The following is a 54,539-nucleotide window of genomic DNA, read 5'->3' as shown; positions in this document are numbered from 1 at the left end:
TGAGGGCGAATGCGGATACGGTGACGGTGACGGCGAAGGTCAGCTTGGTGAGGGGATTCAGCCGGTGCACGGGGGAGTCGTCGGTCGCGCGCGGGGATATGTCCATGCGGGTCACGTCCTTCTCGGCGTGAGGGGGTGAACCGGCAGCACTCGATGCCGCTGCACAAAGGGGAAACGGTGTACATAGCCGGAGGGCAGGCCCGCCAGCAGGGTCAGGGCCAGTGCGACGGTCAGCGCTTTGTCCAGGGGGTCCGCGACCAGCCCTTGCAGGCTGGCGGCCTTCAACATGCTGTTTCCGTAGGCCTGGAACGTCGCGATGACAGCCGACTGCCCCACCGTGCCGCCGGCGTTGCCGAAGACGAAGGCGGTGATGGGGGCGGAGACGATGCCGGCGGCCACGCCGATAACACCCCCGGCGAGCAGGGCGGTCGGCAGGCGCCGGAACCAGCCGGCCCGTGCCAGGGTTCCCGCGATGAAGCCGATCAGGGCGGCGGTCACCGCGTAGGGCAGAGCTCCGGGAGTGATGGTCATCCCGACGACGATGCTGGCCAGAGCCCCGGTGGCGGCGCCCGCGGCAGGTCCGGCCAGGACGCCGACGAGCACGGTGCCGATCGAGTCGAGTTGGAGCGGTAGGCCGCTGAAGTAGACGATTTTCCCCATCACGATGTTGATGGTGATCGCCACCGGCAGCAGGGCCACGGTCGTCGTCGGCAGCCCTGCCACGGCACCGGAGACGATCAGCATCGCCCCGAGGGTGTAGCCGCACAGGGCGAGCAGGGCGGCCGGACCGCCCACGCCGCCGTGTACGGAATCGGGTTTGGCTGAAATGAGCCCCCCGTAGGTGAGGGCGACGATTACCGCGCCGATCCCGATACGCCAGCGCGGAGAGAGACGCCATGGGTTTAACGAAATCCGGCCCGTCACTTGATCTGCCACCCCCGTATGTTGGCAGGCCCCATTGGTCGCCGGTCATCATGCAGAGACCGAGTCGCCGGTGTCAACACCGGATCAGGTTCGGCCGGCGGGGAGGTATTTCCCTTCGTCAGGGAATTGAAAACGTCATTGACAACCAAAGATCTTTAACGTTCTACTCGATTGAAACCGAGCTCGCCACGGACGTCGCTTTGTCCGGTTTGAAGGTAGGTGGCGAGTTTTTCGTATATCGCCAGAAACGGGGAAGATGTCATGGCCAACTATCAGTCGTTCGCGGATTCCTACACGGCCGGGCTGCGTGACGTACTTGCGGACGGCAATGATGTGGACTCGGTGCGCGATCCGCTCTCCAAAGCCTCGGGTTTCGGCCAGAACGACCGCCCGTACCGCGAACTCCTGGCCTACCAGAGCCGTATCGCCGACCCGACCTCCTGTCTCGCGGTCACCCCGCACCTTCCGGTCAATCTCTCCTACTGCTTCGGTCTGCTCGCCTGGTCCCTGGACGGCCGCAATGACGTCGACACTCCGGCGTACTACCGCCGCGGCGCCCATGAGTACTCGGACGACCAGCACACGCTGAGTGGTGCTTTCGGCCATCGGCTGCTGACCTCCAGGGGGAACCAGCTGGAGGAAGTGGTCGGCCGCATCGAGCGCGACCCCGCCCACCGGCGTGCGTTCGCCCTGGTGTTGCAGCCCGAGGACAATTTCCGCCAGTCGCGGGAGTATCCGTGCGCCGTGGGCGTCCACCTGTTCCTGCGGGACGGCGCGCTCACCTGGATCACCGTCATGCGAGCCCAGCAGGCGCTGACGGTCCTGCCGTACGACGCCTTCCTCTTCATGGGCATGCAGCAGTACGCGGCTTCGCTGCTGAACGTCCCGAGCGGCCCGTACATACACCAGGCGGGCACCTTCCACTTCTACGAGAACGAGGTGGAGTTGGCGCGGAAGATCGCCGAAACGCCGGCGGAGGCCGTGGCGCTGCCCGCGTTCCCGGGCACCCCGGACGGCGGCCGGGAGGTCGCGCGCGAACTCATCGACTTAGAGCGGCGGCTTCGGCTCGCGGCGCAGTCGGGCGACGTCTCCACCGTGGACGAGATCGCCACACACAAGGCGAACACCGAGTTCGCCGATGTGGCCCGGGCCTGCCTGGCCACTCACGCCTACCGCAAGCTGGGCGACACGACGTCGCTCGTGACCAGCCCGGCGTCGAACGGCGGCGTCGTGAACCTCATCGCCGCGATCTGATCGCGCCGGGGAATCACACGTGAGGATAACGATTCGTACCCCGCTGAAGCCGCACCGTCCGGACGCGGCCGAATCAGGCGGGAAGGTGACGGAACTCGTCGTCCGGCGGCGCCGGCTGTTCACGGCGCACCTGGGCGAGGCCCGGTTCACCTATCCGGTCATGGCGGCACTGGTCCCGGTGGCGACCAGCAGGGGCGGGGAGGTCGCCTATCCCGGTGATCCGATGTGCCTGTACTCGGCGCTGACCCTCACCATCCAGCGCTCGGTGTCCCGCCTGCGTGCGGGGCTGCCCGAGGAGCCGTCCCTCGACGACGTCTGCCCGGACTGGGGGGACTGTCCGGACGACGACTACCGTCGTACGGCGAACGGGCCACGGACCACGCTGATCGCCGACAGCCGGACGACCGACGGTCACGTCTTCGACCCCCGCATCTGGGACGAGGTGGCCCAGGAGCGGTTCATCGCCGAACTCCGCGCGCTCCAGCCCAAGGTGCTCCTGCTCAGCGCGGTATCGGCGGCGCACCGGTACGCCCTTGAGATGGCCGAGCTGGCCAAGGCCCACGCGCCCCACTGCGTCGTCGTCCTCGGCGGCCGGCACGCCGACGAAACGACGAAGTACCGCGACGCCGACGGCACGGCGGACCTCTCCTGGAGCAGCACGGTGGAGGTCGTCCGCGACGGCCGCGCGGCTCAGGTCGTCGACTTCGTGGTCGCCGGTGACGGCGCACCCCTGCTCGACCTGCTGCTGCGCGCCCTGTCGCTGACCGTCACGCCCGGCTTCGGTCCGACCGACAACGAGGCGGTGCTCGACGCGCTTCCGCTGGTGGCCGGCGCCGAGGAAACACTCCGCGGTTCGGGCACGATCGTGGGCTTGTGCCCCGGTGAGGCGGTGGTGGTGCCGGTGCGGGGCGAGCGACTCGGCTCGGCCGAACTCCCGTCGCCGTACGAGGCGTTCTCCATCCGCGCGCGCTTCGGCGTCTTCACCGAGGCCGGCAGTCACTCCCTCGGCAGCCGTACGGCGCACATGATGACGCTGGACTCCTGTCCGTTCAAATGCACCTTCTGCTCGGAGAGCATCCAGGTCTCCCAACGGCCCACCCGCTTCGCGGTGAGCGAGACCGAGCACGTGGCACAGCGCGTCCGCCGGCTCATGGACTGGGGCGCGGAAGCCGTGTTCTTCGACGACCCGGTGTTCTGGGGCGGGAACTGGAAGGCGATCACCGAGTTCTGCCAGGACCTGCTGCGGCAGGGTACGGAACTGCCCGGCGGCACCCGCCTGGAGTGGGGCGGACAGCTCACCGTCGACGTGGTGCTCAACCGTGCCAAGGCCGACGAGGTGCACACCGCGCTCGAACTGATGCGCAGCAGCGGCTGCACCTACATCTACATCGGCATCGAGAGCATGGCCGAGAGCGTGATGGCCCACGTGGGCAAGAACCTGCTGCGCCGCAACCCCGAGGCCTGGGTGAGCAAGGTGCGCGAGGCACTCGCGATCATCCGGGGCCACGGCATCCGGGTCGGCAGCTCGGTCCTCTTCGGTCTGGACGGCGAGTGCCGGGAGACCATCGAGGAGACGATCGAGCAGATCGGCCGGCTGATCGACGACGAACTGCTCGTCATGGCCAGCCCCAACATCCTCACCTACCATCCGGGTACGGCGATCACCGCCGCACACGGCCAGGACCGACTGGACTATCACTCGCGCAAGGACAACAGGCCCCCGTACACGTACTTCGAGGAGGCCTATCCGGAGGTCGTCTCCCAACTGCTCACCGAGGACGACATCTGGTACATCCACAAGTCCGCGGCCGAGCGCTGGGGCACCGTCCGCAACAGCGCGGCCGAACCACTGACCGAGGCGGCCAGATGACCACCAGCACCGACAACAGCTTTGGGAGGGCGCGTGTTTGACGTCGATCGCAAGAGTTACTGGGGCGACTACTACTCCTACTTCCCCGCCCTGGCCCGCTACATCCCGCTCGGCGAATACGCCCGGCGCGTCCAGCCGCGCGCCTGCGTCCTGGGCGTGTCCGACGGCAAGTTCGCCCTGCCGCTGCTGCGCGCGGGCTGGCAGGTCGTCGGTGTGGAGAGCGACGACCTCTTCCTCAACGGCGGTGAACTGGACCTCGTCGACGGCCACCACGACATCGTGGGCCTGCGCCAACGGCTTGCCGCCGAGGGCCTGGAGGACCGGTGCACCGTGGTGGAGCAGGACTACATGACCCTGCCTGCCGAGGGCGAATTCCAGCTGGTGCTGGGCAGCGGCCTGTGGTCGATGCCGCCCAACCGGGCCCACACGATGGAAGCCCTCGTCCACCACGCGATGGACATGGTCGCTCCGGGCGGACTCTTCTTCGGCGAGTACCTGATCGGGCTCAACGACGACGAGCGGAGTTGCGGCTACTACCCGACCGCCACGGAGATGGAGCGGATCGTCACCCGGCCCGGCTGGGAACTGTTCGAGAACGCCGACCTGGGCATCCGCGGCGAGAGCCACCTGGGCTACGAGCAGTGGCACTACCACCGGTACGCGGCCGCCATCGCCCACCGCATGCCGCCGCCCCGTGAGCCCGCTCGGGAGAAGTGACCTTCGTGACCGGAACACATCTCAGCGGCTGTCCCCGCGTCCGGGGGGACAGCCGCCCGGCTGTCGTGGTCACCGATCTCGACGGCACACTGCTGCTGTCCGACGGCAGCATGAGCGAGCGCGCGGCGGCGGCGCTGCGCGCGGTCGCCGCGCAGGGGACCCGCGTGGTCTTCGCGACGGCCCGCCCGGCCTGGTCCGCCCGTGGGCTGCTGTCCGCCGCGTCCGGTCTGGGCGCCTTCCTGGTGTCGTCGAACGGCGCCGTCGTCAGCGACCTGGACGGCGGCGCCGTACGACGGATCCGGGCGATGGCACCCGCCACCGTCCGCGCCGAGATCGCGGCGCTCGGGCAGCGCCCCTGGGCCGTGGACCGGGAGCACGACCGACTGATCGGCCCCGGCTGGCCCGACATCCTGGCGAGCGGTGCCGGGACTGCCCTGCGCGTCGATGACGTGCCGGACGGCTCGCCGGTGCTGTGCCTGATGGTGCACACCGATTCCGCCGCTCCGCCTCCGGCGCTCGGGGTGCGGGGGACGGTGCGGTGGACCTCCTCGGGGCCGGGACTGCTGGAGGTGTCGGCCCCGGAGGCGGACAAGGTGTCCGCGGTCGCCTCGGTCCTCGCCGGCCTCGGCATCGGCTGGGAGCGGGCCGTCGCCTTCGGCGACGCACCCAACGACACGGGCCTGCTCGCCGCCGCGGGCCTCGGCGTGGCCGTGGCGAACGCGAGCGCGGACGTACGCGAGGCCGCCGACGCCCTCACCGCGTGCAATGACGACGACGGCGTGGCCGCCTGGTTGGAGGGAATGTGTCTGTGCCACGTGTGAAGACCCTTGCGGAGGCCCAACGGGTGTGGATCGTGGGTGGTCCCGGCTGCGGCAAGTCGACCCTCGCCCGCGCCCTCGCCGAACGGCGTGGCATCCCGCCCGTCACGCTCGACGCCCTCTTCTGGGGACCGGCCTGGACACCGGTGCCCACAGAGGAGTTCCTCGCCGGCGTCGAACGGGAACTGACGGCCGACACATGGGTCGTCGACGGTCAGTTCGCCGCGAGCGTGGAGGCCTTCGCCCACCGCGCCGACTGCGTGGTGTGGACGGATCCGCCGCTGCGTGTCACCTGGCCGCGGCTGCTGCGCCGTACCGTACGGCGCTGGATACGCCGTGAGGAACTCTGGGGCGGCGTCCGCGAAACGTTCTGGACCGTCGTCGGCCCCCGGTCCATCCTCTGGTACGCCGTGCAGGTCCGCAGCTCCCAACGGGTCGCCAACCAGAAGCTGTTCGACCAGCTCAGCGGCACCGGCATCCTGCTCCTGCACACGCGCGACAGCGATGTGCGATCTCTGCTGAAATGAACCCCGGCACCGTTTCCCCCTACACTCATCCGATCACCTTTTCTGGAGTTTCCCCCATGCACGTCTCCTCGTACGACTCCGTTGACCAGCTGCCGGCAGCGGAATGGGATGCTCTGGTGATCGGCGGGACGATCTACTCCAGCAGTGGCTTCGCGGGCGTACGCGCGGAGGAGTTGCCGCCCGGAGCCGCCGCCCGCTATCTGCTGGCGCGCGACGCACAGGGAACGCCGGTCGCGGGAGCCGAGGCGTACGCGTTCACACGTCCGCCGCACCTGCTCTACACCCCCGCCGACCTGCTCGCCGGTCTGATCGAGGACGAGCGGCACGCCCAACTCGCCGCCCGGCCCATGGTGTTAGGCGCGGGCTGGTCGGAGTTCCGCGGCCAACTGCCGGGCCGTGAGGGAGTGACGGCACAGGAGCGCGCGCAGGCGGTGCACGCGCTCACCGCACGGACCCTCGACTTCGCCCGAACCGCCGAAGCGGACGTGCTCGGGTACTACTACCTGCCCCGGGCGGAGGCGCTGGAGGTCGCCGAGGCCCATGCCGACGACGGGGCGGTGATCCTCTATCACGACGTGGAGACCGTTCTGCCCGTCGGTCTGTGGCAGAACCTGGACGACTACTTCGCCTGGCTGCCCTCAGGCCGACGGCCCCGGGCCCGGCGGGAGAGGAGGGACTTCGGCCGCAGCGGGCGGACCATCCGGGAGGTCCCCCTCCCGGAAGTCGTCAAGGAGATCGCCCCGCTCAACAGCGCACTGATGCGCAAGCACGGACACGCGTACGGTGAGGAGCGCGCGGCAGTGGTGTACGACCGCCAGGGCCGCCACCTCGGCGACCGCAGCACGTTGCTCCTGGACGAGGACGCCGGGCAGCCCATCGGTTTCGCGCTGCGGTACCGGCACGGCGACACGCTGTATGCGCGCGTGGCCGGTTTCGACTACTCGGTGCCCAACGTGGCCGACTATTTCAACCTGGTCTTCTACCACCCCATCGAGTCGGGCGCCGGTCGCACCGTGCGGGCGATCCACCTCGGTCTGGGCACCTTCCAGGCAAAGCTGGCGCGCGGCGCCCAGCCTCATCCCCTGTACAGCGTGTTCGTGGGAGTGGACCGGCCGTTGGCGGCGGACGGGGCGAAGGTCCGCGAACGCAACCGGGCCGAGGCGGAGGCGTTCGGTGCCGAGTACGGCCAGTACGTGGTGGGTGGGTTGAACACCGACGACTGGCTGCTGTGAGCAAGGGGAGGAAGGCACATGCCTGATGTGAGGCATTTGGAGACGATCGACGACATCGACCGGGAGGCCTGGGACGCGCTCGCGCCGGGCAGTTGCTTCTACCAGAGCCACGCCTGGCTGCGCGGTCAGGAGCGGCCCGAGTTCGCCACCCCGGGTTACCTCACGGTCGAGGCCGACGGCCAACTCCTCGCCGGGACGCCGTACTACGACTTCCCGTCGGAGAACGCGCCGCCCCTGCCGGACGTGGCCGAGGGCCATACAGCGCTCAGGTTCGGTACCCGTACGGGCTACCACAACGAGTTCCTGCTGCCGAAGGATCCCGGTACGGCAGGGGAGGCACTCGACGCCCTGGTCGCCGGTGCCGCCGAGAGGGCCGCGACGCTCGGCTGCGACGCGCTGCTCTTCGACTTCCTCACCACCGACAGCCTGCGGTTGCTCGCGGGCCGGTTCGGGGTGCGGGCGCAGCTGCGGGCCGCCGAGGCCGTGGTGCACAACGACGGCGGCACCTTCGAGTCCTATCGCCAGCTGCTCGGCCGCAACGTCCGCAAGCGTGAGTACGAGATCCGGCGCTTCACGGACTCCGGGCTGCACGTGGAGACGGCCCCGCTGTCCGCGTGCGTCGACGAGTTCGCGCCACTGATCGGCCAGACCATGGACCGGTACAACGCCTCCCTCGACCTCGCGGAGATCCACACGTTCCTCACCGTGCAGGCAAACTGCCTGGACGACCTGAGCACGGTGTTCCGCTGTGTCGACGAGAAGGGGGAACTGGTCGGCGCCAGCCTGTGCTTCGCCTGGCGGGACACCTTCTACGCCCGGGTGGCCGGCTTCGACTACGGGCGGACGCGGAACGCCTACGAGTACTTCAACGCCGTGTACTACGAACCGCTCCACCACATGGAACGCAACGCGATGACCACGCTCCACCTCGGGCCTTCCGCCCTGAAGGCGAAGGTTCACCGGGGGGCTTCGCTGCACCCCCTGTGGGCGGCCGTCGTTCCCCTGCCGGCCACCGCGCCCGCCGGACTGCGACGGGACACGGTGGCGGACCAGGCTCTCGCCGACGCGGTGCGTGCGGAGGCGGGCGCCGGTATGAGCGAGGAGGAGTGGGACCTGACCCGCGTCACTCCCCTGTGAGGGAGGCCTCCGGGCCGCCGGGCTCGCGGACGGGCCACAGCACCGGGCAGAACTCCGGGTCGGAGTAGTCCGGTTGACCGGCGGGAGTCCTGCGGACCAGGAAGTCGTGTTTGTAGGGCTCCTGCCGGCCGTCGGACAGGGTGTGGTCGCGGTAGGCGTTCGTCCCGTCCTGGAGATGGAACGAGATGGCCCGGCGCGGCCGCGGACTGCGGTTGGCGCCGCTGCCGTGGTAGAGGAGGCAGTGGTGGAAGGTCATGTGTCCCTTGGGAATGTGCACCGGGACCTTCTCGACCACGGCGCCGTTTCGCTCCGCGTCACCGGTCAGGAGATAGTCGCGCCCCACGTCCCGAGGATCACCGACCGGTCGGGCGGCGCCGTGGCGATGCTGCCAGCGGTGGCTTCCGTTCACCATGGTGATCGTGCCCGACTCCTCGGTGCAGTCGTGGAACGGAATGAAAGCGGTGAGCATTTCGTCCGACGAGCAGGTGGGCCAGAAATACTTGTCGAAGTGCCAGGAGACAATGTTCGACTTCTCCTCGGCGATGGGCGGCTTGTAGATCAGCGTGGCCTGGAAAACGCGTATTCCAGGCGTCTGTGCCAAGCGGGCGGCCACCGCCCCGATGATGGGCTTCCGTAAGATTTTCCCCATGGTTTCGTCCTGGTAGTGAATGTAGTCGTTGTTGCGCTGGACTTCTCCGTCGGCGGGGGTCCAGTCGGCCAGCCGGTCCGGCCGCGTCGGAAGTACCCGACCGCGCTGACCAGCGTAATAGTGCTCGCTCGCCTCGGTCAGGGTGTCCACTTCGGCGTCGGTGAGCAGCTTCTCGGACAAATACCAGCCACGCTCCGAATAAAGCCGGACATCTTCCTCGGAGGGGAGCAGTTCGACTTCCTCGGCGGTAAGTCCTGAATGGTCGTACATTCCGCGACTCCTGTTACCGTAAAGGGGGTGCAACAGCGACATCGACTTGCACGGTAGCGGACCGCAGTGCGCCATGCTAGCGTTATCGTGATTTTTTTCATGAAGACTTGACCGGGGGTTGCGGTGGCCATATTCGACAGGGATATCCGAATCCTGATCGCGGACAACAAAGACTTCCGCAACATCTGGCTGGGAGAAACCTCGGCACATTTCGGCGGACAGCTGACCAGTTTTCTCCTACCCTTGATCGCGGTCACCCACCTCCATGCCGACGGCACGGGAGTGGGACTCGTGTCGGCGGTGCAGTTCGTCCCCGTCGTGGTGCTCTCGCTGGTCGCGGGCGTCATGGTCGACCGGTACCCGCCGCGCCGCACCCTCGTCACCGCGAGTGTCGCGCAGGGCGCGGCGCTGGCGGTGCTCGCCGCGTTCCAGGCGGCCGACGGGCTGAACTTCGGCCAACTTGTCACCGCCGCCGCCGTGATCGGTGTCGCCACCGTCTTCTATGAAGTCGCCTACCAGTCCACGCTGCCCAGGCTCCTGCCGCTGAACTCCATCGCCGCGGCCAACGGCCTGCACCAGGCGACGTATTCGGTCAGCACCCTCGCCGGTCCCGCCGCGGCCGGCTTCCTGGTCGGCCAGTTGGGGGTGTCGCCGACCCTGACGGTGGCCGCCGCGTGCTCCGCCGGTGCCGCCGTGAGCGGTCTGCTGTTGCGGGGCGTCAGGGCCCCTGAACAGCCTCGTGAGTCGGCGCTGAAGGCGATCGGCTCCGGGCTCCGCTACACATGGTCCCTGCGACCGATCCGGGACCTGTGCGTTCAGGCCGGCCTGTCGAACCTGCACGAGAAGGCCTTTCTGACCGTCTTCCTGGTGTTCGCCGTCCGTGATCTCGACATGAGCGGCACCACGGTGGGCGTGATCACCGGCATCGGCAGTGTGGGGGCCCTGATCGGTTCGCTCTGCGCCACCCGGCTCACCCAACGGTGGGCCGTCGGCGGTGTGCTGGCCCTGGGTGCGGTGCTGGCCGCGGTGGGTCTGCTGCTCGTACCCGCCGTCAGCCGGGCAGGCGGGTACGTCGCCGTGCTCGCGTCGGTCGCCATGGTGGTGAACGGCTTCGGTGTCGCGCTGTTCAACGTGTTCGCCGTCAGCCTGCGGCAGGCCATTCCGCCGGAGCACCAGATCGGTGCGGTGACCGCGAGCTACCGCCTCGTCGCCCTGGGCACGCTGCCCCTGGGAGCCGTCGTCGGCGGTGCCCTGGCCGACGCCCTGTCACCCGGCACGGCCCTGTGGGCCGTCGGGGTCTCCTACCTCGTCGTCTCCTTCTGGCTCACGTTCTCCCCCCTCCGCGGCGCTCGCACGCTGGAGGAGGCACAGAAGCTCGGTCGTACGACGGACACGCCCGAGTCCCAGGACGCGGACCGGTCCCCCTCGGTCTGAGAGCGGGGCCGGGGCCCGAACTCAACTGGGTTCCGCCACCGCTGACCCGCTGTTCACCCGGGATCGGCCACCTGGCGCGAGAGGAAGATCACGCCAGGTGGCGCGGTCTTGGCCCCGCACCCGACACGCGGTACGGTCGGTGCGATATCGATGACGGCAAGACGGAAGCCGGTGGGAAACCGGCACGGTCGCGCCACTGTGAACGAGAGGCTCCAGCCCGCTGGGACCTCTCGTGAGTCAGACCCGTAGCCGTCGTCCAGTGCACCACCGAGATGGGACGCGAACTCCCGAGGAGGTCCTGCCATGGCGCAGACCGTCGCCCAGCCGACAACCACCACCCCCGTCGTTCCCGCCAAGCTGCCGCTCAAGGCGATAGCTCCGTGGGCGGTCTTCTTCGGCATCCTGATGCTCGTCCTGCTGTACTTCGTCGGTGCCGAACAGGGCGCCACCTCCGTCGTCTCCGGCTCGGACGTCCACGAGTGGGTGCACGACGCCCGCCACCTTCTCGGCTTCCCCTGCCACTGACCGAGGGGAACCCCGGCACTCCCATGAACTCCGCGACGGTAAGAAATCTCCTCGTGCGGGGCATGCTCGCCGGCCTCGGTGCCGGCCTGCTCGCCCTGGTTGCCGCCTACTTCCTCGGTGAGCCGAACGTCGACAGCGCGATCAGCTTCGAGGAAGCCCACTCCCACGAGCACGAGATGGAGATGGTCTCCCGCTCCCTGCAGTCCACCGCCGGTCTCGCCACCGGCGTTCTGGTCTACGGCGTCGCCTTCGGCGGAATCGCCGCGCTCGCCTTCTCCTTCGCGCTCGGCCGCGTCGGCCGCTTCAGCCCGCGGGCGACCGCACTGCTGCTGTCCGGCTGCGCGCTGCTGGCCGTGTACGTCGTGCCGTTCCTGAAGTACCCGGCCAACCCGCCGTCGGTCGGCAACCCCGACACCATCGGCAAGCGGACCACCCTGTACTTCCTGATGATGGTGCTCAGCGTGCTCCTCGCGATCGCCGCCACCATCCTGGGCAGGCGGCTGGCACCGAGGATCGGCACCTGGTACGCCACCGTCGCCGCGGTGGCCGCCTTCGCCGTCGTGATCGGTCTGGCGTACGCGTTCCTGCCGGTCGTCAACGAGGTGCCGAAGGACTTCCCCGCCACTCTGCTGTGGCGGTTCCGTCTCTCCGCGCTGGCCATCCAGACCGTCCTGTGGGGCGGATTCGGCCTGGTCTTCGGCGAGTTGGCCGAGCGGTTGCTGAATCCCAAGCCGGTGACGGCCGCCGCGAGCCGACGGGTCGCCGTCCCCAGCTGACATGACCCGACACCCGAGTGAGGGCCCACGGAACCATCCGGGGGCCCTCTCGCGTTTTCCGGGCATCGACGCCGGCGGATCACGGACCTGACTCACGGAACCGAGCGACGGGGCGGGCACCACCCGGGCGAGGAGCGGAGGAACCGAGTGGCCAGACGACCCCGGCCGCGCCGCATCACCCTCGGCGGTCGTGAGGCGGCCGCCTCACGGTGGCGGAGTGCGAGCAGCTGATCGCCGGCCGGCGGCAGATCGGTGGTCAGAGCGCTCGGGTGCGCTTGCTCGCCCATGAGGCGAAGCGGACCGCACAGCTCCTCCAGGACCTGGAGACTCTGGTCGGGGCCCCGGCGGACTGCCGCGAGCAGGCCGGGAGGACGCCGACGGTGTGCTCGCCGTCATGCCCCGCCGACAAAGCCACGCCGCCGGATGCGGATATGCATACGGATGCGGACGTCGGCTGCCTGCGCTGCGCGATAGCTGAACTGCTTCGTCCGTCACCGGGACCTGGTCTCGTAAGTCCCGTACGGCCGACGCGCGTTCGGTGGAGGAAGTGCGCAGCCGGTGAAGGATTGACGGGAGTTGTTAAGACTTGGAAGAATCCAGCTCGCTTCGCCGCGTCTGAAGTGAGCGAAGCGACACGAGTGGCTTGGGCGGCATGCCTTCCGTCGGTTCTTCCGTCGGTTCTTCCGTCGGTCCGTGCGCCGGTTCTTGCATCGGGTCATCCAGTTCTGCCGTCCGCGTCGGTCACTCGCGCGCAATCACCTCCCACACTTTCGATTTCACAGAGGCTCATCTTGTCGCGTTCGCAACACTCCAGAACTCTGGCTGTGCTCGCCGCAACCGCATTCGCATCCGCCGCCGTGCCCGTGCTCGGCGCAGGGGTGGCCAGTGCCACGACCGCCGGGGCGTGCGAGTCCGCCACGGTCCAGTACCGCATCGTCGGCGCGGACGGAAACGTCGTGGGTGCCGACTGGACCTCGCAGGGCGGGTTCCATCTCTGGGACACCGTTCCCGGCAGCGTCCAGGTCCGGCTGGCCCCGGGCCAGACCGTCGGGGAGGGCTGCAAGTACCCGGTATCCCTCGCCGAATACACCACCGAGGGGCCGAACTGGTACGTCTCCGGGCATCAGAGCCTGGTCGACAAGGCGACGGTCTACCTCAGCGCCGACGACGTCGCCGGTACGGACGACGCGAAGCGGACCTGGCAGAAGCTGACCGTGAAGGCGCCGGACTGTTACGGCCAGATCGACCTGTACGGCGACGACATCACCTACGACGGCAAGACGGGGGAGGGACACGGCCCCGTGCCCTACGAGCCCGACAACGTCGTCACCCCCTACCACCTCATAGCGGCGTGGAACGGAGGCGAACAGCCGTGCACCCCCGGCCCGTCGGACTCGCCCACCCCGACGCCGTCGGAGTCGACCCCGACCACTCCCGCCACCCCGGTCACGCCCACGACTCCCGCGGGCGGAAAGCCTCCCGCCGAGGAGACGACCCCGCCTCCGACCAGCCCCAAGCCCTCCACCACGCCTCCCACGACGCCGGACGTGCCCCCGCTGGAGTCGACGCCGCCCGCCACCCCCAAGCCGTCGCCCAGCGACAGCGGGCCGCCGCTGGCGGAGACGGGTGCGAGCGCGCCGGTCGGCACCATCGCGGGCGGCGCGGCCCTGGTGGTCGCCCTCGGCGCCGGGGCGGTGTACGCCTCCCGTCGCGCACGCCGCTCATGACCACGGCACGAGGGGTCACCTTCCTGGCGTAGCTCAGCCCTGACAGCTCAGCCCGACAGCTCCGCCTCCGCGCCGTCAGGAAGGGAACTTCCTGACGGCGTCCGGGCTGACCGGGGTGAAGAAGTTGACGAGGTTGCCGTCGGGGTCGCGGAACAGCAGCGAACGGTTGCCCCAAGGCATGGTGGTGGGCTTGTTGACGAAGTCCTCCACGAAGCCGGTCAGGTTCTCGTACACGCCGTCCACGTCGTCGACGAGGAACTCGATGATCACGGAACGGTTGTCGGAGGGACGGGCGGCGTCAGGCGCGAACAGCGGCACGGTGCGGATGCCGGCGATCGCCAGAGTGGCTGACGCCGTCCTGAGCTCGGCGAAGTCCTGGTGGGACCAGCTCGCCCGCGTGCCGGTAGCACGTTCGTAGAAGCCGACGAGGCGTGCGACATCGCCCGTGATGACACGGATCGAGACGAAGTTCACGGTGATCTCCCGGTGAGTTCGGTGGGATTCGTACTCACGGAGGCTAGGAGGGATAGCGGACACATTCCGCCCGGTATTGCGGGGATACTTCTGAGCATGCCCAGGCCCACCGCTCGCGTGCTCACCCTGCTGGAGCTCCTGCAGTCGGGCGGCATCAGGACGGCTGCCGAACTCGCCGAGCGGCTCGAAGTCGACGAACGCACCGTGCGGCGCTACGTGGACCACCTGGTCGACCTCGACGTGCCGGTCGAATCGGTGCGCGGCCGCTACGGCGGGTACCGGCTCGCCCCCGGCCACCGCATGCCTCCGCTCATGCTCGGCGACGACGAAGCGCTGGCCGTGCTGCTCGGCCTGATCGCCGGTCGCCGAGTCGGACTGCCGACGACCGCGGGCACCGCCCATGAGACGGCCACGGCCAAGATCCGGCGGGTCCTGCCCAAGCGCCTCGCCCGAAGGCTCGACGCCGTGCTCGACTCCCTCGCCTTCACCGCTCCGCCCGACGAGACAGCCGCACCGGAGAGCGCGGTCCTGCTCTCGGTGGCCGACGCGATCCGCCATCGCCGGCCGGTCTCGATCCGGTACACCGCCGGAGACGGCCGGCACAGCGTCCGCACCGTGCACCCGTACGGGCTCGTCGTCCACTCGGGTCGGTGGTACGTGACCGGTGCGGAGCCCGAGAGCGGCGAGGACCGCACGTTCCGGCTCGACCGCATCGCGGACGCGAGGTCCCTGCCCGGCTCCTTCGAGCCGCCCGCGGGGCTCGATCCGGCGCAGCGCGTTCTGTCGGGATTCGCCGAGGCGCCGTACCGGCACGAAGTGATCCTGTGGATCCGGGGGACGGCCGAGCAGATCCGCGTCCGGCTGCCGGCAAGCGTCGCGATCGTCGAGGAGCCGCCGCCGACGGGCCGCGAGGACGGTGATTCCGAGCGCTGGTCGCGTGTCAGGTTGCGTGTGGAACGGCTCGACTGGCTGCCTCCGGTGCTCGCGTCGCTCGATCGGCCCTTCGTCATCGAGCGACCGGACGAGCTCCGCGATCTCGTCGTCACGCTCGCCGACCGGCTCGTGAACTCCGCCCGGCGGCGTCCGCCCGACGTACGACCGGTGCCGTGAGCCCGCCACGACCGCCACGGTCGGCGCCGGTGCCGGCGCGGGGGCGTCCTGGTGTCAGGCGGGCAGTGGCTGTTCGGCCCAGATGGTCTTGCCGGCGGGGGTCTGGCGACTGCCCCAGCGCTCGGCGACCTGGGCAACCAGCAGCAGCCCGCGACCGCCCTCGTCGAAGACCCGGGCTCGGCGCATGTGCGGGGCGGTGCTGCTGCCGTCGGACACCTCGCAGATGAGCGTGGAGTCACGGATGAGGCGTAGCTGGATCGGCGCCTCGCCGTAGCGGATGGCGTTGGTGACCAGTTCGCTGACGATCAGTTCGGTGGCGAACGCGGTTTCGCCCAGCCCCCACGCGGCCACCTGCTCGCCCGCCACCTTACGGGCCCCGGCGACGGCCGCGGGGTCCCGCGGCAGGTGCCAGGTCCGCATCCGCCGGGCGCCGAGCGCGGAGGTACGGGCCAGGAGCAGGACGATGTCGTCGGCGGGACGGCCGCTCAGCACGGTCCTCAGCACCAGGTCACAGGTCTCCTCCAGCGTGTCGGCCGGACTGCTGAGCGCCCTGCGCAGCAGTCCGAGCCCGACGCCGATGTCCCGGTCGGCGGCCTCGACCAGGCCGTCGGTGTAGAGAGCGAGCAGACTTCCCTCGCCGAGCTCCACCTCGGCGGACTCGTAGGGCAGGCCGCCGAGGCCGAGCGGCGGCCCGGCGGGCAGGTCCAGAAACCGCACGGTGCCGTCCGCGGTGACCAGGGCGGGCGGCGGGTGCCCGGCACGGGCCAGGGTGCAGCGGCGGGACGCCGGGTCGTACACGGCGTACAAACAGGTGGCCCCGACCTCCCCCGACGTTTCCTCCGCACGTCCGCGCGCCTCCGGACCCTCCTCCCGGTCGAGCCTGATGACGAGGTCGTCGAGCTGGGTGAGCAACTCGTCGGGGGCGAGGTCGACGTCCGCGAGAGTCCGTACGGCGGTCCGCAGGCGACCCATCGTGGCCGAGGCCTGAATGCCATGGCCCACCACATCGCCCACGACCAGGGCGACCCGCGCGCCGGACAGCTGGATCACGTCGAGCCAGTCCCCTCCGATGTCCGCTCCGGAACCGGCCGGGAGATAGCGGCAGGCGACGTCCACCGCCGTGAGAGCCGGTGGTCGCTCAGGCAGCAGACTGCGCTGGAGTGCCAGCGCAGTGCGGCGTTCGCGGGTGTAGCGGCGGGCGTTGTCCACGCTCACCGCCGCCCTGGCGACGATCTCCTCCGCGAGCAGAAGGTCGTCCTGGCCGAAGGACTCCGGCGTCCGGTGCCGCAGGAAGTGCACCATGCCCAGCGTCAGGCCCCGGGCCCGCAGCGGGACCATCATCACCGAGTGGATCAGGTACTTGCCCACGGTCTCGGCGCGGGCCGGGGAGGATTCGACCCATGCCCGCAGCGCCGGATCGTCCGACCGGTGCCGGGTGCCCCGGCCGCTGACCAGCGCCAGCACCGGCAGCGAATCCGCCGGGTAGAGCGTCGTGCCGCCCGAGGCGACCACCGACTCCGGGCAGCCCTTCAGCACCGATCGCTGCGCGGTGCGGCGGACCGTGACCGGCTCGCCGGGCGGCACCGACTGGGGCTCCTCGCCCTGCGCCACGGACTCCAGCAGGTCCACGGTGACGAAGTCCGCGAACCCGGTCACGGCCACCTCGGCCAGTTCCTCGGCCGTTCGGGCCACATCCAAGGTGCTGCCGATGCGGAGGCTCGCGTCGTTGAGCACGGCCAGGCGCTGTCGGGCCCAGTACTGCTCGGTGGTGTCGAACACGGCCGCCGACAGCCCCTGCACCCTGCCGTCCTCGTCCTTCAGCGGCGACAAGAACATCGACCACGCATGCTCTCGGGTCTCGCCGGGAGCCTGGCCGTGCTGCTCATGGAAGATCATCTCACCGGTGCGCAGCACCTCCCGCTGGAGGCTGTCGTACTCGTCGAAGGGCCAGCTCGGCTCGATCTCCCACAGCGTCAGGCCCCGCATCTCCTCCTCGGTCCTGCCCATCACCCGCGTCATGACCTCGTTGGCGGCCACGAGCCGCGCCTCGAGGTCGTAGACCGCCACCGGCAGCGGGAGCTGTGCCAGCGTGCGCCCCCACATCGCGGCCGCATTCGGGTCGGACGGTCCGGCAGGGTTCGTCAGCGCCGCGCCGGTCACGAGCCAGAGCCTCCGGCGCGCCGCGTCCATCAGCGGTGCTCCCCGCAGTCGGACCACGACGCGACCCCCCTCCCGGTGCCGAAGGGCCACCTCCGTGGCCCACTGACGCCCCTCGGCGATGTGGCGCCGCGCGGAGGCGGGCAGGTCGGCGGCGAGCAGTTCGGTGGCCCGGCGGCCCACGATCTGTTCGGGTTCGTAGCCGAGCAGCTGGGTGGCTCCCGCACTCCACACCATGACCGACCCCCGGGCATCTACCACGACCGCGGAGTCCTCCGGTACGGGCGCCGGCACCTTGCCTCCGGACGCGACGTGCTCGCTATCCATGGGTTCTTACCCTCGTCCTCGCCTCGGCGGAGCCCGGGGAGCGCCCGGAGGAAACCAGGCGCACATCGCGGGCGTCGTCTCAAGCCTCCCGCGGCGCCGTTCCGCGCTCAAGCCAGGGCACCTGGCCGCACGCCGGATCCGTGCGCGGAGTCGGGTGGGGCGTTGCCGCCTTGCTCGTGCGGCGTGTCCGGCGCACGCTGGTCGTATGGGTGTTCGTGACGGCCCCACGCTGATCACGTCCGTGCAGCGGGCGTTTCGTCTGCTGGAGGCGGTGGGCGCGCACGAGAACGGCGTGCAGGCGAAGCAGCTGGCGCGGGAGACGGGGCTGCCCCTGGCCACGGCCTATCACCTGCTGCGGACGATGGTGCATGACGGGTATGTGCGGAAGCTGGACGACGGGGGGTTCGTGCTGGGGGACAAGGTGCAGTCGCTGCACAGCTCGGGGCGTGGGCAGGCGCTGCTGGGGCGGGTGCGTCCCACGCTGGCGGCGTTGCGGGACGAGCTGGCGGCTGCCGCGTATCTCACCTTCTACGAGGAGGGCGAGATCCGGGTCGCGGAGATCGTGGACGGTCCCCGGACGCCGCGGGTGGATCTGTGGGTGGGGTTCGAGGACTCGGGGCACGCGACCGCGCTGGGCAAGTGTGTGCTGCGGGAGCTGGACGACGAGTCGCGCGAGGAGTACCTCTCGCGGCACTCCCTGGCGGATCTCACGCCGCGGACCATTACGAGTCCTTTGGAGCTGTTGCGGCGGCTGGACTCCTCGCCGATGGCTCCGGCCGTCACGGATCTGGAGGAGTACGCGCTGGGCACGGTGTGTGTCGCGGTGCCGGTGTACAGCGGGGAGACGCTCGGCTCGCTCGGTGTCTCGCTGCCGGCGAACCGGCTCTCCCAGCTGGAGGACGTTCTGGAGCGGCTGGTCCCGACCGCGAACCGTGTGACCAGGAGCCTGTCGCTCACTATCTGAAATCCCTGTTCTTGCCGCGTCCGAGTCGAACCCGTTTCCTGGATGAAACAGACATTTCCGGAGTGCGGGCGGCGCACGGTGAGGACTGCGGACGAAACATGAGTCAGGCCCGAGACCATGGTGGCGCCCCCTGGCCGACAGGGCCGCTCAGGAATCGCGTGGCCGGTCCCGGGGCATCGGCCCGGACACGTGCCGCCGCACACCTTGCCTCCGGTACGCCCGTACTGTCCGTGCTGATCGTTCTCGCCGTCGTGCTCGTCGACCTCTTCGGCGGAGCAGGCATGATCTGGCTCTCCCTGCTCGCGGCCGGCCCCGCGCTGGCCGCCACCACCAGCGGGCCGCGCGGGGTCTTGTGCGTCGGACTCCTTGCCGCGGTGCTGGGTGCCGCGCTCGGGATACGGGACGGTGTGCCGGGCCGCGAACTGGTGGCCGTGCTGTCCGCGCTGGCGGCCGTCACTCTCGCGAGTGGCCTGTCCGGCGCGCTGCGGGGGCGTCGTGAGCGGGTGCTCGCGGCCGTCCGCTCGGTCGCGGAGGCCGCCCAGCACGCACTGCTCAGGCCGGTACCGGCGACCGTCGGGCCGTTTCAGGTGGCCGTCCGCTACAGCGCGGCGGCGGCGGAGGCCCGTATCGGCGGGGATCTCTACGCGCTGCTGCCCACTCCGTACGGCGTCAGGCTGATCGTCGGGGATGTGCGCGGCAAGGGGCTGCCGGCCGTGAGCACCGCCGCACTCGTCCTGGGTGTCTTCCAGGAGGCCGCCTACGACGAGCCCGACCTCCTCGCCGTCGTCGCCAGGATCGAGCGGAGCCTGGCGCGCAACCTCGGTACCGACGACTTCGTCACCGCAGTGGTGGCCGGATACCCGCGGGCAGGGCATCTGGAGGTGGTGAACTGCGGACACGCGCCGCCGCTGCTGGTGCGTGCGTCCGGAGGGGTCGTGCCGGTGGATCCCACCCATCCCGCCCCGCCGCTCGGGCTGAGCGCTCTCACGGGCGAGACTCCCAGCCTCCAGGTGCTGCCCTTCGCAGACGGGGATCAGCTGCTGCTCTACACCGACGGGGTCACCGAGGCCCGCAACGACCACCGTGAGTTCTACCCGCTCGCCGAGGGACTGGCGCGCCACCTGTGCGACGAGCCGTCGCGCACCCTCACCGCACTCCACGACGAACTGCTGGCGCATGTGGGCGGCCGACTGCACGACGACGCGGCGCTGCTCCTGCTCCACAAGCCGGCGGTTCCCGACCAGGTGGTTGCCGACCCGGCCGCTCCTTACCCGGCCGTTCCTTATCCGGCCGTTCCCTACCCGGCCGTCTCCGAACCGGCGTCCGAGGCCGGGCGCGACGGCCGCTCCGGCTCCGTTCCGTCCCTGGGCAGCCGAATCCGGTTCGCCGAGCGGGTCGGCGAAACGGCGGACCCGGGTGTTCAGCTCAGCTCCTTCACGCCGTGCGGCGGCAGCGGAGGAAGCTGACGAAGGACGCCACGAGGCGCAGGTCAGCGGGCCGTGCCGAAGTCCTGCGTCCAGTAGCTGCCGGGCTGTGCGAGGCCTATGCCGATCTCCTTGAAACCGCAGTCCAGGATGTTGCGCTTGTGGCCGGGACTGGACATCCAGCCCGCCATGACCTCCTCGGGGGTGGAGTATCCGAACGCGACGTTCTCGCCGTACGCACTCCAGCTGTAGCCGGCAGCCGTGATGCGTTGGCCCGGATCCGAACCGTCGGAGCCCGTGTGCGACATGTTCTGGTGGCTCGCCATGTCCGCGCTGTGATCCTGGGCGGCCTTCGCGAGCTTCGCGTTCAGGGTCAGCGGGGAGCAGCCGACCTTGCCGCGCTCACTGTTGGCCAGGGCCAGGACACGGGCCACGGCGGCGGATGCCGGGGCCGTCGTGCCCGCGGTGCCCGGGGACGCGCTGGCGGTGGCCTTGGGTGTGGGCGCAGTCGAGGCGGGTGCCTTGGGTGTGGGCGCAGTCGAGGCGGGTGCCTTGGGTGTGGCGGGCGCAGTCGAGGCGGGTGCCTTGGGTGTGGCGGGCGCAGTCGAGGCGGGTGCCTCGGGTGCGGAGGGTGCCGTCCAGACGGGTGCCTCGGGCGCCGACGGTGCCGTCGAAGCGGGCGCCTCCGGTGTGGCGGGAGTCGTGGAGGCGGGCGCCTCGGGTGCGGCGGGGGCGGTGGTGACCTGCGAGGCCGGCTCCTGGGGCTGCGGGGTCCAGTGGCCGCCCTTCCACCGCTCCTGCAGGGACGCGTTCTGCCAGTGCTGCCAGTTCTTCCAGCCCTGCCACTGACTGGAGGACCTGGCGTCCGCGACGCTCCGGCCGTTCATACACGCCATGGCGGCGGTCGGTACTGCCAGCGCGCTGAGCACGACGGCAGCGATGGTGATCTGCCGGTGGCGCGTCTTCCTGCGGTGCTTGCTCATGCGGGCCTCGCTCGGTCGTCGCGGGGGCGCCACCGGTGGGCCGGCTCCGCACGGACACTGTGCCTGAGCTGTGGTGACGCCCTTTGGGGCCGCCATTGTTAAAACCTGGGTGAGTAAGCGGCAACGAGCGCCACTACTACCCGGCCTCGTAGGTCCCGAACGCCCTTGAATCGGGCGCACGGGTGTGCCGACCCGGCTGACCCGGGCGCGACCGGACCTGACGTACCGTCAGAAAGCGCCATGCGCTTGGCGGGAGGTGCGACGTCGCCACGGCTGGAACATGCCGGAGGAGCATTCGATCCGTATGTCTGTTTCCGGGTGGCAAGTCTGCCTATATCGCCCGGGCGCCATGTACTACCGCACCACGTTGATGGGGGAAGACGGCGTGATGGATGTCACGCCGAGCTGCCGCAACCATTCCCGGTAGGGGCGTCGGGAAGTTCACCCTCGGCAACAACCAGGGCGCGCCCGGGCTGAGGGTCACGGTCACCGCCGCCGACGGCACCTGGTCACTGACGCTGCCTGCCACGCCTGGTGCAAGGACCTCAGCGCGCAGACCATCACCCCGTACGACTCCGGGTGGTGTGACGCGGTGAAGTGCAAGCAGTCCTCCGCGATCAAGTACATGGTGGTGTGTTCGGAGGCGTGCTGATCAATAACGCCGCCCGAGCGCGATGGGTGAGTGACAGCCGGGCCGGATGCCGGCGCCCAGGGCGTGTTCCCGGCCGGCGGCTTTCGTCCATGGCACCGGATGATGCGGTGTGCCCTCCCGCCAGGCACAGATGCCTGGCGGGAGGGCACACCGATGGTGAATGACCTGCCCAGCCCCCCGAGGCGGTGCAGATCCAGCTCTACGGGCGGGCCCCCGTGCCGTCCGTACAGCTGCATGCGGTCTTGCTGAACGTGCCCGACAGGCGGGCAGAGGTGAACAGCACCGTGACCGAGGTGCTGCCTGTTCGGCTCGGCTGTGGGCTGAGGCGTGTGCTGGGAGGCTTCATCGGCGGCCCGTCACCAGACGATCGAGCCGATGTGCAGTCCGGTCTCGTCCCGTGTCGCCGATTCGTCCCCGCTGACGCCTGCTTCGGCCTGGTCTGCGGCATCCGACAGCGCGCGATACACCACGTCCCAGCCGGGTGCCCCGTGTGGAGAGTCCTCGACGAGCCGCTCTCCCTCCCGCAAGTAGGCCAGCATCCTCTCGTGAGGAGAGGAGCGCTTCTCGTGCTCCATATGCATCCCCTTTTCCGTGTCCCGTTCCTTCATCTGTGGGAAGCAGCTCGCTCCCTTCGTGTCGGGAGCGGTAGGTCCCGAGTCGGGACCACGGGTTTCGCCTCTCGCGACCACCGTGGTCCCGAGAGGCGAGCTACTGCTCTGCGTGCGGTTCGGATATGCGCTTGGCCTTGGTCTCCGCCTTCTCCAGATCCCTGGAGACGGTCGCGGACGAGACCTTCAGCAACGCTGCGATCTCGATGCCCTTCAGGCCCCAGACGTGGGTCAGTTCCCAGACCGTCGCCTGCCTCTCGTCACGGATCGCGGCCTTCACCGCGGCCAGCAGTTCGAGGTATTCCAAGCCCGCGGTGATGTCGTAGGGAGCTGTGGTGTCCGGCCACGGCCTGCCGCCCTCCGGGAGCTCGTCCGAGGGCCGTTCCAGCTGTGCCCGCATCCGTCCCAGTTCCGAGAGGAACTTGTTGCGGGCCACGACGGTCGCGAACACGATGACCGGCTTCCTGAACACTGTGCCCCTGCGGAATTCCTGGATCACCGCGAGACAGGCTTCCTGAGTGACGTCGTGGGCCAGGTGGTAGTCACGCGTCATCCGCATCACCACCGTCAGGAGCCGCGGATGGACCTCCTTCAGTACTTCGCTCAGCTTCGCCTCCTGTTCACGGGACAGCCGGTCTCGTGGCCGCGCGGGACCCGCTCCTCCTGAGTTGGTTGCCATGGGCCGTCCTTCCACCGGACTCAGGCGGGGACGGACCCCGCAGAGGTTGGTTGGTAGTAGGACGCGCAAGGGGCCAACTTCTTTCATCCGTTGCGACGTTGGCGGCGCAAGATTTCCCGCAGCACGGCCGTCCTGACAGGTATGGACACTCGAACCGCGCTTGCGCTGGCGCTCGGCGCGCTGGCCGTCTACGCCGCATACCGCAATCCCGAACTCGGCACCGCAATCGGCATCGGCGTCATCGTCGTGACCCTGCTCTTGGCGTTCTTGAAGTAGAGCGGACGGGCCCGCCCAAGGTCCGCTTCGCTGAGATGGCGTGGAAGGCCGTTGCTGATGGCAGGTGGGCGCAGGCGTTGCGGCGAGCGCCGCTGCCCGGATGAAATCCATTGGTGCGCGTCGCCACGCGACGGAATCATGAGCTGCCGCCGTCGGCCCGGGACGGTGGTCGTTGGTGCGCCGCCCTGGGAGGGACCCTGCATGACCACTGTGCCGATCGTCCGCCGCGTGCTCGGCGACGGGCCCTTCGCCGAAATCGGAGAGCCGGCTCTGGCCGTCATCGACGATCGCTCGCGGATGGTCGCTGTGGGCGGAGACCTCGGGGCGGTTCAGTGGAACGGCAGTGGGACCGCAGACTCCAGATGGACGGGGCACCGGATCGGTGTCTATGAGCGGGACGGATTGCGGTGCCGGCATCTGGTGAGGTCCTGGTACCCGTAGCGCCCCGTGCCGACGGCCAACAGGGGAAGAACGGGGTGGAAGGCGAGAGATCGTACGGCGATCCCTGAACGGCGCAGTGCAGTGGCAGTACCGAACCGATCATCCCGCCACGGCCCTCGATGCTGACGAAGATACGGTCTACGTGGCCTACAACTCCGGAGCCCTGACAGCACTGGACCCTGTGAACGGCTCGGTGCAGTGGCACATCGAACTCGAGGTCGACGGAGCACCGACCACCGCACTGTCCCTCGCGGTAGCGCCCCAAGGGCACTTGCTCGTCGGGACCGTCGACGGCCGCATCCTGGAGTGCTCAGTTCGCCGGTGAGCCCGAGGGAGGAAACACTCGGAGCCGGCGATGCGGCTCAGAACCGGCTGGCGAGCCGGCCGAAACGGGCATGCCGATCACGACCGGCCGATTGCCCGCGCCATCTGCGATCTGGGCGGTCTTGGCGTGGGCGGTCGCCCACTGGGGCACCAAGCCCCGCGCATCGTCAGTACCCGCGCCAGCGCCGACAGTCCGTTTCGATGCCGTGCGCAGAACCGGAAAAGCTCCAGGAGTCGCGGCCAGGCAGCTCTGTCCGGTCCTCCGTGCTGCCGTTCTCGGCCGGATGCGGCTGCTGCCCCCCGGACGTCACTGCTGCGTGGACGCGGCGGGTCGGGGACGCGGTGTGCCGAGCGTCCGTGCTCCGTGCGGTCGTGTGGTGCGCCGATGCTAAGGGGGCGCACGGCCAACAGGTTTCGGCGCGTCCGGCGTGCGCTCTGTCGCGACCGGGCCGGTGGGAGGAGTCTGGGAATTCGGGACGAACGAGGGGGGTTCGGGGTGGACAAGTACGCGGTGATGGCCGGGTGGGCCCGCAAGCGCCTGATCGCGGTGCGCCGCGCCACGCCCGCGCCGGGCGGGGACGTGTCGGCGCTGGCACACGAAGTGGCGGGAGTGTACGGGGAGTTGGCGGAGTTCCTCCCCGAAGTGCAGCCGCCGTCCGGGGATCCGGAGCGGTGGGCGCCCGACGCGGTGGTCAAGGCGGGGGCCGCGGTGGTCGGGGTGCTGGACGAGCTGCGCAACCCGGCGGGGCCGGGGAGGAAGCGCGACCTGCCGGAGCTGTTCTTCGCCGCCTCCCTGGAGCGAACCCTGACCGGCAGCCCGGCGGGCGTCGAGGCTGCCTGCGTCAGCGCGCTGACCGGAGACGCGGAGCAGCTCTGGGCGCGGGCGTTCGGGAAACTGCTCGTGTACGCGATCTCGGTGCCGGTCGTCGGGCTGATCGACGATCTGACGGGGATGCTCGCGGAGGCCGTGGCAACGTCGCGGTGGACGAACCTCCTGGAGCAACTGGTGGTCAGTGGGGAGGAGTTGGCGGCGTCGCCGGTCGCTGTACCGGAACCGGTGGAGTCCCCGGCCGCCCTTTTGGACGGTCCAGGACAGGTGACCCCGCAGCAGCCGGACCCCCCGTCGGCATCGCGCCCCTTGTTCCGCAGGCGCGGACCCATGCGCAGGCTGCGCCGATACAGGGCCGACACCGGTCACCCCGAAGCCCCTCGGCCCACACCCGAGCCGTCGGCCGACCACCCGGAGCGCATGCCCCGGCCGAGCACCTCGCCCGCCGGGACCAGCGGATCGCCGTGGCCCCCGCTGCCGACGGCGGCGCCGGAGGAGCCCGGCGGCGCGGGAGCCCCCGTGCCGCGAAGGCCGGTGCCCCAGGCGCCGTCGACATCGCGCGCCAGGACACCGTCCCGTCCCCAGCCTCCCCGGTCCCTGCGAGGCGTCCTCCCGAAGAACCCCGTTGCCCCGGGGAACACGGCGCCGCCCACGCCCCGCGTGCCGGAGGCCGATCCGACGCAGCGGTCGGTGACGCTTCCGCCGTCGGAGCCGCGCCCCCGGAGCGGGCAGCCTCTCATGCCGCCGCTCGGTGAACCGACGCCGCCCGCACCAGAGTCCAGCGATCGCCGCTCCGTGCCGCCGCGTTCGGGCACGCCCCGGCCAGGGAGCAGTGAAGAACCTGTCCAACCGCCGCCCGCGACTCGCCGGAGCGTCCCGGACAAGCTTCCGCGGTACGAATATGAAACGTGGGATGGCGCCCCGACGCGCGACAGCCAGGCCGAGTGGGGCGTTCCGGAGGCCCGTCCGGTGGATCTGCCGGAGACCGAGCCGACGGAGCCGCCGGGAATCGCTGAACTCTGACACCCCGGGTTCTGACGCAGGTAGGCGTCGCGCACACCATCGTCGTCGTGCCGGCTGTGCGAGCGCGGCCCGCTCGGTCGTCTCGGGATCGTTCGGATGCGCAACGTCTACCGGCCAGGCCAGTTGGGGCGATGCGCTCACACCCGAGGCGTCCGCAGTGCCACATGCGCCGCTGTCGTCCTGCCGGTGTCGACCACCAGGGTCCGACCGTTCACACACTGGCCGCTTCCGCCGGACGACCTCGTCAGCTGTCGTAGTCGACGGCGAGCGTCTCCGTGACCGGGAACGACTGGCAGGTAAGGACATACCCCGCGTCGACCTCGGCGGGTTCGAGGGCGAAGTTGCGGCGCATGTCGGCCTTGCCGTCGGTGACCAGGGCCCGGCAGGTGCCGCACACGCCGCCCTTGCAGGCGAAGGGCAGGTCGGGGCGGGTCTTCTGGGCGCCGTCGAGGATGCTCCGACCGCGGGGCAGGGCGGCGGTCGTGGAGCGGCCGTCGAGCGTGATGGTGACCTCGCTGACCGGGCCCTCGGTGGCCGTGTCCTGGTGGTGCACCTCCCGCACGGGCTCGTCGTCGGCGTAGAACAGCTCCTGGTGGATCCGGTCGCCCGGCACGCCGAGTCCGGCCAGCACCTGCTGGGCGTCGCGGACCATGCCGTGCGGGCCGCACAGCCACCAGTGGTCCGCGCCCGCCACGTCGACCAGCGAGCCGACGAGCGCCGACAGCCGCTCGGCGTCCAGTCGGCCGGAGAGCACCTCGGCCTCGCGGGGTTCGCGGGAGAGGACGTGGGCGAGCTGGAAGCGGGCCGGGTAGAGGTCCTTCAGGTCGGCCAGCTCGTCGGCGAACATCACGGTGCCGGTGCGCCGGTTGCCGTAGAAGAGGGTGACCGTCGAGCGGGAGTCCGCGGCCAGGACCGACTCGGCGATGGACAGCATGGGGGTGATGCCGGAGCCCGCCGCGATCAGCACATGATGGCCGGGGGCGGTGAGGTCGGGTGTGAAGGCGCCGGTCGGGGCCATGACCTCGACCGTGTCTCCGGGGCGCACCTCCCGCACCAGCCATGAGGAGAACAGGCCGCCCGGCACCACCCGCACCCCGATGCGCGGCACCGATCCGGCCGGAGAGCAGATGGAGTACGAGCGGCGCTCGTCACGGCCGTCGATCTCGCGCCGCAGAGTGAGCGACTGCCCGGGGGCGAAGGCGAACTCCTCGGTCAGCTCCGCCGGGATGTCGAAGCTGACCGCGGCCGCGTCCTCGCACAGGGGTTGCACGGCGGCGACCCGCAGGGAGTGGAAGGCCGGCCGGCGGCGGGTACGCGGGCGTACCGCCGGGGCGGGGGCGGCCGACTCCATCAGGTCGTCCATCAGATCTCCTTGACGTACTCGAACGGTTCCAGGCAGGCGCGGCAGCGCCAGAGCGCCTTGCAGGACGTGGCGGCGAAGCGGGACGTCTCCTCCGTGTCCGCCGAGCCGCAGCGCGGGCAGGGCACGGCGGCCCGCCGGGACGGGGGTTCCCCCGCGCGAGCGAAGCCGAGCGTGGGGGAGGTCAGCACGAGCGGCACCGGACCGGCCGGGCGCCGAGGTGCGGCGCCGGGCGGGGCGATTCCGTGTTCGGTGAGCTTGCGGCGGCCCGCCGGGGTGATCCAGTCGCTGGTCCACGGCGGGTCGAGGACGGTGCGGATCTCGACGCGCTCGTACCCGGCGGCGGCAAGCCGCGCGGCCACGTGGGCGCGCATCTCCGCCATCGCCGGGCAGCCCGAGTAGGTCGGCGTGAGGCTTGCGACGACCGTGCCGTCGGGGGAGACCGACACCTCGCGCAGCACACCCAGGTCGGCGAGGGTGAGCATGGGCAGTTCGGGGTCGGGCACCTGTTCGGCGATGTGCCGGGCCCGTCGCACGTCGGTCAGTACGGTCACCATGTCGCCTCCGGATGGGCGCGGGCCACGCTCTGCAACTCGGCCAGCAGCGGCGCCAGATGCTCGGTGTGCTGGCCCGTGCGTCCGGAGCCGGGCAGCGGCCGGTACACGGGCATGGGCAGTGAGCCCGCCTCGGTCACCTGACGCAGCACGGCGACGACGTCGTCGCGTACGTCGTAGGCCGTGAACAACTCGCCGAGGTACGGGGCGACCCGCTCCAGGGCCGTACGCATCCTGCCGTGGGACTCCGCCGTGCCGTCGCCGAGTCGCACGGCCCACTCGGCCGCGTACTGGCGGTGGTAGGCCAGTTCCTTGACGCCCTTCGCGGCGATGGCGGAGAGCACCGGGTCGGGGTGCGCGGCGAGCCGCTCGAAGTGCGCGAGCCGCCAGCTGGACAGTGCCAGGAGCCGCACGACCGAGAACGCGAAGTCCCCGTTCGGGAGTTCGGCCAGGCGTACGTTGCGGAAGTCGTCGGCGTCGCGGAAGTAGGCGTACGCGTCCTCGCCGCGGCCCGTGCCGTCCACCTGGCCGGCGCGTGCGTAGAGCAGGCGGGCCTGGCCGAGCAGGTCGAGGCCGATGTTGGCGAGCGCCACCTCCTCCTCCAGCTCGGGGGCACGGGTGGTCCACTCGGCCAGTCGCTGGGCGCACACGAGCGCGTCGTCGGCGAGCGCGACGCAGGAGGCCGCAAGCTCCCCGGCGTCCAGTCCGTCCGGCACGGTGGTGTCGACCCCGTGCAGGGGGTCCTCGAAGCCGGTGCCGTACGCCCAGCGGGTGTCGTCCTCGTGTCCCTCGGCGAGGGTCAGGTAGACGTGGTCGTCACTCATGCCCTGCTCCTCAGATGTGCGGGACGTCGGCGGGGATGTCGTAGAAGGTCGGGTGGCGGTAGACCTTGTCGGCGCTCGGTGCGAAGAACGGGTCCTTCTCGTCGCGGGTGGAGGCGGCGACGTGCTCCGAGCGCACCACCCAGATGCTCACGCCCTCGTTGCGACGCGTGTACAGGTCACGGGCGTGGGTCAGGGCCATCGCGTCGTCGGCGGCGTGCAGCGAGCCGACGTGTACGTGGTTCAGTCCGCGCTTGCCCCGTACGAACACCTCGTACAGCGGCCAGCCGTCCTTCTTGCCGTCGGTGTCGCTCATGCCGCCGTTTCCTTCCGGGCTCGCTCACTCTGCTTGGCCGCGTGGGCGGTGGCCGCCTCACGGACCCAGGCGCCCTCCTCGTGGGCCGTCCGCCGCCGGGAGATCCGCTCGGCGTTGCACGGTCCGTCGCCCTTGATGACCCGCATCAGCTCGTCCCAGTCCGGGGTGCCGAAGTCGTGGTGTCCGCGCTCCTCGTTCCAGCGCAGCTCGGGGTCGGGCAGGACGACGCCCAGCTTCTCGGCCTGCGGGACGGTCATGTCCACGAAACGCTGGCGCAGTTCGTCGTTGCTGTGGCGCTTGATCTTCCAGGCCATGGACTGGGCCGAGTTGGGGGAGTTGTCGTCGGGCGGCCCGAACATCATCAGCGACGGCCACCACCAGCGGTCCACCGCGTCCTGCACCATCGCCCGCTGGGCGTCGGTGCCGCGCATCATGGTCAGCAGCAGCTCGTACCCCTGGCGCTGGTGGAACGACTCCTCCTTGCAGATCCGCACCATGGCACGCGCGTACGGACCGTAGGAACTCCTGCACAGCGGCACCTGGTTGCAGATCGCCGCGCCGTCGACGAACCAGCCGATCACGCCGACGTCGGCGAAGCTCAGGGTGGGGTAGTTGAAGATCGACGAGTACTTCTGCCGGCCCTCGATGAGCCGCTCGGTGAGATCGGCGCGGTCGGCGCCCAGGGTCTCGGCCGCCGAGTACAGGTACAGCCCGTGCCCGGCCTCGTCCTGGACCTTCGCGAACAGGATGGCCTTGCGACGCAGCGACGGGGCGCGGGTGATCCACTCGCCCTCCGGCTGCATGCCGATGATCTCCGAGTGCGCGTGCTGCGCGATCTGCCGGATCAGCGTCTTGCGGTAGCCGTCCGGCATCCAGTCGCGCGGCTCGACCCGCTGGTCACGCGCGACGGTCGCGTCGAAGTGCTCCTGGAGCCGCTCTTCGGCCGCCGGCCCGACGCCGTCGGCGCCGGTGGCGGCGGAGTGTGTCGTGGTCATCGATACCAGCTTCCCTACCGACCATTCGTTCGGTTCCAGTCTGACGGTTTTCTTCCGGCCGGGCAAGACTTTCGTCCTGCCCGGCCGCGGGGCCGCTCAGGGCCAGGCGTAGAAACCCTGCCCCGTCTTGCGCCCCAGCTCGCCGCGCGCGACCTTGTCGCGCAGCAGCCGCGGCGGCGCGAAGCGCTCCCCGAGCGTGGCGTGCAGGTGCTCGGCGATGGCGAGGCGTACGTCCAGTCCGACCAGGTCGGTCAGGCGCAGGGGGCCCATCGGGTGCTTGTAGCCGAGACTCATGGCGTCGTCGATGGCCGCCGGCCCGGCGACCCCCTCCTCGACCATGCGGATCGCCTCCAGGCCCAGCGCCACGCCGAGGCGGCTGCTGGCGAACCCGGGGGAGTCCTTGACGACGACGTCCTTCTTGCCGAGGGCGTGCGTCCAGGCGAGCGCAAGCAGGACGGTCGCGTCCTCGGTCTCCGGGGCGACGACGATCTCGATCAGCTCGGAGGCCGGTACCGGATTGAAGAAGTGCATGCCGAGGAAGCGCCCGGGGAGGGAGAGAGCCGACGCGAGGTCGGTGACCGACAGGGAGCTGGTGTTGCTGGCCAGGACGGTCGCCGGACTCAGGACCCGCTCGGCGGCGGCGAGCAGCCGGGCCTTGAGCGAGGCGTCCTCGGGGACGGCCTCGACGACGAGATCGGACGTCCGCGGCAGCTCGTCGACCGATCCGACGACGGAGACCCGGCCGAGCACGTCCTCGGCGGGCGCGTCGAGCCTGCCGCGCTCGGCGGCGCGCGTCAGCCCGGTGGCGACCCGGTCCAGCGCGGCGGCCGCTGCCTGCTCGCCGCTCTCCACGACGGTCACGGACGAGCCCGCGGCCGCGAACGACTGGGCGATGCCGGCGCCCATCCGGCCGCCGCCGATCACGCCCACGACGGAGGGCGCGGACGCGGCGTCTGCCGTGGCGGTGTTCATGCCCTGCTCCTCTTCTCCAGGAAGCGGGTCATCCGCTCCCGCTTGTCCTGTCCCTCGAACAGCACGGCCTGCGCCAGGTCGTCGGCCACCGGATGGGCGCCCGGCGAGTCGACCACGAGCTTGGTCAGGCGCAGGGCCGCGGCCGAGGAGCGGGCCATCCGGTCCAGCAGCGCGTGCGCCTCGTCGAGGAGCCGGTCGGCCGGTACGACGTCGATGACCAGCCCGGCCGCCAGCGCCGCCCGCGCGTCCAGGTTCCGTCCGGCGAGCAGTACCTGCTTGGCCACCGACTCGCCGACCAGCTCGGGCAGCCGCCAGCAGGCCCCGGCCGCGGCGAGGATGCCGAGCCCCGGCTCGGGGTTGCCGAACACCGCGTCCGGTCCCGCGATGCGCAGATCGCAGGCGTACGAGAGTTCGGCGCCGCCGCCCAGCGCCCAGCCGTCGACCGCGGCGAGGGTCGGCATGGGCAGTCTGCGAACCCGCTCGAACAGGCGGCTGTTGATGCCCTGAAGGGCTTCGTCGCGGCCGCGTCGCAGCAGCTCCGCGATGTCGGCTCCGCCCGCGAAGACGCCGCCGTGCCCGGTCAGCAGCAGGAACCTTGGGACACGTTCCAGCAGGTCGCACACGGCGTGCAGTTCGCGGATCATCAGCCCGCTGATGGCGTTGCGAGCCTCGGGGCGGTGCAGGGTGACGACGACCCGGTCGTCGCGCTCCTCGACCAGCAGCGTCTCGTACACGCCGCTCATGCGCGCTCCTCGACCAGCAGTCTCGTACACGCCGCTCATGCGCGCTCCTCGACCAGCAGTCTCGTACACGCCGCTCATGCGCGCTCCTCGACCAGCGGGGACCCGTCCGCGGCGCTCATACGCGCTCCACGAGCATCGCGACGCCCTGGCCGACCCCCACGCACAGGGTGGCCAGGCCCCGGCGGGCGTCCTCGCGCTCCAGCCGGCCGATCAGCGTGAGCAGGATGCGGGCGCCGGAGCAGCCGAGGGGATGGCCGAGCGCGATGGCACCGCCGTCGGCGTTGACCTTCTCCTCGTCGAGCTTCAACCGCCGTATCACCGCGAGTGCCTGCGCGGCGAAGGCCTCGTTCAGCTCGACCGCGTCCAGGTCGCCGCTCTCCAGGCCGGCCCGGGCGAGGGCCTTCTCGGTGGCGGGGACGGGGCCGAGCCCCATCAGGTTGGGCTGTACGCCGGCCGAGGCGGCGGTGACGATCCGTGCGCGCGGGGTGAGCCCGTACCGCTCGACGGCCGCCGCGCTCGCCACCACCAGCGCGGCGGCGCCGTCGGACAGCGGCGAGGAGGAACCGGCGGTGACGATGCCCTCCGGCCGGAAGATGGTCCGCAGGGTGCCGAGCTTCTCCAGGGTCGTACCTGGGCGTGGGCCCTCGTCGCGGGTGACCTCCCCGTCCTTCACCCGTACCGGCACGATCTCGCGGCCGAAGCGGCCGGCCTCCTGCGCGGCCACCGCCCGCTGGTGGCTGCGCAGTGCGAAGGCGTCGGAGTCGGCGCGGGTGATGCCGTCGAGCGCGGCGACCTCTTCGGCGGTCTCCCCCATCGACAGGGTCACCTTCACCGTCTCGGGGCCCGCGTCGGCGGTGACGGACCGGTCTGCGGCCGTGAAGCGCGGGTTGGTGAAGCGCCAGCCCAGCGAGGTGTCGTGCACCTCGCCCGGCTTGGCCCACGGGGTGCCGGGCTTGGCCATCACCCAGGGCGCGCGGGTCATCGACTCCACGCCGCCGGCGACGACGAGGTCGGCCTCCCCGGACCGGATCGCCTGGGCCGCGTTGGCGACCGCCGTCAGCCCGGACGCGCACAGCCGGTTGACGGTGTAACCGGGCACGGTGTGCGGGAGGCCGGCGAGCAGCACGGCCATGCGGGCCACGTCCCGGTTGTCCTCACCGGCCTGGTTGGCCGCCCCGAGGATCACCTCGTCCACGGCGTCGCCCGGTACCCCGCTGCGCCGCACCGCCTCGCCGACGACCAGGGCCGCCAGGTCGTCCGGCCGTACGGAGGCCAGCGCGCCTCCGTACCGGCCCTGCGGGGTGCGGGCGCCGTCGATCAGAAAGACCTCGTCAGGCATCTGCGGACTCCTCGGTGTGTTCCTCGGCGGTGGCGGGCCGACGCGACTGGAGCGTGGCGAAGCGGCCGGTGACGAAGGCCGGGGCGCGGTGACGGGCGAAGAAGTCCGGACGCTCGGGGAGGTTCTGGGGCATGCGTTCCACCTCTTGACAGGCAGTGGTGATGCTGGATTACTAGGCCGTGCCGCACGCTAACCGAATGTTCGGTCGGGACACAAGATGGTGAAAAAGGTGACGCAGGCCACAGGAGCGACATCGGCCGGGGCGACGCCCGCCGAGGCGATGTTCGCCGCGGACGAGGCGTCCCGGGCGCTGGGCGTCGAGCTTCTCGAGCAGGGCGAAGGGACCGCCGTGCTCCGGATGACCCTGACGCCGGCGATGGTGAACGGACACGGGATCGCCCACGGCGGCTATGTGTTCCTGCTCGCCGACACCGCCTTCGCCTGCGCCTGCAACAGCCACGGACCCGTGACCGTCGCGGCCGGGGCCGACATCGATTTCGTCGCCCCGGCGTACGAGGGTGATGTCCTGGTGGCCACGGCACGCGAGCGCGCCCGGTTCGGCCGCAGCGGCATCTACGACGTGAGCGTGCTGCGCGGCGACGAGGTGATCGCGGAGTTCCGCGGACGCAGCCGCAGTATCAGAGGCACGACGACGAAGGAGTCGCGATGAACACCGCAGCGACGGCCGGCGCGGCCACCGGACCCCGCCCGGCCCGTCTGGGAGAGCCGCTTCCGCAGGATCTGCTGGACGAGGGCGAGCGCCTCACCCGCGAGCAGCTGAGGGAGCTCCAACTCGACCGGCTGCGGGCGACGTTGCGGCACGCGTACGACAACGTGGAGCTGTACCGCAGGAAGTTCGACGAGGCCGGGATCAAGCCCGACGACTGCCGCTCCCTGGAGGACCTGTCCCGGTTCCCCTTCACCACCAAGGCGGATCTGCGGGAGACCTACCCCTTCGGCATGTTCGCCGTCCCGATGGCGGACGTACGGCGCATCCACGCCTCCAGCGGCACCACGGGCCGCCCCACGGTCGTCGGATACACGGAGAACGACCTCGCCATGTGGGCCGACATGATCGCCCGTTCCATCCGCGCGGCCGGCGGCCGTCGCGGGCACAAGGTGCACATCTCCTACGGATACGGCCTTTTCACCGGCGGCCTGGGCGCGCACTACGGCGCCGAGCGCGCCGGCTGCACGGTGATCCCCGCCTCCGGCGGCATGACGGCCCGCCAGGTGCAGATCATCCAGGACTTCGAGCCCGAGATCATCATGGTCACCCCGTCCTACATGCTCACCCTGCTCGACGAGTTCGAGAGGCAGGGCGTCGACCCGCGCACGACGTCCCTCCAGGTGGGCATCTTCGGGGCCGAGCCGTGGACGGAGGCGATGCGCCGTGAGATCGAGGAGCGCATGGACATCCACGCGGTCGACATCTACGGCCTGTCCGAGGTGATCGGCCCCGGGGTCGCGCAGGAGTGCGTCGAGACCAAGGACGGGCTGCATGTGTGGGAGGACCACTTCTACCCCGAGGTGGTCGATCCGTTCACCGGCGCCGTGCTGGCCGAGGGCGAGGAGGGCGAGGTGGTCTTCACCTCCCTCACCAAGGAGGCCCTGCCGATCATCCGCTACCGGACCCGTGACCTGTCCCGGCTGCTGCCCGGCACCGCACGGCCCGCCTTCCGCCGCATCGAGAAGATCACCGGCCGCTCCGACGACATGATCATCCTGCGTGGTGTGAACGTCTTCCCCAGTCAGATCGAGGAGATCGTGCTGCGCACACCCGGTGTCGCCCCGCATTTCCAGGTGCAGCTGACCCGGCGCGGCCGGATGGACCACATGACCGTCCGCGTCGAGGCGCGCCCCGGGACCGGGACCGAGCAGCGGGAGGCGGCCGCGAAGACGATCGCCCAGGGCGTCAAGGACGGCGTGGGCGTCACCGTCGAGGTGGCGATCGTCGACCCGGAGACCCTGGAGCGCTCGCTGGGCAAGCTGCGCCGGGTGAAGGATCTCCGTCAGCAGTGACCTGCCGGTGACCGCGGGAGCGTTTCTCCCCGACCACGGGCCGAGCGTGGATCGCTCGGCCCGCGGCCCGTGGATGTCAGGCGGTGACGAGGGTGAGTCCGTACGTACTGAGGATCTCGTTCACGGGCTGGAACCAGGTCTGGCCGCCGCTCGTGCAGTTGCCCCAGCCGCCCGAGGTCACGCCCTGGGCCTGGTCGCCGGTGATGAACGAGCCGCCGGAGTCGCCGGGTTCGGCGCAGACGCTGGTGCCGGTGAGGCCGTAGACGGGTCCCTGGCTGTAGTTGACGGTCTCGTTCTGGGTCAGCACGGTGCCGCAGTGCCAGTGGGTGGTGGAGCCGGAGCGGCAGATGGACGAGCCGACGGGGGCCACGGCCGAGCCGCGGACGAGTACGTCGCTGACGGTGCCCCAGCCGAGCACCACCGGTACGGTCCACCAGCCGTTGCCGATCCGGATGTACGAGTAGTCGTTGCCCGGGAACGACGATCCGGCGAAGGTGCCCATCGCCGAGCCGTCCCAGCCGGCCACGGAACTGCCGGCCGAACCGCAGTGTCCCGCGCTCACGAAGCCGCCCACCACGGAGAAGCCTATGGAGCAGCGGGTGTTGCCGTTGATGTAGTACGGGTCGCCGCCGACGGTGCCCGCGGAGAACGTGCGCGGCGCCTCCGCGGTGGCGGAGGTGTGGACTGTGAGCAGACCTGCCTCGCGCGCGGGTGCCAGGAACGCTGTCACCGCGGCGCTGTGCTCCGCGCCCTGCCGGACCTCGGCCACCAGGCTGCTGGTGCGGGGGTCGACATGCCAACTGCGGACGGCTGTGGGGGCGCCGTCCGACGTGGCGGTGTCGTCGAGAGCGGCCTTGGCCGCGTCCAGCGTCCGGGCGCTGTGCGTGACCCGTACGACCGTGGCGCCGGTGGCTCGTACGGAGTCGGCCGCCGTGGTGTTCGTGTCCGTGACTCCGACGACGAGTGTGCCGCGCGCCGGGTCGTACCAGGAACCGCCGAACGTCCGCCCCGCCGCTTGCTCGGCCCGCGGCGCGAGCTTCGCGGCGGCGGTTTCACGCTCACCCCTGGTGCGGGCCTGCGGCGCGGTGAGGCCGAGGTCGCGCTGCATGGCGGTGACCAGGCCGGGGGAGAGGGGGCGGGGACCGGCCGGTTGTGCCGTCGCCGTTTCGACGGGCAACAGCCCCAGAGCGCACGTGCCGAGGGCTAACAGGACGGACAGGCCCCGGCGAAGACGCGTAACACGTCGCATGGGTGAACCCCTTCCATTCTCAACTGCCGAAGAAGGTATGGACCTTTAGGGTTCAGTGTTGGAAGCATGTTGCGTGCATGTCAATGGTTGCCGATGCGGAACGGGCCCGTCATGCCGCTCGTGCTCGCATCATTCGGAAGCTAAAGTATCGATATCGCGGTATTGCGATGTACGTCCCCTTTGGTGCAGGGGTGAGGGGCATGGGCGCTACCGAAGCGGCACCCGCCACGCATGCAGGGCCTCCCGGCCTGAGGCGAGAAGTCGGATTCATCGGGCTGATCTGGGCCTCGGAGGGGTCGATCATCGGGTCCGGCTGGCTGTTCGGCGCGCAGGGTGCCTTGGCGGCGGCGGGCCCGGCCGCGATCATCTCCTGGGGGATCGGGGGTGTCGCGATCCTCATCCTGGCGTTGGTCCATGCCGAACTGGGCGGCATGTATCCCGTGTCCGGCGGTACGGCCCGCTTCCCGCACTACGCGTTCGGCGGCGCGGCGGGAGCGTCGTTCGGCTGGTTCTCCTGGCTCCAGGCGGCCACGGTGGCACCGATCGAGGTGCTGGCCATGATCACGTACGGCCAGCACTACGCATGGGCGAACGGCTGGCTGAAGACCCAGGGGGGCCAGCACATCCTGACCGCTTCCGGGATCGCCGTCGCGGTCGGGCTGATGGCGGTGATCACCGCCGTCAACTTCCTCAGCATCCGCCTGTTGGCCCGCACCAACAGCGCGGCGACCTGGTGGAAGGTCGGCATCCCGCTGCTGACGATCTTCGTGTTCGCCATCGCCCAGTTCCACGTCGGCAACTTCACCGCCGCAGACGGGTTCAACCCCTACGGCGCGAAGGGCATCCTGTCCGCGGTCTCCTCCAGCGGCATCATCTTCGCGCTGCTCGGATTCGAACAGGCCGACCAGCTCGCCGGTGAGAGCGCCAACCCGAAACGCGACATCCCGCGTGCGGTGATCGGCTCCATCGTGATCGGCGCGATCATCTACATCCTGCTTCAGGTCGCGTTCCTCGCCGCGCTTCCCGCCTCCCAGATCCAGGGCACCTGGGCCACCGCCGCCTTCAACACCCTGACCGGTCCGTTCGCGCAGGTCGCCACGCTCATCAGTCTGGGCTGGCTGGCCACGGTCCTCTACCTCGACGCGGTGGTCTCGCCCGCCGGTACCGGCCTGATCTACATCACCGGCTCCTCGCGGGTCTCCTACGGACTCAGCCGCAACGGCTATGTGCCGTCGTCCTTCGAGGCGACCAACCGGAACGGGGTGCCCTGGGTCGGGCTCATCGCCGCTTTCGTCGTCGGCTGTGTGTGCTTCCTGCCGTTCCCGAGCTGGCGCTCGCTGGTGGGGCTGATCACCAGTGCCAGCGTGCTGATGTACGCCGGCGCGCCCCTGTCCTTCGGGGTCTTCCGCCGCCGCCTCCCGAACGTCGACCGCCCGTACCGGCTGCCCGGTGGCAGCTGGATGTCCCCGTTGGCCTTCGTCGTCGCCAACTTCCTCATCCTGTGGTCGGGCTGGACCACGGACTGGAAACTGGGCATCGCGATCCTGATCGGCTACGTCATCCTCATCGCCAACCGCGTGTTCAAGATGAACCCGATCACGCCCCAACTCGATCTGCGTGCCGCCCAGTGGCTCCCCGCCTATCTGATCGGCATGGGCCTCATCGTCTACGCCAGCGACTTCGGCCCCCTCAAGCACCCGTGGTTCCCCCTGTGGTGGGACATGGCTGCCGTCACGGTCCTCAGCCTCGCCATCTACTACTGGGCCATGGCGGTGGCCCTCCCCACGGAACAGATCCGGCGCATGGTCGACCGGGTGGTCGTTCCGGAGGAGGCCGCGCTGCACTGAGTGCGAGGGGCGGGGTGGCGGCGGGCGCGTGGTTGCCGGGGACGGGTGTGCCGTGGACGAGGAAGGACCTCTGAGGGTCTTCCGGGGCCCGCCCGCGCAGGGCATGCGCCGGCGCGGCCAGGTCGGCACCGGACTCGGAGGTCTCGGGCGCGCCGGGTCTGCGTGCCCGTGTCGACCATGGCCTGCCGCCTTTCCGTGGCCGCGAAGATATAGGTTCAAGGTGCAGTTATAGGGTGTCACGAAACTTCTTGACTATCTTCTTCGCGTTGAGTTATAACTTCTAACGAACGCAGAAGTGAGCAGCCAACGCGGAGCGCAGTGGAGGTCGTCATGAACGCCGAAGGACTCGTCGAGGTCGTACTGCCGGGCAAGGTGGAGCCGGAAGGGCTGGAGATCCGGCACGGAGCGGTGCCCGCCGCGGGCCCCGGCCAGGTCGTGATCCGGATGGAGGCGACCGGGGTCTCCTTCGCGGAGCAGCAGATGCGCCGCGGCCGGTACTACGACCAGCCGGCGTTCCCGTTCGTGCCCGGCTACGACCTGGTCGGCACCGTCCTCACGACCGGCGAGGGCGTCGGGCCCGGTCTGATCGGCACCCGGGTGGCCGCACTGGTCAAGGTCGGCGGCTGGGCGAGCCACGTGCTCGTCGACGCGGCGGACGTGGTGCCGGTGCCCGACGGGATCGGCGCGGCGGAGGCGGAGACCGTGGTGGTCAACGGCATCACCGCCTGGCAGATGCTGCACCGCAAGGCACGCATCCGCGCGGGGCAGACCATCCTGGTCCACGGTGCAAACGGCGGCGTCGGCTCGGTCCTGGTCCAGCTCGCCCGGGCCGCGGGCGTGAAGGTGATCGGCACGGCGTCCGCGCGTCACCACGACGCGCTGCGGGAGCGGGGCGTCATCCCCGTCGACTACCGCACCGACGACGTGGCCGCACGGGTCCGCGAGCTCGCCCCCGGCGGGGTGGACGCCGTCTTCGACCACGTCGGCGGCCGCAGCGCGGTCGACTCCTGGAACCTCCTCGCGCCCGGCGGCACGCTCGTCTCGTACGGCAGCGCCTCCACCCGGGACGACGAGGGCTCCAAGCAGTGGCCCGTGCTCAAGCTGCTCGGCCGGGTGTGGCTGTGGAACGCGCTGCCCAACCGCCGCCGCGCCTACTTCTTCAACGTCTGGGCAGGGCGGGCCCTGGCCAAGGACCGGTTCCGGGCCCGGCTGCGCGCCGACCTCACCGAGGTCTTCGCAGCCCTCCAGCGCGGTGACGTCACCGCCCAGATCGCCGCCCAACTGCCCCTCACCCGCGTCGCCGACGCGCTGCGGCTGGCCGAGTCCGGCACCGTCGCGGGGAAGGTCGTGCTGAACCCGTAGCAGGTCCTTCCGCAGCCGCCGATCGCGCACCTTGCCGCCGACACACACCTTCCCCTGCAATCCCTCTCCCACCCGAAACGCGAGGAACCGCCCATGACCGCCACCCCTACCGCCCACGCCGCCACCCCGAGCCGCCGCCGGGCACGGCTGCTCGTCCCCGCGGCGATCGCCGCCCTCGCCTTCACCGCCACGACGGCCGCCGCGGACACCTCACCGGCGACCGCGGCCGAGCGGACGGCCACGGCCCACGACCGCCGGGGAGCCGAACACAAGCCGAAGGCGATGCTCGACGCGTGGCTGCGGCTCTGGAACGGCGATTTCGCCCAGGCCCCGGGCATCATCTCGCCCGGCTTCCGGGTCCACGCCGCCCTCCTCGACGGCGGTGACGGCAGCTCCATCCGGGGCGTCGACGGCCTGGTGGCCTGGATCGGCCAGACCCGCGCGGCATTCCGCGACCTGCGCTTCACCATCGAGGTCCCCCCGCTGGTCGACGGCCGCTACGCATCGGTGCGCTGGACGGCCACCGGCACCTACGCCGGCGGCTTCCCCGGCGCCAAGGCCCAGCCGGGGACCGTGGTCACCTTCACCGGCACCGACACACTCCGCATGCGGGACGGCAAGTTCGTGGAGTACTGGGTCAACACCGACACCCTGAGCCTGCTCACCCAGCTCCAGGCACTCTGAAGCACGTCCCCCCCGAGGCAGCGGCGGTGACGGGTGTGCCGTCGGCACGGTCCGGTGCCTGACATGCCGCTGAGTGGAGCAATGACCGGTACGTCGTGCCGAGTCGCAGCAGGCTGGGCGTCTTGCCGAAACCGTGTGCCAGGAGCTCCGTGTGAACAGGCTGCATCGAACGTGCCGTCAGTCGTGTCATTCGCTCGCGGGCCCGCTCTCGGTGCACCCCCTTGCCTCGGTGACGTCCGAGCTCCCGACCCTCGCGCAGCGCCGCGGGACACCGTGAGGTGGCGGGGCCGCGGCGCGGAGGCGGAGAGCGCCACGCCGCACGCGAACAGCACGGGCCGCTCGCTGCCGGAACCGCCGCTGTGGATGCGCTGGCTACCCCTTTTCTACGTCGCGGCCGTCCTGCTGATCGAGCCCATCACGCCCGTGGAGTGGCCGGTGAGCTTCCTGCTGATCGCTCTCCCGTTGGTGGCCGCCTTCGCCCACGGCCCCGTGATGGTCGTCTGCGTCACCGTCTTCGCCGTCGTGTTCGAAGGGGTCCTGGCCGGTACCCCGTGCTGTGCGGGACGTTCCGTCGGCTACCTGTGGGACCGCCACTACGTGGCCGTCTACTTCTGCACCGCTCTCGTCGGCACCCTCGGAACCATCCTGGCCGTCAGCCGGATGCGACGGGAGCGCACGCTGGCCACCGTGCGCTTCGTGGCCGAGATCGCCCAGCGCGTCCTGCTCAGGCCCGTTCCGCACCGCGTCGGTGACATCCTGGTGGAGAGCTTCTACCTCTCCGCCGACGCGGAGGCACGAGTCGGAGGCGACCTTTACGAGGCGGTGCCCACGACGCACGGCCTGCGCCTCGTGATCGGCGACGTCCGAGGCAAGGGTCTGTTCGCCGTGGAGACAGCCGCCGCCCTGCTCGCCGCCTTCCGGGAAGCCGCCCACGACGAACCCGACCTCGCCGCCCTGGCGGGCCGGGTGGAGACCAGCATGAGCCGCCGGGCCGCCGACTACGCCGGCAGCGACATGGCCGAGCGCTTCGTCACCGCGGTCTTCGCGGAAATCGTGACCTCCGACCGGGTCGTGCGGATCGTCAACTGCGGCCACCCGCCCCCGCTGCTCATCAGCGCCGCCGAAGTGACCGAACTGGAGACGGACCGGTCCTCACCGCCCCTCAACCTCGGCGTGCTCGTCGGAGAGCCGTACCGCGCCGACGAACATCCCTTTCGGCCGGGCGATCAGCTCCTGCTGTACACCGACGGCGTCACCGAGACACGCGACGGGGACGGCGCCTTCTACCCGCTCGTCCAGCGCATCCGCTCCTGGGGCGTCCTCCCGCCCCGGGAACTCCTCGACCGGCTCCACCACGATCTGCTCGCCTACAGCGACAACCGTCTCCATGACGACACCGCCGCACTCATCGCCTGTTACGTCCCCGACGAACCGCGGGCACCCACCGACCCGCAGGCTCTGTGAGCCGGAGCGATCAGCGAGGATCCGGACGGCCGTTCGTGATGCGGTTCCACAGGGAGCGGGTGGCACCGAAGCCGCTCTCGTGGACCCACACGTGCGTGCAGGACGGGCACTGGAGGTGGAGCAGGCTGCCGGTGTTGGAGAGCAGATAGCGCCAGTGGTCGGAGCAGGTGCGCCGTTGCTCGCACGGGGCGCACCCGCGACTGTCGTTGCAGTTCGGACAGCTCACCCAGGCGCGGCGCCCGCGGTCCGCCTGCGGGTCAAGCGGCAGCATGGCCGCCTCCGCGCGGGGGAAGCACACCGGCCGCGACCAGGTCGGCGTACAGGCGTTGCTGCTCCTCGTCGAGACCGGAGTACAGCAGGTCGTACGCGGCCTCCTCGCCGCGCATGACCTCCATCGGGTCCCAGTCGGGGCCGAGGGCGGCCAGGACCTGGGCCTGTCGTTGCACCTCCTGTGCGGTGAGGTCGACGGAGAAGTCGACCAGCGCGGGGGTGCCGTCGGAAGGCGGGAGGTTATGTGGGGCCATGAGACGAAACTTAGGTATGCCTTCTTTGCCGGGGCAAGAGGGGGTGGTCGAAGTCACAGCAGGTCGGCGACTGTTTCGACGGCCTTTGCCGGTTCGCTCGTCCCGGATCGCCGCTCGTTGCGCTCCGAGCGGTCAGCTGGGCTTTTCGCCGGTTTCGCAGATACGGCGGGCGATCTCGCGCAGTTTGATGTTGTGGTCCTGGGACGCCTTCTTGAGCAGCTTGAACGCCGAGTCCTCGGTCAGCCCGTAGCGCTCCATGAGGATGCCCATGGCCTCGCCGATCTCGTGACGGGTCTCCAGGGCGTCACCGAGCTGCTGATGCGTACGGGCCGCGGAGAAGGCCACGGCCGCGTGCGAGGCGAGGATCCAGCCGGCCCGCTGAGCGGCCTCGTCGAAGGTGCGCGGCCGGCGGGAGTACAGGTTGAGGGCGCCGAGCTCGTCGTCCTCGGTGAAGAGGAGGAAGCCCATCACGCTCCCCATGCCCAGCTTCCTCAGCTCGGGAGCGAAGTGGGACCAGCGCTCATGCGGTCGGCTCAAGTCCTCGATGGTGTAGATCTGCTGACGGTCGGTCACGGCGTCGAAGCACGGGCCTTCCCGCAGGTCCTGCTGGATTTGGTCCGCACGCCGCACCACGTCGCTCGTCGCCGCCAGAGGACGCACCTCGCCCCGCCGCACGGTGAGGATGCCGGCGTCGTCACAGCCGTTGATCAGAACCGTCGCGTGCTCCACGACGCGGTCCAGTGTGTCCTGGACCGTGTCCTGGGCCAGCAGATCCCGCGCCATTTCCGCCAGGGCGACGGCGAACTGCTCCCAGACCTCGCCGGGCTCGTGCGACATGTGCCACCTGCTTGTTCGTCGAAGCGTCGACGACGCTCATCCGCGGTCCCATCTTGCCACTCGGGCGTCCCCGCCGCGCCGGACGGGCATGTGGGGGCGCCGTGCCCGTACACGCCTGTCCGCGATGTTCCTCGTTCAAACGGTGCGGTCCGCGCGAAACCGTCTGTTTCACAGGTGCGATCAAGGGTGACCCGAAGGAGGACCGAAGTCCCACGAACAACAGATCGCGCAACACCATCGCGATCACAGGAGGCCCCCCATGAACGACTGGCGCGAGTTTGCGGCCTGCCGGAGTGTCGACCCCGATCTGTTCTTCCCCATCGGCAGTACAGGCCCCGCGCTGCCGCAGATCGAAGAGGCGAAGGCCGTCTGCCGACACTGCCCCGTCCGTGAGGAGTGCCTGGGCTGGGCGCTCGACACGGGGCAGACCATCGGCGTCTGGGGCGGTACGAGCGAGACCGAACGACGCGCGCTGAGGCGCCGCACGGCCGCCCGCAGGTCCCGGGACACCGGATCGTAGGCACGCGGCGGCGAAGGGTGGGCGACGCCCGCGCGGTGCGAGGACATCCTGACCGGGGGAGTCCTGTGCGACGACGCGTGGTGCGATGACGAGCGAGACATCCCGCCGACGAGACCGGGGAGGCGCGATGGAAAGCGACCCGAACGGGGACGAGAAAGTGCCGGGCGACGAGCCCCAGGGCCTCACCAGCACCTTTCCCGGACAGCTGCGCAACGTGACCGACGCCCGCCTCATGGCGGACGACTATCTGTGCGAACTCGCGCGGACGTCACCGCCCGGAGCGGCCGAGCACTGGGACGACATCCTGCTGGTGGTGACGGAGCTGGCCGCCAACACGGTCCAGTACGCTCCCGGGCCCTTCGAACTCCGGATCCGCCCCACCTTCGACGGAGTGCATGTCACGCTCCGCGACAGCAGCACGACGCCCCCCGCGCCTCGCCGCGTCGACCCGGCCCACGGCGCGGGCGGAATCGGCTGGCACCTCCTCCACGCGCTCTGCCGTCAGGTCAGCGTCGTGGTGCGGCCCGACGGCAAGGACGTGCACGCCTTCCTGCCCTGGTGAGCGCTTCTTCGCCGCCTGCAGGTGTCGGTTCGCGTGACCGGGGCACACGGGACTGCCGAAGGACACATCAGCCCCGCACCAGAACGAGGTGGAACAGTGAACCTGGAGCAGCACCGAGCGTCCGGTCCCGCCGACGGCACGGGTGACGATGTGCCGGAGCCCGTCGACGACACGGGTGACGCGGTGCCGGAGCCCGCCGACGAAGAGCGTGCCGCCTGGGCACGGGTACGCCGCTCGGCCACGGGAATGGGGCACCACGAGGCAAGGTCCGCGCTGGCCGTCGCCCGGAAGGCGGCTCGCGGTGGTGCGCTCACCGACAGGGGCGCGGTCGTCGCACGGGCGGAGGCCGAGGAGTGGGAGCGGGTCACCGAGACACTCGCCGACCACGCGGGACCCTACGACCCCGCCGACGACCCCTTCGTCCAGGGCGAACAGGACGCTCGCGACGGCCGCGCCCTGCTCGCTCCGCATACCCCTGCTCCCCCTCCCGCCCCCGTCGCGCTTCGCGCACGGACACTGCCGCACCAGCGGTGAACGGGACCCGGACCGGGATCCGGACCGGGACCGGGGTCCGGACCGGGACCCGGACCCGCACCGGGGCCGGGGGAGTGCCCCGGAGCAGCCCCGACCGCATTGTCAGTGCCCTCCGCAACAATGCCGAGCAGCGAGAACGTCACCGCTCCCGGCGGTACGCGATCGAACCCGTCTGTCGAAAGGCCGCCCGCACATGACGCCCGCTCTCCGACGCCGCGCCGTGCCGCGAGCCCTGATCGGAGCCCGCTGACGATGCTCCGATCCCTCCCGCGCACGCCCGCTCCACTCGGCCCCGGCGGTGCCGAGGTCCTGCGTCTGATCACCGTCCAGCGCGTTCCCGTCTGCCTCACCGTGCATGCCAACGGGCGGCGCCGCTACGGCTACTGGCAGCCACTCAGTTCCGACTCCGGGCGCGGTGGTTGTCACGTGGCCCTGCCCACGGACGAGTGCGACGCGCTGCACGCGGCGGGCCGGATCGAGCTGGGCGACCCGGTGGTGGATCCGGCGAAGACCACATACCCGGTGCGCCCCGTCGTACGAGGCGCACCTTCCGCGACAGGCACACCCCGCCAGGCCCTCACGGCGTGAACTGGTTCCGGCGGCGGCCGACCACCGGAGTACGACGGGGTCGTCGTCCCAGTCCTGCTGATCCCGGTCCTAGTGAGGTGAGAGCGGTACGACGGCCGTGATGCGCTTGCCGCCGGCGCGGAGCTCCGCGATGGTGATGTCGCGGGCGAGGCGGCAGACGATCGGCCAGCCATGGCCCCCGATCCTCATGAGTCCCGGTTCGTCGGGGTGCTGTGCCGGTGTGGGCAGTTCCCGGCTGTGGTCGCTCACCGACAGGCGCACTTCCCGGTCGACCAGCATCACCTCGAAGTCGGTGACACCGCCGCCGTGCAGCATCGCGTTGGTGGTGAGTTCCGAGGCGACGAGCAGGGCGTCGCCGACGGCATCGCCCGTGCTGTCGCGCCCGCCAGACCGTCGTACGTCTTCTTCGAGTGCGTGCCTGACCGCCTCGCGTGCCTCGGCCGGACTGCGTGGTCCGGGGGAACGCAGCCGGCCGGGGACGGTCACGGTGTCGGGGGAGTTCGTCCGGTGCTCCGCACACATGCCTCTCTCCTCTGCGTTCTACCACTACGCCTGACCTGGGAAGCTCAGCCCAAACCTGTCCGTTCGGGGCCGGACGGCCTCCGGGGCCGTGATCCACTTTCGGGTGATGGCCCGGTCGAATGTGGAGGGGCGGAGCGTCACGGGGACTCGTCCGAGGCGTGTGCCCGCAAGGGAAAGCCCCCTGAAGAAACGTCAAAGCGTCGCATTCGGAACATAAATGGACGATGCATTCGAGTGTTACGGAAATATGGCTCATCGGTAACAGTGCTCATGTATCGCCTGAATCGTCCGGGGGTGAGGGCAATGTGTGCGCGTCGGCCAGCAGGCCGCACACCCGCACACGCACCCCGGAACGGACCGCGTCTGACGGCCGCGGGATGCCAGCAACCCAGTAGGAGGCTTTGTGTCCGCTTCTGCGTTTGTGAGCGTTCGTCGTCTCGCCGCCGCCGCGTTGACGGTGATGGCGGTGGCCGGGGCGGCGCTGCCGGCATCCGCGGCCGACCGCACGCCACACCATGCCGCCGTGGGGATTTCCGACGTGCAGCACGGCTTCGTGGGCCACGGGATCCGCTCCAACCGGTCGCTGAACAGTGAGTGGGTGGAGGTCAGCAACAACGCCCGCCGCGCGGTGAACCTGAGCGGCTGGACGCTGTCGGACCGTGGCGGTCACACGTACACCTTCCACCACTACCGGCTGGACGGCCGCTCCGTCGTCCGTGTCCACACCGGCATCGGCCGCGACACCTCCCGCGACCTCTATCAGGACCGCCGCGCCTCCGTGTGGGGCGACCGCTCCGACACGGCCGCCCTGCGCGACGACCACGGCCGCCTGGTCGACGCCGTCTCCTGGGGCGCCCCTCACCCCGGGAACCGCGACGGCGGCTACCGGGGTGAGCGCGGTGTCGAGTACCGCGGCGAGCGAGGTGGGCGCCACGACGTCGGTGGGCGCGAGGACGTAGGTGGGCGTCATGACGTCGGTGGGCGCGAGGACGTAGGTGGGCGTCATGACGTCGGCGGGCGCGACGACATGGGTGGCCGTCACGGCGAGCGTCACGGTGGACGCCGTTGACCCTGCTCCGCCGCTGACCGCATAGCCGTACGCCGGCTCGACCGGCATGGTGGAGGACCGCGCCCTGGTGGCGGGGTCCTCCGACGCGTGCGTGCGCCCACGACCGCGCGGTGGCCGAGCCGGACCTCGAACCGTTCGTGCCCCGAGCGATCACCTGGGGCTACGGAGCGGCCGCGTCGGCTGGTTCGGGTTCGTTCGCCGGTGGGCGAGTGGGGTGCTGTGGTCCTCGGGCGAGGACGTAGAGAAAGAGGGCGGCCATGACGGCGACTCCTGCCCACATGGCGCGCTGCCAGCCGTCGACGAACGACTCCTGGGCGGCACGGATCAGCGTCTGCGCATGGGGGCCGGCCTGGTTCGCGGTGTCGAGGGCGTTGGCGACACCTTCGCGCGCGGTGTCGGCTGGGCCCTCGGGAACGCCGGCGAGGCGGGAGTCGATGGCGTTGCGGTAGCCGGAGGACAGGAGCGCTCCGAGCAGGGCGACGCCGAGCGCGGTGCCGAATTCGCGGGTGACGTCGTTGAGTGCGGACGCGACGCCCTGGCGCTCTTGCGGGAGGGCGCTGGTGATGGCCTCGGTGGAGGGTGTCATCGACAGGCCCATGCCGATGCCCATGGCGAGCATGCCGGGAAGGACGGACAGGTAGCCGCCGTCGACGGAGACGACGGCGGCCATGAGCGCCAGACCGGCACCGGCCAGGAGAATGCCTGTGGCCATGGTCGCTCGGGCGCCGATACGCGCGGCCAGCCGTGGGGCGAGGCCGGAGGCCGCCATCATCAGCACGGCCATGGGCATCAGCGCCAGGGTGGACAGCAGCCCCGACCAGCCGAGGACGGCCTGGAAGAACGGGAAGAGGACCACGAAGACACCCGCCTGGACCCCGAACACCGCCAGGAGCGTGATCGAGCCGCCGGCCAGAGCGCGCTCGCCGAACAGGCGCACGTCCAGCAGTGCGGCATCCCGGCGGCGCAGCTCCCAGGCCACGAAGCCGATGGCGGCGACGACACCGGCGACCAGGCTGAGCAGGGTCGCCGGGGCGGTCCAGCCCCGCTCGGGTCCTTCCTGGAGGACGAGGATGAGCCCGGCCACCGCGACGACGGACGTCAGCGCGCCGACGGTGTCAAAAGCGTGCCCGGACGTCTCGCGGGAGTTGGGGACGGACCGCAACACCATGGCGAGGGCGACCATGACGAGTGCGACGGGCAGGACGAACAGCCATCGCCAGCTCACCACGTCGACCAGGGCGGCCGAGAGAAACATGCCCAGGATGCCGCCACCGCCGGCCACACCGGTCCACACGCCGATCGCCCGTCCCCGTTCCTGCGCCGGGAAGGCCGAGGTGATGACGGCGAGGGTGATGGGCATGATCATCGCCGCGCCCACTCCGCTGAACAGGCGTGCGGCGAGCATGACCTCGGCCGACGGGGCCAGACCTGCCGCCGCACTGGCGACGCCGAAGACGGTCAGGCCGGTGAGCAGCATGGGCTTGCGGCCGAGGCGGTCGCCGATCGCGCCGAGCGGCAACAGGAGTGCGGCCAGGCTGAGCGTATACATGTTGATGATCCACAGGACCGTGCTCTGCGAGGCGTCGAAGGTGACGGCGAGGCCGGGCTGGGCGACATTGAGCCCGGACACCGAGGCGATGACGGCCATCAACGCGATACAGACGGCGATCAGGATCGTGCGACGCCGACGCGCGTCGGGCACGCCCTCGCCAGGGACGCCGCTCGGGTCGGCGCTCACCTGGGGAGGCTGGTTCGTACTCATGGATTCCTCTCAACTCAACAGGGCATGCAGATTTCGGCGCCGGAGCAGAAGCCGAAGCGCCAGGGGCGACAGGGGTGGGCCCGCCCTTCGCTTACGCGGTTAGCGGCGTGCCGTTGTGTGTGGGGGGTGAGCACGGACGACGCTAATCGCACCTTGCCGTGAAGGCATACGATGTTGCCTATGACGCAAGACAATGGTGAGCTGGACAGCCTGGTGCGCAAACGCATCCGCGCCCTGCGCGTGGCCCAGGGCTGGTCCCTGGAGGAGCTGGCCGCCCGCGCCCGGGTCAGCCAGTCCACGCTCAGCCGCATCGAGAACGGTCAGCGCCGCCTGGCCCTGGACCAGCTCGTCACCCTCGCCCGCGCACTGGACACCTCCCTCGACCAACTGGTCGAGACCGCCGCGGACGACGTCGTCGCCAACCCGATGATCGACGCAGCCCATGGGCTGATGCGCTGGCCCATCAAGGCAGAACCCGGCATGACCGTCGTACGCCAGCGCATGACCGACCCGCCGCCCGACAATCCCTCGCGCATGCGCGCCCATCCGGGTCGCGAATGGCTCGTCGTTCTATCCGGCACCGCCGTCCTGCTCCTGGGCAACCGGCGCTTGCGGATCGAGACCAACCAGGCGGCGGAGTTCCTCACGATGCTCCCGCACGCCATCGGCGCCGAGGGCGGACCGTGCGAGATCCTGGGCATCTTCGACCGCGACGCCCGCCGCGGTCACCAGCGCGGCGAGGACGTCGGGAAAGCGAACAGCCCGTCACCGTGACCGTTTGCGTGTTCCGCAGTCCAGTCGGCCATCGCCTTGCGCATTCGGCAACCTGCAAGGTCACACGCGGGCGGCCCGCTTAGCGTGGGCGCATGAACCACCCCTCCCCGCACACAGCGCACCACGACGCGCACCATGTTCACGAGCACGAGCACGAGCACGAGCACGAGCACGAGCACGAGCACGAGCACGAGCACGAGCACGACGCGGGCGACCAGGCGGAGATCCTCGACCTGGACGCGGAAGTACTCGCCGAACACATCGCGTCCATCACCGCCTGGCTGCCCATCGGGACCAGCCCCCGCCGCATCGTGGATCTGGGCTGTGGGACCGGAGCCGGCACCCTCGCTCTGCTCGAGCGCTTTCCCGAGGCGGAGCTGACGGCCGTCGACCTCTCAGCCGCCCACCTGCACCGCCTGCGGGAGAAGGCGGCCGCGGCCGGAGCGGCCGACCGTGTGCGTGTCGTGCGGGCCGACCTCGACGCGACGGCTTGGCCCGAACTCGGCACGCCGGAGCTGGTCTGGGCATCGGCCTCCATGCACCACATGACCGACCCCGACCGCACCCTGCGCCAGGTCCACGAACTGCTGGCACCGGGCGGGCTGTTCGTCGTCGTCGAACTGGCCGGCTTCCCCCGGTTCCTGCCCGAAGACGCCCCGGAAGACGCTCCCGGTCTGGAGGAGCGCTGTCATGCGGCACTCGACCATCACCACGCCGAGCAGGTCCCTCACCGCGGCGCCGACTGGGGAACCGAGCTGACAGAAGCCGGCTTCACCGTCGAAGGCGAACGCACCATCGCCGTCGACGTGAGCCCACCCCACACCGACGCGGCAGGCCGCTACGCACTCAGCAGTCTGCGCCGCATGCGCGGCAGCGTCGCATCCGCCCTGACGGCCGAGGATCTGACCGCTTTCGACCGGTTGCTCGACACCGACAGCCCTCACAGCATCCTGCGCCGCATCGATCTGAGTGTGCGCACCGAGCGCACGGTGTGGGCCGCACGCCGCACCTGACCCTCGCCGTCCTGGATACCCGGGCAGTCCACGTACGTGCGACATGGGCAGGATCCAGGAGGGATCCACTGCTGCAGCTCCGGTGTCACCGAGTCCTTCCCGGCCGCGACGCCTGTCGTGAAGTTCCCTCTCGGCGTCCGAGCGGCCGTCGGGGCGCGGCTACGAGGTGCAGACGTTCTTCAGCTCGTCGGCCGCGTCGTCGATCTTGCTGGAGTCGGGGTTGGTGTCGCCGTTCAGGATGGACTTGTTGTAGTCGGCGACGGCCTTGTCGAGCTTGTCGACCGCCTTGTCGACCTTGCCGTCGTCCGTCCTGTCGCCGATCTTGTCGAGGTTCTTGTTGATGGTCTCGATGGACTTGTCGGTCTGGGTGGGATCCTTCGCGGCGTCCAGGCCGGCTTCGTTGATCGCCTTGAGACTGTCGGCGATCGTGTCGGCGTTCTGCAGGCAGTCCAGTGAGTTGTCGACGTCGTCGCAACCGGTGGCGAGCCCGGCGGTCAGGGCGACGGCGGCCAGGGTGGTGGCGAGGGTGGCGACGCGGCGTCCACGTCGGCGGTCAGCGGCCATGGGAGGGTCCCTTCAGGGGAATTCGGGCGTGACGGGGCGAGGGGGCAGAGGAAGTGGGGTAGGCGAGGGGGCAGAGGAAGTGGGGTGGGCCGGCCGGTCAGTACCAGGGCTGGTCGACCGCCTGGACCGGCTTCTTCCGGCGGCCGGCGATGAGGCCGCCGGCCGCACCCAGCGAGACCAGACCCATGCCGACGGCGGCCATGATCCCCTTCACGCCGTCCATGGTGAAGTAGCAGACCGCGGCCACGGCGCCGTTGACCAGGAACAGGAACCACAGCACCGGTGGCGTCGACAGGAACGCCTTGATCCTCGGCTTCTTCGCGATGCGCGAGCCCGCCACGAGGGACACGGCGATACCGGCGTACGTGGCCACGTCCTTCCGCGTGCCGTCGAGGACGGCGCCGGAGGCGGAGCTCGCGGCGAGGCCGCCCACGAAGAACGACCAGAGCAGCAGGTTGGCGACGAACGACCGCACGGCGGCGAGCAGTGACTTCACGGGATTTTCCTTCGGCAGGGGACGCACAGGTCCGTTGCGATCTCTGCCGTCAACGATCCCGTCGCCCGCCCGCCGTCACGAGGGACCGGCCCCCCGGATCGATGGTGTAGCGCGTTACACCATGTGAGCCACCACGGAGGGCACCAGGCACCGGCAAGGACCTGGAAGCACGGGGGAGAGTCAGAGCAGGATGCCCGCCAGTCGGCGCCACTCCTCGCGCGGGAGGGAGTCGGGGGTCTGTTCGGTTACCACCTGGAGCGCCACGTGGTCCGCGCCCGCCGCGTGGAAGGCCGCGACACGGGCGCGGATACGGTCCTCGTCGCCCCAGGCGAAGAGCGCGTCCACGAGGCGGTCGCTGCCGCCGTCCGCGAAGTCCGACTCGGCGAAGCCCAGCCGCAGAAAGCTGTTGGTGTAGTTCGGCAGCGAGAGATACAAGGCGAGGACGCCCCGGGCGAGAGTGCGGGCGCGGTCCGGGTCTGTCTCCAGGACAACCTTGAACTCCGGTGCCAGCAGAGGGACTTCACCCAGGATCTCGCGAGCCTGCGCGGTGTGCTCCGGCGTCACGAGGTAGGGGAGTGCCCCGGCGGCGCGGTCGCGTGAGAGTTCCAGCATCTTCGGGCCGAGGGCGGCGAGCATCCGGCGTCCCGCGGCCACTCCCCTCGCGTCCAACGCGTCCAGAAACGCGACCATGCTCGCGTAGGGGCGGCGGTACTGGTCCGCCATCTTGGCGTGGCTCACCCCGAGGCCGAGCACGAAGCGGCCGAGATGGGCCGTCTCCAGCTCCGCGAAGCCCGCCGCGCTCGCGGAGGCGTCCTGCGTCCAGATGCTCTGGATGCTGGTCCCCACGATGAGCCGCTCGGTCGCCGCGAGCAGCGGCGCCGCGTTCTCCGCGGTGCCGCTGCCGCCCAACCAGGCCGCGCCGAAGCCGAGTTGCTCCAGCTCTGCGGCGGCCTCGGCGCGCTCGCCACGCCGCTGCGGATCCTCCGAGCGCAGGCCCACGCTCCAGATGCCGTAACGCCCGACGGCCTCCTTCAGCGAGCGGACCTGGCTCTCGGTCGTGACGTCGTTCATCGATTCCGATCCCTTCGGTGTGGACGGGCTCCCGGCGGCAGAACCACCGTTGCTTGCGAACGTGTTCGACACTACGGTCCTCTTCGATCACCCGCTCTCGATCATCACCCGTCGAAGGAGACGTATGCGGCAACGGACCGCGCAGGTCGTCCGGAACCCGGTCCTGGCCGGCTCGCATCCGGACCCGTCCATCCTCCGCGTGGGAGCCGATTTCTACCTGGCGACCTCGACGTTCGAGTGGTGCCCGGGGGTACGGCTGCACCATTCCAGGGACCTCGTGCACTGGCGGCCGCTGGGCGGCGCGCTGGACAGCACCCGCTTGCTGGACCTGACCGGGTGTCCCGACTCCGGCGGGGTGTGGGCGCCGAACCTGAGCCACGCGGACGGCTTGTTCCACCTCGTCTACAGCAATGTGTCGACCTACGCGGGCGGCTTCACCGACAGCCCCAACAACCTGGTCACCGCGGAGTCGATCGACGGGCCCTGGTCCGACCCGGTGCCGTTGCACGCGCGCGGTTTCGACGCCTCCCTCTTCCACGACGGCGCCGACAGCCGGCTGGTGAACCTGGTCCACGACTGGCGTCCGGGCCACGGCGGCTCGGCCGGCCTGGAGGTGACCCGCTACGACCGGGCCACGCGTCGCCTGGTCGGTGAGCCCGAACCCGTAGTGCTGCCGCCCGGGGCCGGCTGGATCGAGGGCCCCAACCTCTACCGCCGCGGCCCCTGGTACTACCTGCTGACCGCGGACGGCGGCACGGGCTACGACCACCAGGTCACCGTCGCCCGCTCGCGCACCCTGACAGGCCCCTACGAACGCGACCCCGCGGGCCCGCTGATCACCGCCCGCCACCACCCGGACCTGCCCCTTCAGAAGGCCGGGCACGGCAGCCTGGTGGACACACCCGGTGGTCTGTCGTACCTCGCCTACCTGGTCGCCCGGCCGCACACACGGCACGGACCCTGCATCCTGGGCCGGGAGACCGCGCTGGCACCCGTCACCTGGACCCCGGACGGATGGCCGCGCACCCCCACCGGCCTCCCCGCCCCGGAGATACCGGCCCCGGGCATACTCCTCGACGGCACCGACCCCCGCCCGGACGACCACGACGACCTCGGCGACCCGGCGGATTCCGACGGCTTCGACCTGCCGGTGCTGGGACCCCAGTGGTCCACGCTGCGCCGGCCCCCGGCCCCCCACTGGCTGTCGCTGACCGACCGCGCCTCCCATCTGCGGCTGCGCGGCGGCCGTTCCCCGCAGAGCCTGATCGCCCCCAGCCTGGTGGCCCGCCGGGTGACCGCAGCCCGCTGCGCGTTCGAGGCGACGATGGAGTACCGGCCGCGGACCTTCCAGCAACTGGCCGGGATCACCGCGTACTACAACACCCGCAACTGGTACTTCCTGTACGTCACCGCGGACGACGAGGGGCGTGCGGTGCTGCGCGTGGCGGCCCGGGACCGGGGTGAACTCACCGTCGACGAAGCGGGCGGGGCATTCCTCGGCGACACCACGCGGCTGCGCCTCGGTGTCGACCTCGACGAATCCGTCCTCCGCTTCCGCTACGACACGGGCCCAGGCTGGCGCCCCCTCGGCCCGACGCTCGACGCGACCGTGCTCTCCGACGAACACGCAGAGGAGACGGAGGGCGACCGGATCCGCGCCCTCGGGTTCACCGGCGCGTTCGTCGGACTCTGGGCCTGGGACCTGACCGGGGGCGGTCTGCCCGCCGACTTCGACGAGGCGACGTACCGCACCTAGTGCCGCGGCAGGCAACGTTTGCCCGTCAAGGAGCGGCGTCCGGTGCGTGCTCTCGGCGTGCCGGCCGGAAGTCCTCGTACTGGACGTA

58 protein-coding genes, 1 pseudogene and 1 riboswitch (1 of these 60 running past the window's edge) are annotated in these 54,539 nt (G+C 70.5%); of the genes and pseudogenes, 32 read left to right on the top strand and 27 right to left on the bottom strand.

Annotation, left to right across the window (positions count from 1 at the left end):
* On the bottom strand, positions 1-106 hold the beginning of the coding sequence (locus ABZ656_RS09130; RefSeq protein WP_101402409.1) for a CbiQ family ECF transporter T component. 671 nt of this gene lie to the left of the window's left edge; only the first 106 of its 777 coding nucleotides appear in the window; its start codon is at positions 104-106; the stop codon falls past the left edge of the window.
* 5 nt (positions 107-111) lie between these two features.
* Positions 112-936, bottom strand: a complete 825-nt coding sequence (locus ABZ656_RS09125; RefSeq protein WP_360266029.1) for a hypothetical protein — start codon at positions 934-936, stop codon at positions 112-114.
* Between the two features lie 249 nt (positions 937-1,185).
* On the opposite strand from ABZ656_RS09125, the gene ABZ656_RS09120 reads away from it, so the two are divergent.
* Genes ABZ656_RS09120 through ABZ656_RS09090 form a run of 7 tightly spaced genes read left to right on the top strand, consistent with a single transcriptional unit; the run spans position 1,186 to position 8,479 of the window.
* Entirely contained in the window at positions 1,186-2,178 is a 993-nt protein-coding gene (locus ABZ656_RS09120; RefSeq protein ID WP_101402410.1) for a thymidylate synthase, read from the top strand.
* Between the two features lie 19 nt (positions 2,179-2,197).
* Positions 2,198-4,048 carry a radical SAM protein gene (locus ABZ656_RS09115; protein WP_360266026.1) on the top strand — a complete coding sequence of 617 codons (1,851 nt, stop codon included), beginning with the start codon at positions 2,198-2,200 and terminating at the stop codon, positions 4,046-4,048.
* A gap of 33 nt (positions 4,049-4,081) precedes the next feature.
* Positions 4,082-4,765, top strand: a complete 684-nt coding sequence (locus ABZ656_RS09110; RefSeq protein WP_101402412.1) for a class I SAM-dependent methyltransferase — start codon at positions 4,082-4,084, stop codon at positions 4,763-4,765.
* 5 nt (positions 4,766-4,770) lie between these two features.
* Positions 4,771-5,586, top strand: a complete 816-nt coding sequence (locus ABZ656_RS09105) for an HAD hydrolase family protein (protein ID WP_360266023.1) — start codon at positions 4,771-4,773, stop codon at positions 5,584-5,586.
* Positions 5,568-6,110: a hypothetical protein gene (locus tag ABZ656_RS09100; protein ID WP_360266020.1), complete on the top strand. Its 543-nt coding sequence runs from the start codon at positions 5,568-5,570 to the stop codon at positions 6,108-6,110. The genes ABZ656_RS09105 and ABZ656_RS09100 overlap by 19 nt, the downstream gene beginning before the upstream one ends.
* Positions 6,111-6,166: 56 nt before the next feature.
* Positions 6,167-7,342 carry a GNAT family N-acetyltransferase gene (locus ABZ656_RS09095; protein WP_180362212.1) on the top strand — a complete coding sequence of 392 codons (1,176 nt, stop codon included), beginning with the start codon at positions 6,167-6,169 and terminating at the stop codon, positions 7,340-7,342.
* Between the two features lie 18 nt (positions 7,343-7,360).
* Positions 7,361-8,479 (top strand): hypothetical protein, encoded by a 1,119-nt coding sequence (locus ABZ656_RS09090; protein ID WP_129592172.1) that lies wholly within the window; start codon positions 7,361-7,363, stop codon positions 8,477-8,479.
* Here the strand turns inward: ABZ656_RS09090 and ABZ656_RS09085 are convergent.
* Positions 8,466-9,398: a phytanoyl-CoA dioxygenase family protein gene (locus ABZ656_RS09085; RefSeq protein WP_101402417.1), complete on the bottom strand. Its 933-nt coding sequence runs from the start codon at positions 9,396-9,398 to the stop codon at positions 8,466-8,468. The two genes, ABZ656_RS09090 and ABZ656_RS09085, sit on opposite strands and share 14 nt — an antisense overlap.
* A 123-nt stretch (positions 9,399-9,521) precedes the next feature.
* Between ABZ656_RS09085 and ABZ656_RS09080 the strand changes: the two genes are divergently transcribed.
* The 4 genes from ABZ656_RS09080 to ABZ656_RS09065 all read left to right on the top strand — a co-directional run bounded on the left by ABZ656_RS09080 (position 9,522) and on the right by ABZ656_RS09065 (position 13,860).
* Entirely contained in the window at positions 9,522-10,832 is a 1,311-nt protein-coding gene (locus tag ABZ656_RS09080; RefSeq protein WP_360266015.1) for an MFS transporter, read from the top strand.
* Between the two features lie 120 nt (positions 10,833-10,952).
* Positions 10,953-11,101: riboswitch (cobalamin riboswitch) on the top strand.
* Between the two features lie 34 nt (positions 11,102-11,135).
* Positions 11,136-11,357, top strand: coding sequence for a CbtB-domain containing protein (locus ABZ656_RS09075; RefSeq protein ID WP_054232543.1), 222 nt, complete (start codon positions 11,136-11,138; stop codon positions 11,355-11,357).
* Positions 11,358-11,380: 23 nt separating this feature from the next.
* Entirely contained in the window at positions 11,381-12,133 is a 753-nt protein-coding gene (locus ABZ656_RS09070) for a CbtA family protein (protein WP_101402419.1), read from the top strand.
* 824 nt (positions 12,134-12,957) lie between these two features.
* Positions 12,958-13,860 carry a hypothetical protein gene (locus ABZ656_RS09065; RefSeq protein WP_360266010.1) on the top strand — a complete coding sequence of 301 codons (903 nt, stop codon included), beginning with the start codon at positions 12,958-12,960 and terminating at the stop codon, positions 13,858-13,860.
* Between the two features lie 75 nt (positions 13,861-13,935).
* Here ABZ656_RS09065 and ABZ656_RS09060 read toward each other — a convergent pair whose 3' ends face one another.
* Positions 13,936-14,334, bottom strand: coding sequence for a VOC family protein (locus ABZ656_RS09060; RefSeq protein ID WP_101402420.1), 399 nt, complete (start codon positions 14,332-14,334; stop codon positions 13,936-13,938).
* 96 nt (positions 14,335-14,430) lie between these two features.
* On the opposite strand from ABZ656_RS09060, the gene ABZ656_RS09055 reads away from it, so the two are divergent.
* Positions 14,431-15,444 (top strand): YafY family protein, encoded by a 1,014-nt coding sequence (locus ABZ656_RS09055; protein ID WP_101402421.1) that lies wholly within the window; start codon positions 14,431-14,433, stop codon positions 15,442-15,444.
* Positions 15,445-15,498: 54 nt separating this feature from the next.
* On the opposite strand, the gene ABZ656_RS09050 is transcribed toward ABZ656_RS09055, so the two are convergent.
* Positions 15,499-17,928, bottom strand: a complete 2,430-nt coding sequence (locus tag ABZ656_RS09050; protein WP_360266006.1) for a SpoIIE family protein phosphatase — start codon at positions 17,926-17,928, stop codon at positions 15,499-15,501.
* Positions 17,929-18,133: 205 nt separating this feature from the next.
* Between ABZ656_RS09050 and ABZ656_RS09045 the strand changes: the two genes are divergently transcribed.
* Positions 18,134-18,892: an IclR family transcriptional regulator gene (locus ABZ656_RS09045; RefSeq protein ID WP_101402423.1), complete on the top strand. Its 759-nt coding sequence runs from the start codon at positions 18,134-18,136 to the stop codon at positions 18,890-18,892.
* Positions 18,893-19,116: 224 nt separating this feature from the next.
* Positions 19,117-20,358 carry a PP2C family protein-serine/threonine phosphatase gene (locus tag ABZ656_RS09040; RefSeq protein WP_360266091.1) on the top strand — a complete coding sequence of 414 codons (1,242 nt, stop codon included), beginning with the start codon at positions 19,117-19,119 and terminating at the stop codon, positions 20,356-20,358.
* Between the two features lie 23 nt (positions 20,359-20,381).
* On the opposite strand, the gene ABZ656_RS09035 is transcribed toward ABZ656_RS09040, so the two are convergent.
* The 3 genes from ABZ656_RS09035 to ABZ656_RS09025 all read right to left on the bottom strand — a co-directional run bounded on the left by ABZ656_RS09035 (position 20,382) and on the right by ABZ656_RS09025 (position 23,238).
* Complete coding sequence (locus tag ABZ656_RS09035; RefSeq protein WP_360266002.1) at positions 20,382-21,299, bottom strand: CAP domain-containing protein; 918 nt, start codon at positions 21,297-21,299, stop codon at positions 20,382-20,384.
* A gap of 1,008 nt (positions 21,300-22,307) precedes the next feature.
* Entirely contained in the window at positions 22,308-22,526 is a 219-nt protein-coding gene (locus ABZ656_RS09030) for a hypothetical protein (RefSeq protein WP_101402425.1), read from the bottom strand.
* Positions 22,527-22,659: 133 nt separating this feature from the next.
* Positions 22,660-23,238, bottom strand: a complete 579-nt coding sequence (locus tag ABZ656_RS09025) for a sigma-70 family RNA polymerase sigma factor (RefSeq protein WP_101402426.1) — start codon at positions 23,236-23,238, stop codon at positions 22,660-22,662.
* Between the two features lie 141 nt (positions 23,239-23,379).
* On the opposite strand from ABZ656_RS09025, the gene ABZ656_RS09020 reads away from it, so the two are divergent.
* From ABZ656_RS09020 to ABZ656_RS09005, 4 genes are all read left to right on the top strand, one after another.
* The gene (locus ABZ656_RS09020; RefSeq protein WP_268256109.1) at positions 23,380-23,514 is read left to right on the top strand and encodes a hypothetical protein; all 135 of its coding nucleotides are present in this window, start codon (positions 23,380-23,382) and stop codon (positions 23,512-23,514) included.
* A gap of 201 nt (positions 23,515-23,715) precedes the next feature.
* Positions 23,716-23,955 (top strand): hypothetical protein, encoded by a 240-nt coding sequence (locus tag ABZ656_RS09015; RefSeq protein WP_360265997.1) that lies wholly within the window; start codon positions 23,716-23,718, stop codon positions 23,953-23,955.
* Positions 23,956-24,031: 76 nt separating this feature from the next.
* On the top strand, positions 24,032-24,280 hold the full coding sequence (locus ABZ656_RS09010; protein ID WP_360265994.1) for a PQQ-binding-like beta-propeller repeat protein: 249 nt from the start codon (positions 24,032-24,034) through the stop codon (positions 24,278-24,280).
* A gap of 495 nt (positions 24,281-24,775) precedes the next feature.
* Complete coding sequence (locus ABZ656_RS09005; RefSeq protein WP_360265991.1) at positions 24,776-26,131, top strand: hypothetical protein; 1,356 nt, start codon at positions 24,776-24,778, stop codon at positions 26,129-26,131.
* Between the two features lie 244 nt (positions 26,132-26,375).
* Here ABZ656_RS09005 and paaE read toward each other — a convergent pair whose 3' ends face one another.
* The 9 genes from paaE to ABZ656_RS08960 all read right to left on the bottom strand — a co-directional run bounded on the left by paaE (position 26,376) and on the right by ABZ656_RS08960 (position 33,364).
* Complete coding sequence (gene paaE, locus ABZ656_RS09000) at positions 26,376-27,494, bottom strand: 1,2-phenylacetyl-CoA epoxidase subunit PaaE (protein ID WP_360265988.1); 1,119 nt, start codon at positions 27,492-27,494, stop codon at positions 26,376-26,378.
* The gene (gene paaD / locus ABZ656_RS08995; RefSeq protein WP_360265985.1) at positions 27,494-28,048 is read right to left on the bottom strand and encodes a 1,2-phenylacetyl-CoA epoxidase subunit PaaD; all 555 of its coding nucleotides are present in this window, start codon (positions 28,046-28,048) and stop codon (positions 27,494-27,496) included. The genes paaE and paaD overlap by 1 nt, the downstream gene beginning before the upstream one ends.
* Positions 28,042-28,869 carry a 1,2-phenylacetyl-CoA epoxidase subunit PaaC gene (gene paaC / locus ABZ656_RS08990; protein WP_360265982.1) on the bottom strand — a complete coding sequence of 276 codons (828 nt, stop codon included), beginning with the start codon at positions 28,867-28,869 and terminating at the stop codon, positions 28,042-28,044. The genes paaD and paaC overlap by 7 nt, the downstream gene beginning before the upstream one ends.
* Before the next feature lie 10 nt (positions 28,870-28,879).
* Complete coding sequence (gene paaB, locus ABZ656_RS08985) at positions 28,880-29,182, bottom strand: 1,2-phenylacetyl-CoA epoxidase subunit PaaB (RefSeq protein ID WP_101402431.1); 303 nt, start codon at positions 29,180-29,182, stop codon at positions 28,880-28,882.
* The gene (paaA, locus tag ABZ656_RS08980; protein ID WP_101402432.1) at positions 29,179-30,177 is read right to left on the bottom strand and encodes a 1,2-phenylacetyl-CoA epoxidase subunit PaaA; all 999 of its coding nucleotides are present in this window, start codon (positions 30,175-30,177) and stop codon (positions 29,179-29,181) included. The genes paaB and paaA overlap by 4 nt, the downstream gene beginning before the upstream one ends.
* Before the next feature lie 96 nt (positions 30,178-30,273).
* Complete coding sequence (locus ABZ656_RS08975; protein ID WP_360265977.1) at positions 30,274-31,149, bottom strand: 3-hydroxyacyl-CoA dehydrogenase family protein; 876 nt, start codon at positions 31,147-31,149, stop codon at positions 30,274-30,276.
* Complete coding sequence (locus ABZ656_RS08970) at positions 31,146-31,892, bottom strand: enoyl-CoA hydratase/isomerase family protein (RefSeq protein WP_101402434.1); 747 nt, start codon at positions 31,890-31,892, stop codon at positions 31,146-31,148. The genes ABZ656_RS08975 and ABZ656_RS08970 overlap by 4 nt, the downstream gene beginning before the upstream one ends.
* Positions 31,893-32,007: 115 nt before the next feature.
* Entirely contained in the window at positions 32,008-33,231 is a 1,224-nt protein-coding gene (locus ABZ656_RS08965) for a thiolase family protein (protein ID WP_360265974.1), read from the bottom strand.
* On the bottom strand, positions 33,224-33,364 hold the full coding sequence (locus tag ABZ656_RS08960) for a hypothetical protein (protein WP_180362213.1): 141 nt from the start codon (positions 33,362-33,364) through the stop codon (positions 33,224-33,226). Before ABZ656_RS08960 ends, ABZ656_RS08965 begins: the two co-directional genes overlap by 8 nt.
* A gap of 84 nt (positions 33,365-33,448) precedes the next feature.
* Here ABZ656_RS08960 and paaI point away from each other — a divergent pair, with 84 nt between their 5' ends.
* Complete coding sequence (gene paaI, locus ABZ656_RS08955) at positions 33,449-33,901, top strand: hydroxyphenylacetyl-CoA thioesterase PaaI (RefSeq protein WP_101402436.1); 453 nt, start codon at positions 33,449-33,451, stop codon at positions 33,899-33,901.
* Complete coding sequence (gene paaK / locus ABZ656_RS08950) at positions 33,898-35,253, top strand: phenylacetate--CoA ligase PaaK (RefSeq protein WP_101402437.1); 1,356 nt, start codon at positions 33,898-33,900, stop codon at positions 35,251-35,253. Before paaI ends, paaK begins: the two co-directional genes overlap by 4 nt.
* Positions 35,254-35,329: 76 nt before the next feature.
* Here the strand turns inward: paaK and ABZ656_RS08945 are convergent, their stop codons facing one another.
* Positions 35,330-36,502 (bottom strand): alpha-lytic protease prodomain-containing protein, encoded by a 1,173-nt coding sequence (locus ABZ656_RS08945; RefSeq protein ID WP_101402438.1) that lies wholly within the window; start codon positions 36,500-36,502, stop codon positions 35,330-35,332.
* A gap of 200 nt (positions 36,503-36,702) precedes the next feature.
* Between ABZ656_RS08945 and ABZ656_RS08940 the strand changes: the two genes are divergently transcribed.
* Positions 36,703-38,349 (top strand): APC family permease, encoded by a 1,647-nt coding sequence (locus ABZ656_RS08940; RefSeq protein WP_101402439.1) that lies wholly within the window; start codon positions 36,703-36,705, stop codon positions 38,347-38,349.
* Between the two features lie 22 nt (positions 38,350-38,371).
* Here ABZ656_RS08940 and ABZ656_RS08935 read toward each other — a convergent pair.
* Positions 38,372-38,488, bottom strand: a pseudogene (locus ABZ656_RS08935) (TetR/AcrR family transcriptional regulator); the annotation flags it as partial.
* A gap of 191 nt (positions 38,489-38,679) precedes the next feature.
* Here ABZ656_RS08935 and ABZ656_RS08930 point away from each other — a divergent pair.
* The 3 genes from ABZ656_RS08930 (at position 38,680) to ABZ656_RS08920 (ending at position 41,859) form a co-directional block, all read left to right on the top strand.
* A complete protein-coding gene (locus tag ABZ656_RS08930; RefSeq protein ID WP_360265967.1) occupies positions 38,680-39,711 on the top strand; it encodes a medium chain dehydrogenase/reductase family protein in 1,032 nt (343 codons plus the stop codon).
* A gap of 93 nt (positions 39,712-39,804) precedes the next feature.
* Positions 39,805-40,395, top strand: coding sequence for an ester cyclase (locus tag ABZ656_RS08925; protein WP_360265964.1), 591 nt, complete (start codon positions 39,805-39,807; stop codon positions 40,393-40,395).
* A gap of 273 nt (positions 40,396-40,668) precedes the next feature.
* Positions 40,669-41,859 carry a PP2C family protein-serine/threonine phosphatase gene (locus ABZ656_RS08920; RefSeq protein ID WP_360265961.1) on the top strand — a complete coding sequence of 397 codons (1,191 nt, stop codon included), beginning with the start codon at positions 40,669-40,671 and terminating at the stop codon, positions 41,857-41,859.
* A gap of 10 nt (positions 41,860-41,869) precedes the next feature.
* Here ABZ656_RS08920 and ABZ656_RS08915 read toward each other — a convergent pair whose 3' ends face one another.
* From ABZ656_RS08915 to ABZ656_RS08905, 3 genes are all read right to left on the bottom strand, one after another.
* Positions 41,870-42,130 (bottom strand): hypothetical protein, encoded by a 261-nt coding sequence (locus ABZ656_RS08915; RefSeq protein WP_101402440.1) that lies wholly within the window; start codon positions 42,128-42,130, stop codon positions 41,870-41,872.
* A complete protein-coding gene (locus ABZ656_RS08910) occupies positions 42,117-42,383 on the bottom strand; it encodes a DUF6400 family protein (RefSeq protein WP_360265957.1) in 267 nt (88 codons plus the stop codon). Before ABZ656_RS08910 ends, ABZ656_RS08915 begins: the two co-directional genes overlap by 14 nt.
* 132 nt (positions 42,384-42,515) lie before the next feature.
* The gene (locus ABZ656_RS08905) at positions 42,516-43,220 is read right to left on the bottom strand and encodes a GAF and ANTAR domain-containing protein (protein ID WP_101402442.1); all 705 of its coding nucleotides are present in this window, start codon (positions 43,218-43,220) and stop codon (positions 42,516-42,518) included.
* Between the two features lie 259 nt (positions 43,221-43,479).
* Here ABZ656_RS08905 and ABZ656_RS08900 point away from each other — a divergent pair, with 259 nt between their 5' ends.
* The 4 genes from ABZ656_RS08900 to ABZ656_RS08885 all read left to right on the top strand — a co-directional run bounded on the left by ABZ656_RS08900 (position 43,480) and on the right by ABZ656_RS08885 (position 45,424).
* Positions 43,480-43,740 carry a WhiB family transcriptional regulator gene (locus tag ABZ656_RS08900; RefSeq protein WP_101402443.1) on the top strand — a complete coding sequence of 87 codons (261 nt, stop codon included), beginning with the start codon at positions 43,480-43,482 and terminating at the stop codon, positions 43,738-43,740.
* Between the two features lie 127 nt (positions 43,741-43,867).
* Entirely contained in the window at positions 43,868-44,302 is a 435-nt protein-coding gene (locus tag ABZ656_RS08895) for an ATP-binding protein (RefSeq protein ID WP_101402444.1), read from the top strand.
* A 96-nt stretch (positions 44,303-44,398) separates the two neighbouring features.
* Positions 44,399-44,836 carry a hypothetical protein gene (locus tag ABZ656_RS08890; RefSeq protein ID WP_360265952.1) on the top strand — a complete coding sequence of 146 codons (438 nt, stop codon included), beginning with the start codon at positions 44,399-44,401 and terminating at the stop codon, positions 44,834-44,836.
* A gap of 252 nt (positions 44,837-45,088) precedes the next feature.
* Entirely contained in the window at positions 45,089-45,424 is a 336-nt protein-coding gene (locus ABZ656_RS08885) for a hypothetical protein (RefSeq protein WP_101402446.1), read from the top strand.
* A 69-nt stretch (positions 45,425-45,493) separates the two neighbouring features.
* Here the strand turns inward: ABZ656_RS08885 and ABZ656_RS08880 are convergent, their stop codons facing one another.
* Positions 45,494-45,946 carry an ATP-binding protein gene (locus tag ABZ656_RS08880; protein ID WP_101402447.1) on the bottom strand — a complete coding sequence of 151 codons (453 nt, stop codon included), beginning with the start codon at positions 45,944-45,946 and terminating at the stop codon, positions 45,494-45,496.
* Between the two features lie 421 nt (positions 45,947-46,367).
* On the opposite strand from ABZ656_RS08880, the gene ABZ656_RS08875 reads away from it, so the two are divergent.
* Positions 46,368-47,015, top strand: coding sequence for a lamin tail domain-containing protein (locus tag ABZ656_RS08875; protein WP_360265948.1), 648 nt, complete (start codon positions 46,368-46,370; stop codon positions 47,013-47,015).
* Positions 47,016-47,175: 160 nt separating this feature from the next.
* Here ABZ656_RS08875 and ABZ656_RS08870 read toward each other — a convergent pair whose 3' ends face one another.
* Positions 47,176-48,777 (bottom strand): MFS transporter, encoded by a 1,602-nt coding sequence (locus tag ABZ656_RS08870; RefSeq protein ID WP_360265945.1) that lies wholly within the window; start codon positions 48,775-48,777, stop codon positions 47,176-47,178.
* A gap of 180 nt (positions 48,778-48,957) precedes the next feature.
* Between ABZ656_RS08870 and ABZ656_RS08865 the strand changes: the two genes are divergently transcribed.
* Together ABZ656_RS08865 and ABZ656_RS08860 are read left to right on the top strand one after the other, a co-directional pair.
* On the top strand, positions 48,958-49,551 hold the full coding sequence (locus ABZ656_RS08865; RefSeq protein ID WP_360265942.1) for an XRE family transcriptional regulator: 594 nt from the start codon (positions 48,958-48,960) through the stop codon (positions 49,549-49,551).
* Positions 49,552-49,643: 92 nt separating this feature from the next.
* Positions 49,644-50,564 carry a class I SAM-dependent methyltransferase gene (locus ABZ656_RS08860; RefSeq protein WP_360265939.1) on the top strand — a complete coding sequence of 307 codons (921 nt, stop codon included), beginning with the start codon at positions 49,644-49,646 and terminating at the stop codon, positions 50,562-50,564.
* 159 nt (positions 50,565-50,723) lie between these two features.
* Here ABZ656_RS08860 and ABZ656_RS08855 read toward each other — a convergent pair whose 3' ends face one another.
* From ABZ656_RS08855 to ABZ656_RS08845, 3 genes are all read right to left on the bottom strand, one after another.
* Positions 50,724-51,128, bottom strand: a complete 405-nt coding sequence (locus ABZ656_RS08855; RefSeq protein ID WP_101402452.1) for a hypothetical protein — start codon at positions 51,126-51,128, stop codon at positions 50,724-50,726.
* A 97-nt stretch (positions 51,129-51,225) separates the two neighbouring features.
* A complete protein-coding gene (locus ABZ656_RS08850) occupies positions 51,226-51,624 on the bottom strand; it encodes a hypothetical protein (protein WP_101402453.1) in 399 nt (132 codons plus the stop codon).
* Between the two features lie 180 nt (positions 51,625-51,804).
* Positions 51,805-52,695, bottom strand: a complete 891-nt coding sequence (locus tag ABZ656_RS08845; RefSeq protein ID WP_101402454.1) for an LLM class F420-dependent oxidoreductase — start codon at positions 52,693-52,695, stop codon at positions 51,805-51,807.
* Between the two features lie 124 nt (positions 52,696-52,819).
* Here ABZ656_RS08845 and ABZ656_RS08840 point away from each other — a divergent pair, with 124 nt between their 5' ends.
* Positions 52,820-54,451: a family 43 glycosylhydrolase gene (locus ABZ656_RS08840; RefSeq protein ID WP_360265934.1), complete on the top strand. Its 1,632-nt coding sequence runs from the start codon at positions 52,820-52,822 to the stop codon at positions 54,449-54,451.
* Positions 54,452-54,539: the final 88 nt, after the last annotated feature.

Origin of the sequence: Streptomyces sp. NPDC007095, assembly GCF_040634475.1 — a bacterium.
GTDB lineage: Bacteria > Actinomycetota > Actinomycetes > Streptomycetales > Streptomycetaceae > Streptomyces.
This window is presented reverse-complemented; position numbering and strand designations above follow the sequence as displayed.

Bases quoted from the DNA above. Each gene is read 5' to 3' on its own strand.
- ABZ656_RS08855 (WP_101402452.1), bottom strand. From the start codon at position 51,128: ATGGCCGCTGACCGCCGACGTGGACGCCGCGTCGCCACCCTCGCCACC.
- ABZ656_RS09050 (WP_360266006.1), bottom strand. From the start codon at position 17,928: ATGGATAGCGAGCACGTCGCGTCCGGAGGCAAGGTGCCGGCGCCCGTA.
- ABZ656_RS08880 (WP_101402447.1), bottom strand. From the start codon at position 45,946: ATGTGTGCGGAGCACCGGACGAACTCCCCCGACACCGTGACCGTCCCC.
- ABZ656_RS09090 (WP_129592172.1), top strand. From the start codon at position 7,361: ATGCCTGATGTGAGGCATTTGGAGACGATCGACGACATCGACCGGGAG.
- ABZ656_RS09095 (WP_180362212.1), top strand. From the start codon at position 6,167: ATGCACGTCTCCTCGTACGACTCCGTTGACCAGCTGCCGGCAGCGGAA.
- ABZ656_RS09045 (WP_101402423.1), top strand. From the start codon at position 18,134: ATGGGTGTTCGTGACGGCCCCACGCTGATCACGTCCGTGCAGCGGGCG.
- ABZ656_RS09015 (WP_360265997.1), top strand. From the start codon at position 23,716: ATGACCACTGTGCCGATCGTCCGCCGCGTGCTCGGCGACGGGCCCTTC.
- paaB (WP_101402431.1), bottom strand. From the start codon at position 29,182: ATGAGCGACACCGACGGCAAGAAGGACGGCTGGCCGCTGTACGAGGTG.
- ABZ656_RS08915 (WP_101402440.1), bottom strand. From the start codon at position 42,130: ATGCTGCCGCTTGACCCGCAGGCGGACCGCGGGCGCCGCGCCTGGGTG.
- ABZ656_RS08860 (WP_360265939.1), top strand. From the start codon at position 49,644: ATGAACCACCCCTCCCCGCACACAGCGCACCACGACGCGCACCATGTT.
- ABZ656_RS08895 (WP_101402444.1), top strand. From the start codon at position 43,868: ATGGAAAGCGACCCGAACGGGGACGAGAAAGTGCCGGGCGACGAGCCC.
- paaC (WP_360265982.1), bottom strand. From the start codon at position 28,869: ATGAGTGACGACCACGTCTACCTGACCCTCGCCGAGGGACACGAGGAC.
- ABZ656_RS08900 (WP_101402443.1), top strand. From the start codon at position 43,480: ATGAACGACTGGCGCGAGTTTGCGGCCTGCCGGAGTGTCGACCCCGAT.
- ABZ656_RS09085 (WP_101402417.1), bottom strand. From the start codon at position 9,398: ATGTACGACCATTCAGGACTTACCGCCGAGGAAGTCGAACTGCTCCCC.
- ABZ656_RS09070 (WP_101402419.1), top strand. From the start codon at position 11,381: ATGAACTCCGCGACGGTAAGAAATCTCCTCGTGCGGGGCATGCTCGCC.
- ABZ656_RS09055 (WP_101402421.1), top strand. From the start codon at position 14,431: ATGCCCAGGCCCACCGCTCGCGTGCTCACCCTGCTGGAGCTCCTGCAG.
- ABZ656_RS08965 (WP_360265974.1), bottom strand. From the start codon at position 33,231: ATGCCTGACGAGGTCTTTCTGATCGACGGCGCCCGCACCCCGCAGGGC.
- ABZ656_RS08940 (WP_101402439.1), top strand. From the start codon at position 36,703: ATGGGCGCTACCGAAGCGGCACCCGCCACGCATGCAGGGCCTCCCGGC.
- paaK (WP_101402437.1), top strand. From the start codon at position 33,898: ATGAACACCGCAGCGACGGCCGGCGCGGCCACCGGACCCCGCCCGGCC.
- ABZ656_RS08870 (WP_360265945.1), bottom strand. From the start codon at position 48,777: ATGAGTACGAACCAGCCTCCCCAGGTGAGCGCCGACCCGAGCGGCGTC.
- ABZ656_RS08925 (WP_360265964.1), top strand. From the start codon at position 39,805: ATGACCGCCACCCCTACCGCCCACGCCGCCACCCCGAGCCGCCGCCGG.
- paaA (WP_101402432.1), bottom strand. From the start codon at position 30,177: ATGACCACGACACACTCCGCCGCCACCGGCGCCGACGGCGTCGGGCCG.
- ABZ656_RS08845 (WP_101402454.1), bottom strand. From the start codon at position 52,695: ATGAACGACGTCACGACCGAGAGCCAGGTCCGCTCGCTGAAGGAGGCC.
- ABZ656_RS08905 (WP_101402442.1), bottom strand. From the start codon at position 43,220: ATGTCGCACGAGCCCGGCGAGGTCTGGGAGCAGTTCGCCGTCGCCCTG.
- ABZ656_RS08865 (WP_360265942.1), top strand. From the start codon at position 48,958: ATGACGCAAGACAATGGTGAGCTGGACAGCCTGGTGCGCAAACGCATC.
- ABZ656_RS09075 (WP_054232543.1), top strand. From the start codon at position 11,136: ATGGCGCAGACCGTCGCCCAGCCGACAACCACCACCCCCGTCGTTCCC.
- paaE (WP_360265988.1), bottom strand. From the start codon at position 27,494: ATGGACGACCTGATGGAGTCGGCCGCCCCCGCCCCGGCGGTACGCCCG.
- ABZ656_RS08970 (WP_101402434.1), bottom strand. From the start codon at position 31,892: ATGAGCGGCGTGTACGAGACGCTGCTGGTCGAGGAGCGCGACGACCGG.
- ABZ656_RS09035 (WP_360266002.1), bottom strand. From the start codon at position 21,299: ATGAGCAAGCACCGCAGGAAGACGCGCCACCGGCAGATCACCATCGCT.
- ABZ656_RS08910 (WP_360265957.1), bottom strand. From the start codon at position 42,383: ATGGCCCCACATAACCTCCCGCCTTCCGACGGCACCCCCGCGCTGGTC.
- ABZ656_RS08840 (WP_360265934.1), top strand. From the start codon at position 52,820: ATGCGGCAACGGACCGCGCAGGTCGTCCGGAACCCGGTCCTGGCCGGC.
- paaI (WP_101402436.1), top strand. From the start codon at position 33,449: ATGGTGAAAAAGGTGACGCAGGCCACAGGAGCGACATCGGCCGGGGCG.
- ABZ656_RS08975 (WP_360265977.1), bottom strand. From the start codon at position 31,149: ATGAACACCGCCACGGCAGACGCCGCGTCCGCGCCCTCCGTCGTGGGC.
- ABZ656_RS09120 (WP_101402410.1), top strand. From the start codon at position 1,186: ATGGCCAACTATCAGTCGTTCGCGGATTCCTACACGGCCGGGCTGCGT.
- ABZ656_RS08930 (WP_360265967.1), top strand. From the start codon at position 38,680: ATGAACGCCGAAGGACTCGTCGAGGTCGTACTGCCGGGCAAGGTGGAG.
- ABZ656_RS08960 (WP_180362213.1), bottom strand. From the start codon at position 33,364: ATGCCCCAGAACCTCCCCGAGCGTCCGGACTTCTTCGCCCGTCACCGC.
- ABZ656_RS09025 (WP_101402426.1), bottom strand. From the start codon at position 23,238: ATGGCAACCAACTCAGGAGGAGCGGGTCCCGCGCGGCCACGAGACCGG.
- ABZ656_RS09020 (WP_268256109.1), top strand. From the start codon at position 23,380: ATGGACACTCGAACCGCGCTTGCGCTGGCGCTCGGCGCGCTGGCCGTC.
- paaD (WP_360265985.1), bottom strand. From the start codon at position 28,048: ATGGTGACCGTACTGACCGACGTGCGACGGGCCCGGCACATCGCCGAA.
- ABZ656_RS09030 (WP_101402425.1), bottom strand. From the start codon at position 22,526: ATGGAGCACGAGAAGCGCTCCTCTCCTCACGAGAGGATGCTGGCCTAC.
- ABZ656_RS08885 (WP_101402446.1), top strand. From the start codon at position 45,089: ATGCTCCGATCCCTCCCGCGCACGCCCGCTCCACTCGGCCCCGGCGGT.
- ABZ656_RS08945 (WP_101402438.1), bottom strand. From the start codon at position 36,502: ATGCGACGTGTTACGCGTCTTCGCCGGGGCCTGTCCGTCCTGTTAGCC.